Source organism: Pseudomonas sp. GW821-FHT07F01 (assembly GCF_059418825.1).
The window spans coordinates 166,038-222,189 of sequence record NZ_JBWKQO010000003.1 but is presented as its reverse complement, the minus strand read 5'-3'; the positions used below and the strand labels follow the sequence as shown (position 1 = coordinate 222,189).

General features: G+C 64.5%; 52 protein-coding genes (2 of these 52 only partly in view). 27 read left to right on the top strand and 25 right to left on the bottom strand.

The features are described 5' to 3' along the window. From AC07R1_RS11565 to AC07R1_RS11550, 4 genes are all read left to right on the top strand, one after another. On the top strand, positions 1-1,688 hold the 3' portion of the coding sequence (locus AC07R1_RS11565; RefSeq protein WP_495110539.1) for an ankyrin repeat domain-containing protein. The gene continues 226 nt to the left of window position 1, outside the view; the window shows 1,688 of its 1,914 coding nt (coding positions 227-1,914); its start codon lies beyond the left edge, outside the window; the stop codon is at positions 1,686-1,688. A gap of 100 nt (positions 1,689-1,788) precedes the next feature. Continuing rightward, positions 1,789-3,714 (top strand): ankyrin repeat domain-containing protein, encoded by a 1,926-nt coding sequence (locus tag AC07R1_RS11560; RefSeq protein ID WP_495110538.1) that lies wholly within the window; start codon positions 1,789-1,791, stop codon positions 3,712-3,714. A gap of 164 nt (positions 3,715-3,878) precedes the next feature. Beyond that, complete coding sequence (locus tag AC07R1_RS11555) at positions 3,879-4,910, top strand: histone deacetylase family protein (protein WP_093405651.1); 1,032 nt, start codon at positions 3,879-3,881, stop codon at positions 4,908-4,910. Between the two features lie 12 nt (positions 4,911-4,922). Beyond that, on the top strand, positions 4,923-6,023 hold the full coding sequence (locus tag AC07R1_RS11550) for a polyamine ABC transporter substrate-binding protein (protein ID WP_495110537.1): 1,101 nt from the start codon (positions 4,923-4,925) through the stop codon (positions 6,021-6,023). Positions 6,024-6,136: 113 nt separating this feature from the next. Here AC07R1_RS11550 and AC07R1_RS11545 read toward each other — a convergent pair whose 3' ends face one another. Next, entirely contained in the window at positions 6,137-7,348 is a 1,212-nt protein-coding gene (locus AC07R1_RS11545; protein WP_072451895.1) for a YeeE/YedE family protein, read from the bottom strand. Positions 7,349-7,387: 39 nt separating this feature from the next. Continuing rightward, positions 7,388-8,938 (bottom strand): aminotransferase-like domain-containing protein, encoded by a 1,551-nt coding sequence (gene pdxR / locus AC07R1_RS11540; protein WP_495110536.1) that lies wholly within the window; start codon positions 8,936-8,938, stop codon positions 7,388-7,390. A gap of 105 nt (positions 8,939-9,043) precedes the next feature. On the opposite strand from pdxR, the gene AC07R1_RS11535 reads away from it, so the two are divergent. The 3 genes from AC07R1_RS11535 to AC07R1_RS11525 are packed head-to-tail and all read left to right on the top strand — an operon-like array spanning position 9,044 to position 10,835. Next, positions 9,044-9,667 carry an FMN-binding negative transcriptional regulator gene (locus AC07R1_RS11535; RefSeq protein ID WP_015637526.1) on the top strand — a complete coding sequence of 208 codons (624 nt, stop codon included), beginning with the start codon at positions 9,044-9,046 and terminating at the stop codon, positions 9,665-9,667. Between the two features lie 30 nt (positions 9,668-9,697). Next, the gene (locus AC07R1_RS11530; RefSeq protein WP_495110535.1) at positions 9,698-10,144 is read left to right on the top strand and encodes a GNAT family N-acetyltransferase; all 447 of its coding nucleotides are present in this window, start codon (positions 9,698-9,700) and stop codon (positions 10,142-10,144) included. Positions 10,145-10,163: 19 nt separating this feature from the next. Next, positions 10,164-10,835, top strand: a complete 672-nt coding sequence (locus tag AC07R1_RS11525) for a GNAT family N-acetyltransferase (RefSeq protein WP_065365002.1) — start codon at positions 10,164-10,166, stop codon at positions 10,833-10,835. Between the two features lie 83 nt (positions 10,836-10,918). Here the strand turns inward: AC07R1_RS11525 and AC07R1_RS11520 are convergent, their stop codons facing one another. Beyond that, positions 10,919-11,818, bottom strand: a complete 900-nt coding sequence (locus AC07R1_RS11520) for a homocysteine S-methyltransferase family protein (protein ID WP_011064317.1) — start codon at positions 11,816-11,818, stop codon at positions 10,919-10,921. 110 nt (positions 11,819-11,928) lie between these two features. On the opposite strand from AC07R1_RS11520, the gene AC07R1_RS11515 reads away from it, so the two are divergent. Both AC07R1_RS11515 and AC07R1_RS11510 read left to right on the top strand, forming a co-directional pair. After that, entirely contained in the window at positions 11,929-12,750 is an 822-nt protein-coding gene (locus AC07R1_RS11515; RefSeq protein WP_011064318.1) for an ABC transporter substrate-binding protein, read from the top strand. Next, complete coding sequence (locus AC07R1_RS11510) at positions 12,747-13,583, top strand: amino acid ABC transporter permease (RefSeq protein ID WP_495110534.1); 837 nt, start codon at positions 12,747-12,749, stop codon at positions 13,581-13,583. The genes AC07R1_RS11515 and AC07R1_RS11510 overlap by 4 nt, the downstream gene beginning before the upstream one ends. Positions 13,584-13,586: 3 nt before the next feature. On the opposite strand, the gene AC07R1_RS11505 is transcribed toward AC07R1_RS11510, so the two are convergent. The 4 genes from AC07R1_RS11505 to AC07R1_RS11490 form a co-directional block, all read right to left on the bottom strand. Beyond that, positions 13,587-13,856, bottom strand: a complete 270-nt coding sequence (locus AC07R1_RS11505; protein WP_011064320.1) for a helix-turn-helix domain-containing protein — start codon at positions 13,854-13,856, stop codon at positions 13,587-13,589. Continuing rightward, on the bottom strand, positions 13,853-15,127 hold the full coding sequence (locus AC07R1_RS11500; protein WP_019093473.1) for a type II toxin-antitoxin system HipA family toxin: 1,275 nt from the start codon (positions 15,125-15,127) through the stop codon (positions 13,853-13,855). Before AC07R1_RS11500 ends, AC07R1_RS11505 begins: the two co-directional genes overlap by 4 nt. A 232-nt stretch (positions 15,128-15,359) precedes the next feature. Next, the gene (gene oadA, locus AC07R1_RS11495; protein WP_011064322.1) at positions 15,360-17,168 is read right to left on the bottom strand and encodes a sodium-extruding oxaloacetate decarboxylase subunit alpha; all 1,809 of its coding nucleotides are present in this window, start codon (positions 17,166-17,168) and stop codon (positions 15,360-15,362) included. Between the two features lie 11 nt (positions 17,169-17,179). Next, on the bottom strand, positions 17,180-18,595 hold the full coding sequence (locus AC07R1_RS11490; RefSeq protein WP_015637534.1) for an acetyl-CoA carboxylase biotin carboxylase subunit: 1,416 nt from the start codon (positions 18,593-18,595) through the stop codon (positions 17,180-17,182). A gap of 190 nt (positions 18,596-18,785) precedes the next feature. Between AC07R1_RS11490 and AC07R1_RS11485 the strand changes: the two genes are divergently transcribed. Continuing rightward, entirely contained in the window at positions 18,786-19,748 is a 963-nt protein-coding gene (locus AC07R1_RS11485; protein WP_015637535.1) for a LysR family transcriptional regulator, read from the top strand. On the opposite strand, the gene AC07R1_RS11480 is transcribed toward AC07R1_RS11485, so the two are convergent. The 3 genes from AC07R1_RS11480 to AC07R1_RS11470 all read right to left on the bottom strand — a co-directional run bounded on the left by AC07R1_RS11480 (position 19,690) and on the right by AC07R1_RS11470 (position 23,986). Continuing rightward, positions 19,690-19,902, bottom strand: coding sequence for a PA3496 family putative envelope integrity protein (locus AC07R1_RS11480; RefSeq protein WP_495110533.1), 213 nt, complete (start codon positions 19,900-19,902; stop codon positions 19,690-19,692). The two genes, AC07R1_RS11485 and AC07R1_RS11480, sit on opposite strands and share 59 nt — an antisense overlap. 185 nt (positions 19,903-20,087) lie before the next feature. Beyond that, a complete protein-coding gene (hexR, locus tag AC07R1_RS11475; protein WP_011064325.1) occupies positions 20,088-20,954 on the bottom strand; it encodes a transcriptional regulator HexR in 867 nt (288 codons plus the stop codon). 167 nt (positions 20,955-21,121) lie between these two features. Continuing rightward, a complete protein-coding gene (locus AC07R1_RS11470; RefSeq protein ID WP_011064326.1) occupies positions 21,122-23,986 on the bottom strand; it encodes a putative bifunctional diguanylate cyclase/phosphodiesterase in 2,865 nt (954 codons plus the stop codon). A gap of 247 nt (positions 23,987-24,233) precedes the next feature. On the opposite strand from AC07R1_RS11470, the gene uvrD reads away from it, so the two are divergent. The 4 genes from uvrD to AC07R1_RS11450 all read left to right on the top strand — a co-directional run bounded on the left by uvrD (position 24,234) and on the right by AC07R1_RS11450 (position 28,582). After that, positions 24,234-26,417 (top strand): DNA helicase II, encoded by a 2,184-nt coding sequence (gene uvrD, locus AC07R1_RS11465; RefSeq protein ID WP_011064327.1) that lies wholly within the window; start codon positions 24,234-24,236, stop codon positions 26,415-26,417. 124 nt (positions 26,418-26,541) lie between these two features. After that, on the top strand, positions 26,542-26,982 hold the full coding sequence (locus tag AC07R1_RS11460) for an EamA family transporter (protein ID WP_401260585.1): 441 nt from the start codon (positions 26,542-26,544) through the stop codon (positions 26,980-26,982). Between the two features lie 180 nt (positions 26,983-27,162). Continuing rightward, positions 27,163-28,038 carry a Tim44 domain-containing protein gene (locus AC07R1_RS11455; RefSeq protein ID WP_011064329.1) on the top strand — a complete coding sequence of 292 codons (876 nt, stop codon included), beginning with the start codon at positions 27,163-27,165 and terminating at the stop codon, positions 28,036-28,038. Between the two features lie 136 nt (positions 28,039-28,174). Next, a complete protein-coding gene (locus AC07R1_RS11450) occupies positions 28,175-28,582 on the top strand; it encodes an SMI1/KNR4 family protein (RefSeq protein ID WP_011064330.1) in 408 nt (135 codons plus the stop codon). Between the two features lie 71 nt (positions 28,583-28,653). Here the strand turns inward: AC07R1_RS11450 and AC07R1_RS11445 are convergent, their stop codons facing one another. Further along, the gene (locus tag AC07R1_RS11445; protein ID WP_011064331.1) at positions 28,654-30,417 is read right to left on the bottom strand and encodes a cation:proton antiporter; all 1,764 of its coding nucleotides are present in this window, start codon (positions 30,415-30,417) and stop codon (positions 28,654-28,656) included. 289 nt (positions 30,418-30,706) lie between these two features. Between AC07R1_RS11445 and AC07R1_RS11440 the strand changes: the two genes are divergently transcribed. Together AC07R1_RS11440 and AC07R1_RS11435 are read left to right on the top strand one after the other, a co-directional pair. Then, on the top strand, positions 30,707-31,192 hold the full coding sequence (locus tag AC07R1_RS11440) for an acyl-CoA thioesterase (RefSeq protein WP_011064332.1): 486 nt from the start codon (positions 30,707-30,709) through the stop codon (positions 31,190-31,192). 254 nt (positions 31,193-31,446) lie between these two features. Next, the gene (locus AC07R1_RS11435) at positions 31,447-32,859 is read left to right on the top strand and encodes an APC family permease (RefSeq protein WP_019093415.1); all 1,413 of its coding nucleotides are present in this window, start codon (positions 31,447-31,449) and stop codon (positions 32,857-32,859) included. A 7-nt stretch (positions 32,860-32,866) separates the two neighbouring features. On the opposite strand, the gene pdxY is transcribed toward AC07R1_RS11435, so the two are convergent. Further along, positions 32,867-33,739 (bottom strand): pyridoxal kinase PdxY, encoded by an 873-nt coding sequence (gene pdxY / locus AC07R1_RS11430; protein WP_015637539.1) that lies wholly within the window; start codon positions 33,737-33,739, stop codon positions 32,867-32,869. Positions 33,740-33,856: 117 nt separating this feature from the next. Between pdxY and AC07R1_RS11425 the strand changes: the two genes are divergently transcribed. Next, the gene (locus AC07R1_RS11425) at positions 33,857-34,249 is read left to right on the top strand and encodes a DUF3301 domain-containing protein (protein WP_015637540.1); all 393 of its coding nucleotides are present in this window, start codon (positions 33,857-33,859) and stop codon (positions 34,247-34,249) included. A 21-nt stretch (positions 34,250-34,270) separates the two neighbouring features. Here the strand turns inward: AC07R1_RS11425 and AC07R1_RS11420 are convergent, their stop codons facing one another. The 4 genes from AC07R1_RS11420 to dksA all read right to left on the bottom strand — a co-directional run bounded on the left by AC07R1_RS11420 (position 34,271) and on the right by dksA (position 37,723). Beyond that, positions 34,271-35,233, bottom strand: coding sequence for a CobW family GTP-binding protein (locus tag AC07R1_RS11420; protein ID WP_492617856.1), 963 nt, complete (start codon positions 35,231-35,233; stop codon positions 34,271-34,273). 145 nt (positions 35,234-35,378) lie between these two features. Continuing rightward, complete coding sequence (locus AC07R1_RS11415; protein WP_410037214.1) at positions 35,379-36,080, bottom strand: DUF1826 domain-containing protein; 702 nt, start codon at positions 36,078-36,080, stop codon at positions 35,379-35,381. After that, complete coding sequence (zigA, locus tag AC07R1_RS11410) at positions 36,080-37,288, bottom strand: zinc metallochaperone GTPase ZigA (protein WP_041120476.1); 1,209 nt, start codon at positions 37,286-37,288, stop codon at positions 36,080-36,082. Before zigA ends, AC07R1_RS11415 begins: the two co-directional genes overlap by 1 nt. A gap of 30 nt (positions 37,289-37,318) precedes the next feature. Beyond that, positions 37,319-37,723: an RNA polymerase-binding protein DksA gene (dksA, locus tag AC07R1_RS11405; RefSeq protein ID WP_011064339.1), complete on the bottom strand. Its 405-nt coding sequence runs from the start codon at positions 37,721-37,723 to the stop codon at positions 37,319-37,321. Positions 37,724-37,844: 121 nt separating this feature from the next. Between dksA and AC07R1_RS11400 the strand changes: the two genes are divergently transcribed. Next, complete coding sequence (locus AC07R1_RS11400; RefSeq protein ID WP_015637544.1) at positions 37,845-38,222, top strand: hypothetical protein; 378 nt, start codon at positions 37,845-37,847, stop codon at positions 38,220-38,222. 109 nt (positions 38,223-38,331) lie between these two features. Here the strand turns inward: AC07R1_RS11400 and AC07R1_RS11395 are convergent, their stop codons facing one another. Then, a complete protein-coding gene (locus AC07R1_RS11395; RefSeq protein WP_495110532.1) occupies positions 38,332-39,555 on the bottom strand; it encodes an N-acetylmuramoyl-L-alanine amidase in 1,224 nt (407 codons plus the stop codon). A gap of 129 nt (positions 39,556-39,684) precedes the next feature. Between AC07R1_RS11395 and folE2 the strand changes: the two genes are divergently transcribed. The 8 genes from folE2 to thrS are packed head-to-tail and all read left to right on the top strand — an operon-like array spanning position 39,685 to position 47,245. Next, positions 39,685-40,578 (top strand): GTP cyclohydrolase FolE2, encoded by an 894-nt coding sequence (gene folE2, locus AC07R1_RS11390; protein WP_015637546.1) that lies wholly within the window; start codon positions 39,685-39,687, stop codon positions 40,576-40,578. Then, positions 40,578-41,243, top strand: a complete 666-nt coding sequence (locus tag AC07R1_RS11385) for a metal ABC transporter ATP-binding protein (RefSeq protein ID WP_015637547.1) — start codon at positions 40,578-40,580, stop codon at positions 41,241-41,243. The genes folE2 and AC07R1_RS11385 overlap by 1 nt, the downstream gene beginning before the upstream one ends. Next, a complete protein-coding gene (locus AC07R1_RS11380; RefSeq protein WP_495110531.1) occupies positions 41,243-42,109 on the top strand; it encodes a metal ABC transporter permease in 867 nt (288 codons plus the stop codon). Before AC07R1_RS11385 ends, AC07R1_RS11380 begins: the two co-directional genes overlap by 1 nt. An 11-nt stretch (positions 42,110-42,120) precedes the next feature. Continuing rightward, the gene (locus AC07R1_RS11375) at positions 42,121-43,005 is read left to right on the top strand and encodes a metal ABC transporter substrate-binding protein (RefSeq protein ID WP_041120483.1); all 885 of its coding nucleotides are present in this window, start codon (positions 42,121-42,123) and stop codon (positions 43,003-43,005) included. Continuing rightward, a complete protein-coding gene (hisI, locus tag AC07R1_RS11370) occupies positions 43,002-43,445 on the top strand; it encodes a phosphoribosyl-AMP cyclohydrolase (protein ID WP_019093405.1) in 444 nt (147 codons plus the stop codon). Before AC07R1_RS11375 ends, hisI begins: the two co-directional genes overlap by 4 nt. Next, positions 43,435-43,995, top strand: a complete 561-nt coding sequence (locus AC07R1_RS11365; RefSeq protein ID WP_011064347.1) for a gamma carbonic anhydrase family protein — start codon at positions 43,435-43,437, stop codon at positions 43,993-43,995. Before hisI ends, AC07R1_RS11365 begins: the two co-directional genes overlap by 11 nt. A 2-nt stretch (positions 43,996-43,997) precedes the next feature. After that, positions 43,998-45,332, top strand: coding sequence for a dihydroorotase (locus tag AC07R1_RS11360; RefSeq protein WP_072451910.1), 1,335 nt, complete (start codon positions 43,998-44,000; stop codon positions 45,330-45,332). Between the two features lie 26 nt (positions 45,333-45,358). Further along, on the top strand, positions 45,359-47,245 hold the full coding sequence (thrS, locus tag AC07R1_RS11355) for a threonine--tRNA ligase (RefSeq protein ID WP_495110530.1): 1,887 nt from the start codon (positions 45,359-45,361) through the stop codon (positions 47,243-47,245). 41 nt (positions 47,246-47,286) lie between these two features. Here thrS and AC07R1_RS11350 read toward each other — a convergent pair whose 3' ends face one another. Continuing rightward, entirely contained in the window at positions 47,287-47,811 is a 525-nt protein-coding gene (locus AC07R1_RS11350; RefSeq protein ID WP_011064350.1) for a DUF3617 domain-containing protein, read from the bottom strand. Positions 47,812-47,942: 131 nt separating this feature from the next. Between AC07R1_RS11350 and cls the strand changes: the two genes are divergently transcribed. Further along, positions 47,943-49,382, top strand: coding sequence for a cardiolipin synthase (gene cls, locus AC07R1_RS11345; RefSeq protein ID WP_495110529.1), 1,440 nt, complete (start codon positions 47,943-47,945; stop codon positions 49,380-49,382). 9 nt (positions 49,383-49,391) lie between these two features. Here the strand turns inward: cls and cfaB are convergent, their stop codons facing one another. The 7 genes from cfaB to hflC form a co-directional block, all read right to left on the bottom strand. Next, complete coding sequence (gene cfaB / locus AC07R1_RS11340) at positions 49,392-50,579, bottom strand: C17 cyclopropane fatty acid synthase CfaB (protein ID WP_011064352.1); 1,188 nt, start codon at positions 50,577-50,579, stop codon at positions 49,392-49,394. Positions 50,580-50,663: 84 nt separating this feature from the next. Continuing rightward, on the bottom strand, positions 50,664-51,452 hold the full coding sequence (locus AC07R1_RS11335) for an HvfC/BufC family peptide modification chaperone (RefSeq protein ID WP_495110528.1): 789 nt from the start codon (positions 51,450-51,452) through the stop codon (positions 50,664-50,666). Beyond that, complete coding sequence (bufB, locus tag AC07R1_RS11330) at positions 51,443-52,288, bottom strand: MNIO family bufferin maturase (protein WP_125062489.1); 846 nt, start codon at positions 52,286-52,288, stop codon at positions 51,443-51,445. Before bufB ends, AC07R1_RS11335 begins: the two co-directional genes overlap by 10 nt. Before the next feature lie 65 nt (positions 52,289-52,353). Further along, positions 52,354-52,605: a BufA2 family periplasmic bufferin-type metallophore gene (gene bufA2, locus AC07R1_RS11325; protein ID WP_011064355.1), complete on the bottom strand. Its 252-nt coding sequence runs from the start codon at positions 52,603-52,605 to the stop codon at positions 52,354-52,356. Between the two features lie 118 nt (positions 52,606-52,723). Further along, positions 52,724-54,628, bottom strand: coding sequence for a cation-translocating P-type ATPase (locus AC07R1_RS11320; protein ID WP_495110527.1), 1,905 nt, complete (start codon positions 54,626-54,628; stop codon positions 52,724-52,726). Beyond that, entirely contained in the window at positions 54,625-55,683 is a 1,059-nt protein-coding gene (gene hflK, locus AC07R1_RS11315) for a protease modulator HflK (protein ID WP_065364990.1), read from the bottom strand. Before hflK ends, AC07R1_RS11320 begins: the two co-directional genes overlap by 4 nt. Then, positions 55,680-56,152 carry the 3' portion of a protease modulator HflC gene (gene hflC, locus AC07R1_RS11310; protein ID WP_011064358.1) on the bottom strand. Its footprint extends 568 nt past the window's final position, so only the last 473 of its 1,041 coding nucleotides appear in the window; the start codon falls outside the window, past its right edge; its stop codon occupies positions 55,680-55,682. Before hflC ends, hflK begins: the two co-directional genes overlap by 4 nt.

Below are 56,152 nucleotides of genomic sequence, written 5' to 3'. Positions count from 1 at the left end.
GTGGGCTGTTCTATCTCAATGCCTACCAGGACCTGGATTACCAGCAGCGGATCTACAAGTCCGCGCCCCTGCCGCTGCTCAGCCCCGAGGACCTGCGCAACTGCGTGTCGCCGGACAACCCGATCCAGGTCTCGGACAACTGGCCACCGAGCAACACCCTGGACACCGGCATCACCCTGACGCCGCTGGGTTTCGACTGTTCGGTGCCCCCGCAGTGGCAACTCAGCCTGCGCTACCTGCTGATCGACCAGCGCGATCCCCAACACCCGCTGCTGGCCATCAGTCACCGCCAGGACATGACCCAGATGGACTTCACCCCGTTGCAACCCATCAGCGTCGAGACCGGGCAACAATGGTTGCAGGCCTTGCAAAAGTTTCCGCCGTGGTTCCGCGCCTTCGACAGCGGTAGCGGGCCGATCACCCTCAATGCCTACACGCCACCGGCCACGGCGGACAGCGTGTGGAAGCAGTTTCGTGCACTGCATGAACAACTGCGCACAGCCAAGGACAAGGGGCCGGGCATCCGCCAGGTGGAAGACTTCTTCGCCCTCCATGACTATCGCAGCATCGCCATCGACCACAGCGAATACCCGGGCCTGCTCAATGACATCGCCTACTGGACCAGCGAGGCCGGTCAGTTGAACTCCGCCCGGAACTGGCTGTTGGAAGTGCTGCGCCGGGATCTGGGCCGCATGCCGACCTACCTCAACCTGGCCGACCTGGACTGGGCCCTGTTCGAGCAACGGCCGTTGGACAACATCCACCAGGGCCGGGCCATCGAGGGTTATCGGCTGTACTGCGGCATGCGCCTGCAACGCCAGATGAGCGTGCCGCCGCGGGTGCTCAAGCGCCTGGGCCTGGAGTCCGCCAACCCGCAGGCGTGCCAGGGCTTCTGGCCGCTGGTGGCCGCCGCGGATGCCGGCGACGAGGCAGAGGTAAGGCGTTTGCTGGCCAGTGGCGTCAGCGGCGAGGTCATGGCCGAGGACGGCCGCAGTGCCCTGCTGCACGCTCTGGATGCGCCGCACCTGGAGATCGCCCGACTGCTGCTGGCCCACGGCGCCCACACCAGCGGCCAGTACCAGTGGAGCACCCTGGCCATGCTGGCCATGCAACGTGACCTCAAGGACAGCCCCGACCTGAACCAGGGCGGGCGCCTGAAATTTCTCCTGCAAGCCGGCGTCGCCATCGACGAGCCGAACAGTCGCGGGCAGACACCGCTGATGAAGCTGGCCGAGCAGGAACGCAACCTCCAGGGCTTCACCTGGTTGCTGCAGCACCCGCAGAACCTCGACCTGCGTACCGTCGACGACGGTGAAACCGCGCTGTACCGCGCCTTCTGGGGCAACAACTACCCGGCCATGAAACTCCTGATAGAGGCCGGCGCCGATCTGAACCTGAGCTATGGCCGCGGCACCTGCGGCAACGAGCCCATGGGCCAGAGCCTGCTGATGCTCGTTGCCGACAAGATTTCCCCGGACCAGCACTCCCCCATCGTGAGCATGCAGGACACCCTGGACATGTTCACCCTACTGCTGGAAAAGGGCGCAGACCCCAACGTCGGCCAGCGCTGCGAGAAAAAGGGCCGGACCCTGCTACTGGAGATCATCGCCCGGAAAAAACGCGACGACATGCTCAAGGTGCTGCAAGGCTTTGCACCGCCACCGCCGGCGACGGCGTTTCGTCTGTGAGGCGTGGCGTCGAGCCCGCTTCGCTCCAGAAACAAAGCCCGGCACAACAGCGCCGATTGCATTACATTGCCGGGCTTTCTATCGGCAAGGGACTGCAACGTTGAAGCTATTCTCAGGCGCCATCGCCCGGCGCAACGGCATTCGCGGGCTTGGCCTGGCGCTGGCACTGCTGGTTGCCGCCCCCGTGGCCCAGGCCTTCGATGTGGACCTGGCCTGGTTCAAATGGTCGGGAATGCGCCGCAACTTCGTCCTCGACTCCCCGGAAACCGCCACCCTGGAGCTCAAGCCTTTCCCCCTGCCGGGCTTGGCGCGAATGCCGCTGCGGATTGTCCTGAGCCAGTACCGCGGGCTGTTCTACTTCAATGCCTATCAGGACCTGCAGTACCGGCAGCGGGTCTACAAGTCGCCGCCGATGGCCCTGTTCAGCCCTGAAGAGCTGCGGGCCTGTGTGAGCCCGGGCGATGACATCCAGGTCAGCGACATCTGGCCCACGAGCAACAGCCTAGCCCCCGGCATCACCCTGACGCCCCTGAGCTTTCAGTGCAAGGAGCCATCCGAGTGGCAACTTAGCGGGCGCTACCTGCTGATCGACCAGCGCGATCCGCAGCACCCGCTGCTGGCCATCAGTCACCGCCAGGACCTTGGCCAGATGGAATTCACCCCCTTGCAACCCATCAGCGAGGAAACCGGGCGGCAGTGGTTGCAGGCCCTGGAGACCTTCCCGCCGTGGTTCCGCCCCTTCACCCAAGGCAGCGGGCCGATCACCGTCAATGCCTTTGTGCCTGCGCCAGCCTCGACCCCGGACAGCCTGTGGAAAGAGTTCCGCGCGCTGCACGAACAACTGCGCACGGCCAAGGACAAACTGCCGGGCATCCGCGAAGTGGAAGACTTCTTCGTCACCCATGACTTTCGCAGCATCGCCACCGAGCGCCGTGAATACGCCGGCCTGCTCAACGACATCGCCTACTGGACCAGCGAAGCCGGGCAGCTGAGAACCGCCCGCCCCTGGCTCAAGGAAGTGCTGCGCCGTGACCCCGGGCGCATGCCGACCTACCTCAACCTGGCGGACCTGGACTGGGCGATCTACCAACAACGCACGCAGGACAACATCCACCAGGGCCGGGCCATAGAAGGTTATCGGGTGTATTGCGGCCTGCGCCTGAAGCGCCAGATGAGCATCCCGCCCCGGGTGCTGCAGCGCTTGGGCCTGAACGCCGCCAACCCCCGGGACTGCCAGGCCTTCTGGCCGCTGGTGGACGCGGTGGATGCCGGCGACCTGAGCGAAGTGCAGCGCCTGCTGGCCAGTGGCATCAGCGGCGAGGTCATGGCCGACGATGGCCGCAGCGCCTTGTTGCACGCCCTGGACGCACCGCACCTGGATATCGCCCGGCTGCTGCTGGAGCACGGCGCCCACACCAGCGGCCTGTACAACTGGACCACCCTGGCGACCCTGGCCATGCGCCGCGACCTGGGCGACAGCCCCGACCTGAGCCAGGGCGGGCGCCTGAAGTTCCTCATCGAGGCTGGCGTGGCCATCGACGAACCCGACAGCCAGGGCGTGACGCCACTGATGCAGATGGCCGAGAACAAGCGCAGCCTGCAAGGCTTCAGCTGGCTGCTGCAGTACCCGCAGAACCTCGACCTGCGCAACAAGAATGACGGCGAAACCGCACTGTACCGGGCCTTCTCGGGCAACAACTACGTGGCCATGAAGCAGTTGATAGCGGCCGGCGCCAACCTCAACCTGAGCTACGGCCGTGCCGTTTGCAACAACCAGCCCGTCGGCGAAAGCCTGCTGACCCTGGTCGCCGACAAGACCTCCGCCGACGCCCAGTCGCCCTCCGTCAGCCAGCAGGACACCCTGGAGATGTTCACCCTGCTGCTGGAGAAAGGCGCCGACCCGAATGTCGGCCAGCACTGCGAGAAAAAGGGCTACGCAATATTGCTGGAAGCCATTGCCCGGAAAAAACGCGAGGACATGCTCAAGGTCCTGCAGCGCTACGCCCCTACCCCGCCTGCCAGCTGAAACCGGATGGCGCCCCGCAACGGGGCGCCATGCCTCTTTAAGGGGCGAATTTCGGTCAAACACTTTGGCCACATCAATCCCCTTTTGGCCGCTCCTGCCGTTCTCCCAAACCCCGCGCCCCGCAAGACTGTGCTCCACCGAATCAGCCTGCGGAGAACAAGAAAATGCTGACGATCTACTCGGACGATCACCACCTGCACCACGGCCGTTGCGAACTTATCGATGGGCAACTGATGCCCTGCTTCGAAATGCCTTCCCGGGCCGACCACGTGCTGGATCGGGTGAAACATCAAAACCTGGGGCCGGTAGAGGCACCCAAGGATTTCGGCCTGGAGCCTATCGAGCGCATCCACAGCCGGGCCTACCTGGACTTCTTCAAGGGCGCCTGGGCGCGCTGGGCGGCACAGGGCATCGACGGCGACCTGCTGCCCTACACCTGGCCGGCGCGTACCCTGCGCAGCGTGATTCCCACCAGCCTCCACGGCCAGCTCGGCTACTACAGCTTCGACGGCGGCGCGCCGATCACCGCCGGCACCTGGCAGGCGGCCTATAGCGCGGCGCAGGTGGCGCTGACCGCCCAGGCCCATATCCAGAATGGCGCCCACAGTGCCTTCGCCCTGTGCCGGCCACCGGGACACCACGCCGCCGGCGACCTGATGGGCGGCTACTGCTACCTGAACAACGCCGCCATCGCTGCCCAGGCGTTCCTCGACCAGGGCCACAGGAAGGTCGCGATCCTCGACGTCGACTACCACCACGGCAACGGCACCCAGTCGATCTTCTATGAGCGCAGCGACGTGCTCTTCACCTCGATCCACGGCCACCCGGAAGCCGAGTTCCCGTTCTTCCTGGGCTATGCCGACGAATGCGGCGAAGGCGCCGGGGAAGGCTTCAACTTCAACTACCCACTGGCCGCCGGTAGCGGCTGGGATGCGTGGAGCGCGGCCCTGGAACAGGCCTGCAACGAAATCCAGCGTTATGGCGCCGACATCATCGTGGTGTCCCTGGGCGTGGACACCTTCAAGGACGACCCGATCTCGCAATTCAAACTCGACAGCCCGGACTACCTGGCCATGGGCAAGCGCATCGCCGCCCTCGGCAAGCCGACGCTGTTCGTCATGGAAGGCGGTTATGCGGTTGAGGAAATCGGCATCAACGCCGTCAACGTTCTCGAAGGCTTCCAAAGCGCCCAGTGAGGGATTCGCATCATGCAAAGACTCAAACGCTTAATGATCCCCGCCCTGTGCGCCAGCCTGCTGGGGACCGCCGCCCACGCCGAAGAACGCACCCTGCGGGTGTACAACTGGTTCGACTACATCACCCCCAAGGCCCTGGAAGATTTCAAGGCCCAGAACAGCCAGGTGAAGCTGGTCTACGACATCTTCGACACCAACGAAGCCCTGGAAGCCAAGCTGCTCACCGGCAACTCCGGCTATGACGTGGTGGTGCCGTCCAACGTGTTCCTGGCCAAGCAGATCGAGGCCGGGGTGTTCCAGCCCCTGGACCGCAGCAAGCTGCCCAACTGGAACCACCTGGACCCCAAGCTGATGAAGCTGATCGAGGCCAACGACCCGGACAACAAGTTCGCCGTGCCCTACATGTACGGCACCATCCTGATCGGCTTCAACCCGGACAAGATCAAGGCCGCCCTGGGGGACAAGGCGCCGGTGGACAGCTGGGACCTGATCTTCAAGGAAGAGAACATCAGCAAGCTCAAGCAGTGCGGCGTGGCCCTGCTGGATTCGCCGTCGGAAATCCTGCCCCTGGCCTTGCAGCACCTGGGCCTGGACCCCAACAGCAAGAAACCGGCGGACTACGAGAAGGCTGAAGCGCTGCTGATGAAGATCCGGCCGTACATCACCTACTTCCACTCGTCCAAGTACATGGCCGACATCGCCAATGGCGATATCTGCGTGGCCGTGGGCTACTCGGGGAGCTTCTCCCAGGCTGCCAACCGGGCCAAGGAAGCCAAGAACGGCGTGACCGTGGACATGCGTCTGCCCAAGGAAGGCGCGCCGATCTGGTTCGACATGCTGGCGATCCCCAAGGGCGCGAAGAACCCGGAAGATGCCTACACCTTCATCAACTACCTGCTGCAACCCCAGGTGATTGCCCCGGTCAGCGACTTTGTCGGTTATCCCAACCCGAACAAGGACGCGACCGGACTGGTAGACCCTTCGATCCGCAACAACCCCAACCTGTATCCGACAGAAGCGGCCATGAGCACCCTGTACACGCTACAGCCGTTGCCCCGTGATGCAGAGCGGGCGCGGACCCGGGCCTGGACCAAGATCAAGTCCGGGACCTGATCCGGCGCAAGCACACGGGCGGTGTTCTGGTGGGCGGCGAACGACGAGGACGCGGCGGGTGATAGACCGCGTCGCCGCTGTTCGCCGGCAAGCCGGCTCCTACACAGTGGCGTTTAGCAGCCGGTGAGGCCTTGGGGGCTGCGTTCTTCGGCGAAGAACCAGGGCCGCAGGCGCACGCCCACGCCGTTGCCGATGAAGGCCGCCACCAGCCACAGCCAGCCATGCAGGCTGCCGGAGGCGATGCCGCTGAAGTAGGCGCCGATGTTGCAGCCATAGGCCAGGCGCGAACCGTAGCCCAGCAGCAGGCCGCCGATTACCGCCGCTACCAGGGAACGGGTGGGGATTCTCAGGTTGGGGGCAAAACGTCCCGCCAACCCTGCCGCCAGCAACGCACCCAGGACGATGCCGATGTCCATGACGCTGGTGATGTCCTGCCACACCGGTGCCGCCAGCGCCTTGGCATTCGCCGCGCCCTGCCAGAACACCCAGCTGCCTACGTCCACCCCCAGCCCGCTGGCGACCTTGGCGCCCCACAGGGCGAACGCCGAGGTAATGCCCCATGGGCGCCCCGCCAGGGCCAGGGTGGCAAAGTTCAGCAGAGCCAGGGCTACCGCGCCCCAGACCAGCGGCCAGGGGCCGCGCAGCAGCCGGCGCCAGCCCTGGTGCTCGCTGGCGACCGGAGCTTCAAGGCTGCCATGACGGCGCTTTTCCAGGGTCAGGGTGAGCACCGCGATCAGCGCGAACAGGCACAGGCTCAGGCCCAGCGCCGGGCCTACACCAAAACTCTGGACGATAGAGATTGGCGGCAGCGACGGCAGCGCAAACCACCAGTCGACGTGATGGGTGGCGATCAGCGAACCGCAAATGAAGAACGCCAGGGTCACCAGCATCCTCGCATTGCCGCCGCCAACGGTGAACAGGGTGCCCGAGGCGCAACCGCCGCCCAACTGCATGCCGATGCCGAAGATGAAGGCACCGAAGATCACCGAGACGCCGGCCGGCGCCACCAGCCCCACCACCGGCTGGCCGAACAGGCTGCCCGCCCCCAGCGCGGGGAAGAACAGCAGTACCGCCAGGGCCAGCATGACCATCTGCGCTCGCAGGCCGGCGCCACGCCGGTCGCGGATGAACACCCGCCAGGCCGAGGTGAAGCCGAAGGCCGCGTGGTACAGGGTCAGCCCCAGGGCAGCGCCCAGCAGCAACAGCAGCACCTGGCGGGCACCCACCTGGGCTTGCAGGAACAGAGCACCGGCCACCAGCATCAGCAAGGCGAACAGCGGGGCGCCGAACTTGCGTTCAGGCGCCAGGGAGAGGGTCTGGCTCATGGGGGTTCTCGCGCGGGAAATGCTCGCGAGTATACCGCGTCAGGCCCGCCAGGCCTGGTGCAAACGGCTTACCGCAGCCTGTATATCGGCTTCCGGCACAGCCGCGAAGCCCAGCACCAGCCCGGCCCGCTGGTCCTCGGGCAAGGTGGTTTGCGGCAGCCAGTAGCTGCTCAGGCCGGCGACCTCGACCTCCACACTGGCGGCCTGGGCCAACAGTTCCTGTTCCCGCGCCAGGCTGTCGACCCGCACCGTCAGGTGCAGCCCCGCCGCCACGCCGGGCAGCGGCCCAACGCCGCCGATCGCCTGTGGCCAGGCCGCCAGCAAGGTGTTGCGCCGGCTCAGGGCCGCCCGGCGCATGCGCCGGATATGCCGCTGGAAGTGCCCGGCGGCCATGAACTCGGCCATCACCGCCTGGGTACTGACCTCGGAATGGCGCACGTCCACCGCCCGGCGCTGGGCGAAGGCCTGGACCAGGGTCGGCGGCAGCACCAGGTAGCCCAGGCGCAGGGCCGGAAAGGCGACCTTGCCGAAGGTACCGACGTAGATCACCCGGCCCTGGCGGTCCAACGCCGCCAGGGGGGCCAGGGGCGCACCGCTGTAGCGGTACTCGCCGTCGTAGTCGTCCTCGATGATCCAGCCCTGGCTGCGTTCGGCCCAGGCCAGCAGCTCCAGGCGCCGGGCCAGGCTCATGATCACCCCGGTGGGGTACTGGTGGGACGGCGTGACATAGGCCAGGCGGCAGCTGTCCAGCTGCTCCAGCTGGCGGCAGTCGATGCCCTCCTGGTCCACCGCCACGCCCTGCAACTGCGCACCCGCCAGGGCGAAGGCATGCCCCGCGGCGCGGTAGCCGGGGTTTTCCACAGCCACCTTGTCGCCTGGCTCCACCAGCAGCTGTGCACAAAGGCTGATGCCCTGCTGCGCGCCACTGGTGATCACAATTTGTTCAGCCGTGCAGTTCAGGCCCCGAGCGCTGCGCAGGTAGGCGGCGATCAGGCTGCGCAGCCGCGGATCGCCCGCCGAGTCGCCGTAGCACAATTGCCCGAGGTCGGGCCTGCGCCAGAAAGCCGCATTCAGCTTGGCCCAGACCTCGAACGGGAACAGATCGAAGGCTGGCACGCCAACCCGAAAAGCCCGTGGCGGCCCCTTGGGCGGGGTACTCAAATGATGGGTTTGCAGGCGCTGCCAGCCGCTGCTGTGGATAACTTTACTGGATAAATCACCAGCCATTTCTGTCTGTTTTGTGGATAACCCTGTGGGTAAGCCTGTTGAAAACCCTGTGGATAGTTTTGTGGATAGTTTTTTGATCGGCAATCGGGTTTCCGGCAATTGCGCCACATAGGTGCCGTCACCGACCCGCCCTTCGATAAAACCCTCGGCGTACAGCTGGTCATAGGCCCGCACCACGCTGTTGCGGGAAATCCCCAGGGCGGCGGCCAGGTCGCGGCTGGCAGGCAAGCGCGTACCACTGGCCAGGCGCCCGTCCAGCACCCGCTGTCGCAAGGCCTGGTACAGCTGGCGGCTGAGGCCCTGGCGGCGGTCCAGCTCAATGCCGGCAGGGTTGAAAGACAACGGGGGTACGGCACTGTTCATCGAGGTTCACCCGGGCAATTGGACCCACAAAATAGACCAGAGATGGCTCTTACAACGAACCATTAGCCTGCCTAGGATGCAGCCACTCGCCAAGGATTTTTTTACATGTACCTACCCCGCGCTTTCGTCGATGAAGACCTCGCCCGCCTGCAGCAACTGATCCTGGGCAGCCGCCTGGCGACCCTGGTGACCTGGGGCGCCCTGGGCCTGCAGGCCAGCCACCTGCCCCTGCTGCTGGACCCCGGACAGGGGGCCAATGGCACCCTCTACGGGCACCTGGCCAAGGCCAACCCGCAATGCGCCGAACTGGCCGCTGGCGCCGAGGCGCTGGTGATCTTCACGGGCGAGGATGCCTACGTCAGCCCCTCGTTCTATCCAAGCAAGGCCGAGCACGGCAAAGTGGTGCCGACCTGGAACTACGTGGCAGTGCACGCCTATGGCCAGCCTGAGGTATTCAGCGACCCGGAGCGGCTGCTCAAGGTGGTGGGGGGCCTGACCGAGCGTCACGAAGCCGGCCGCCCCCAACCCTGGCAAGTGACAGATGCCCCCGCCGACTACCTGGAGGGCATGCTCCGGGCAATCGTCGGCTTTGCCTTGCCGATCCAGCGGCTGGAAGGCAAGCGCAAGCTCAGCCAGAACCGCAGCGCCGAGGATATCGCCGGGGTGCGCGAAGGCCTCGCGGCCAGCGCCGACCTGCGCGACCAGCAACTGTCCCGACTGATGAGCTAGGTTTTCGTCCAGAACAATAAAGGAGCTTTCATGCGCCAGATCCAGATCCGCCCCGTTACCGCCGCCGACCACAGCGCCTGGCTGCCCCTGTGGCAGGCCTACCTGCGCTTCTACGAAACCGAGCTGGCGGATGCCGTGACCCAGAGCACCTGGCAGCGCTTTCTCGACCCCAGCGAACCCACCAACGCGGCCCTGGCCTGGGACGGCGAGCGCGCCCTGGGCCTGGTGCATTTCATCTACCACCGCTCCAACTGGAGCATCGAGAATTCCTGCTACCTGCAGGACCTGCTGGTGACCCCGGACCAACGCGGGACCGGCGTGGGCCGCCAGCTGATCGAGTTCGTCTACGCCCAGGCCAAGCAGGACGGCTGTGCCAAGGTGCATTGGCTGACCCACGAAACCAATGCCACGGCCATCCAGTTGTATGAGCGCATCGCCGAGCGCCCGGGTTTCATCCAGTTCCGCAACCCCCTCTGAGTTGCCAAGGAGCCACTGCATGTCGATTTCACTCGCCGATTGGAAAGGCGTTCCCGCCCCATCGGCCACCCTGCTTGATGGGCGCTTCATCCGTTTGGAAAGGCTCGACCCGGCGCGCCATGGCGACGATCTGTTCCAGGTGCTGCAAGGCCCGGGCGCCGATCCGGTGCTGTGGAACTACCTGCCTTACGGCCCCTTCCCCGAGCGCGCGGCGTTCGATGCCTGGCTCAGTGGCCATGCCGCCGCCAGCGACCCGTATTTCTTTACCGTGATCGACCGCGCCAGCGGCCAGGCCCAGGGCATCATCAGCCTGATGTCCATCGTCCCGGCCCAGGGCCGCATCGAGATCGGCCACGTGACCTTCGGTTCCCCCATGCAGCGTTCGCCAAAAAGCACGGAAGCGGTGTACCTGCTGGCCAAGGAAGCTTTCGCCCTGGGTTACCGGCGGCTGGAGTGGAAGTGCAACAACGCCAATGAGCGCTCGCGCTATGCCGCACAGCGCTTGGGTTTCAGCTTCGAAGGGGTGTTTCGCCAGCACATGGTGGCCAAGGGACAGAACCGCGATACCGCGTGGTTCTCGATCCTGGACGGGGAATGGCCGTCAATCGCCAGGGGCTTCGAGCAATGGCTCAGCGATGAAAACCAGAGCGGCTCGGGGCAGCTCAAGTCGCTGGCGGAGTGTCGCGGCTAAGCGGGATTTTCCCCGGCAAGCCGGCTCCTACAGGAATTGCGGTGAATCCGAACCTTGTAGGAGCTGGCTTGCCAGCGAAGGATTCAACCGAGCTTCTGCGCCAGCACCGCAATATGCTCCGGCCCGATGCCGCAGCACCCGCCCACATGGCTGGCCCCGCGCTGGTGCCAGTCCGCCACCCATTGCAGATAACCCGGCGGGTCCAGGTCCTCGCGCAGCGGGCACAGGCCGTCGTTGGCGGTGGCATCCTCGGGCTGCGGCGGAAAGGCATTGGCATACACGCCAATGTGAATCTGCACGCCCAGGCGCTCGAAGGTCTCGCGAGCCGCATCCACCGCAGCCCCAATCACTTCCGGCTGGCTGCAGTTGAACAGCAGGGTCTGCACCCCCAACTGCGCCGCCACGGCTGCCGCTTCGGCCACCGTCTCGCCGGAACGCAGGCGCGGCACTTCGTCGACCTCTTCGTCCTTCAGGGTGAAGGACAGCCAGAACGGCTTGCCGTCCTTGGGCAGGCCGGCGTGGATAGCCCGCGCTTCGACGATCGAGCTCTGGGTTTCCGCCAGCCACAGGTCGACATGGGGCGCCAGGCCCTTGACCAGCGGGCTGAGGATTTCCTCGACCCGCGCAGCGTCGAACAGGTCCGGGCGATAGGAGCCGAACAGCGGCGGCAACGACCCCGCCACCCGCACCGGCTTGCCGGAGGCCTCGACCGCGCGGCGCGCCAGCTCGCCCGCCAGGGCAGCCAGGGCCTGGCCTTCAGCAGCGAAGCGCTCTTCGCCGATATGGAAAGGCACCACCGCGTAGCTGTTGCTGGTGATCACATCAGCGCCGCTGTCGATGTAGGCCGCGTGCACCGCCTCCACCGCCCGGGGGTCTTCGCTCAATGCCAGTGCCGACCACTCGGGTTGCCGGAACGGCGCACCACGGCGCTGCAACTCGCGACCCATACCGCCATCCAGAATTACCGTGCTACCTGCGCCCATATGCTTTTCACTCATATGCTTATGAAAATAACTCACTATCAGAGTCGTTCTTATAACTATTTAATACGCACCATTCAGTTAATAACAACTCTTTTTCAGTCAGGTTTTCGATGAATTTCAAACCGCTGCTGGCCCTCGGCCTGACCGTTCTCGCCGCCTCCTCCCAAGCCTTCGCCGGCGCCACCCTGGAACGTATCGAGCAGAAAAAGGAGCTGGTCGGAGTGCTGATGGAAAGCTACCCGCCCTTCTCCTTCCTCAACGAGCAGAACCAGCTGGACGGCTTCGACGTCGACGTGGCCAAGGCCGTGGCCGACAAGCTCGGGGTCAGGCTGCGCCTGGAAACCCCGTCCTGGGATGTGATCGCCGCCGGACGCTGGAGCGGGCGCTACGACATCTGCATCTGCTCCATGACCCCGAGCAAGGCCCGCGCCGAGGTCTTCGACTTCCCGGTGCAGTACTACGCCTCGCCGGCGGTAATCGTGGTCAACGCCAAGGATGAACGGATCCACGGCGCCCAGGACCTGAGCGACAAGAAGGTCGGCCTCACCGCCGCCTCCAGCTACGAGGGCTACCTGAACAAGAACCTGGTGATCGAAGGCGCCGAGGACACCCACCTGCAATACCCCTTCGAGAATGTGCAGATCGCTCCCTACGACACCGACAACGTGGCCTTCCAGGACCTCGGCCTGGGCCCGGGCGTGCGCCTGGATGCGATCCTCACCAACCTGGTCACCGCCCAGCCGCGCCTGACCCAGGACTCGCGCTTCAAGCTGGCCGGCGAGCCGCTGTACGCCGAGCCCAACTCGGTGGCCATCGAGAAAGGCGATGCCCAGTGGAATGCCAAGGTGCGTGAAGTCTTCGCCCAGCTGAAGCAGGACGGCACCCTGAGCAAGCTGTCGCAGAAATGGATCGGCGCCGACATCAGCCAATGACCGCCTACACGCCACCGCCGCAGCCACCACAATCGGTGGCTGCACCGCTGCTCAAGCGCCTGCTGGGCTTTCGCACCCGCCTGTACCTGACCTGGGCCGCGTTGCTGGTGCTGTTCGCCAGCTTCTTCCTGAGCTTCGAGCTGAAGTTCTCGATCATCCTCGACAAGCTGCCGAACCTGCTGGGCCTGCACCTGTCCCCCAGTGGTTTCCTCCAGGGCGCGGCGCTGACCCTGTTCCTTTGCGCCTGCTCCATCGTCGCCTCGTCGCTGCTGGGCTTTGTCACCGCCCTGGCGCGGGTGTCCTCGAGCGCCGTGGCGTTCGGTATCGCCAGCTTCTACGCCTCGTTCTTTCGCGGCACTCCGCTGCTGATCCAGATCCTGCTGATCTACCTCGGCCTGCCGCAACTGGGGGTGGTGCCGGGCGCCATTACCGCCGGGATCATCGCCCTGTCGCTGAACTACGGCGCCTACCTCAGCGAGATCTTCCGCGCCGGCATCCTCGGCGTGCCCCATGGCCAGCGCCAGGCCGCCCTGGCCCTGGGCATGAGCGACAGCGTGATCTTCTGGCAGGTGACCCTGCCCCAGGCCATGCGCACCATCATTCCGCCGGCCACCAACCAGTTCATCTCGATGCTCAAGGACTCGTCGCTGATCTCGGTAATGGGGGTCTGGGAAGTGATGTTCCTGGCCCAGTCCTACGGCCGTTCCAGCTACCGCTACATCGAGATGCTCAGCACCGCGGCGCTGATCTACTGGCTGCTGTCCATCGGCCTGGAACTGATCCAGGCGCGGATGGAAAGGCATTACGGCAAGGGTTACGTTCAGCGCGGGTGACGCTCAAGGGCGCAGGGAAACCACCCCCATCTGCAGGCCGAAAGGCTTGAACACCGCGTTCAGCGACTTGAGGGTCGGGTTGCCGTCGCCGTGTTCGATATGGATCAGGGTACGCAGGGAAATCCGGCACATCCTGGCGAACTGGCTCTGATGCAACCCGGTGACTTCAGTGCGCAGGCGCTTGACCGCATCACCAACCGACAAACGCCCAGCGGCCAGTTCCTGGCGGATGTTATCGATCAGCAGGCCGCGCTGTTCCAGGGTCGTAGTCATCGCAAACCCCACTCCTGCAGGCGTCGATCCAGGTCACGCAGGTAAATGCGCGGGTGATTCAGGGTGGCCTCGGGCAAGCCCCCGGCACTCAGCAGGTCCGGCAGGGCCCGTAGCCGTTCGGCATCTTCGCGCAGGCGCGTCAGCGCAGCATCGGGATCGATCAGCGGCTTGAGGCTGGCACACACCTGGCGCCAGTCGATATCACCCGCCACTTCCATCCGGCCGGGCCATTTGGTGCTGCGGGTAATGCCCTTGTCATCCATCACTCGCGGCGCCAGATCGTGGATCGGCGCCAACTGCACCTGGCCCTCGTGACGGATGATCCAGGTATTGCGCCCATGGTTGGCCGAGTTGCCAAGGATCTTGTTGAGCAGGTCCCGACGCAGGTAGTCGGCCACCAGCTCCGGGATCGCCGAGGCCTGCCCGGCGGTTCGCCAGAGTTCGGCCAGCAGCCCCAGGACCTTGGTGTGCCGCATGCCCAGGCTCTGGCCGGGCAACCCCGCCAGGGAATAGATGGACTCCAGCGCCAGCCGTTCCACACCCTGCCCCTGCAGGCGACGATCAAAGCGTCGCATCCACAGGCTCGGCTGCCGCTCCTCTTCCAGGGCCAGGCCTTGGGCGGGTACCGTATCGATGCCCAGCTGCTGCAGCGCCCGGTAGTAGTGGAACTCGCTTCTGAGCATGTCGCAGTCATTTGGCGCCGCCTGCTCTGGCGGGCATTTCACCAGCCAGTGGCACGCCGCCAGCCTGTCTTCCAACAGCGCATCGGGGTACAGCAACCCGTCACGCCCCTGGGTCAGCAGCAGCTTCATCGCCTCGCCAACGGCACCGGTGGCACCGCTCATTGCCGCTCCCTGTTCATGGGCGTATTCAAGAAAGCGGTTGTCGCGGGCGCTGACCTCGGCCCGGGAGAACCCCAGCAGCGGCCGTTCATTCATGGCGGCAAGGGACTCCTTGATCCGCAGATTGCCCATGGGGGCCGCGCTGGATCGGGCCAGCTGGAACAAGTCGGGGGCAATGCCGGCGGGGCGCGCGCGCGCCGAGCGCTCGGCCAAAAAACGCTGCATGGTGAGCGTCGGCGCAATGTCATACAGGAACGCCGGGGCGCCCGGACTGCGCAGCAGTTCCCAGGTCAGCGGCAGACGCACACTCACCGATCCCGCCAGCGGCGTGGCAAAGGCTTCCAGATTGCCTGCCAGGTACGACTGCTCATAACCCAGGCGGCAAGGGCTGGTGAAGCCCTGCTCGGGATGCTCGAAAATCAGGGTCATCGCATCGCTCCACGTCCCGGCGCGATGGACCTGTAAAGTCAGCTGTAGCATTCATTACCTGCAATTTAATGCACTTTTTGTGCGTCATTACCTCTGCGAAATGCATTGTAATGCAGATTCAGCCGATTTTTGCAGACAATAAGTGCACTAAAATGCACTCAGGCAAATCGTGGACAAAAAAAGGGAGGCCGTAGCCTCCCCGAGGTAAAGCGTTGCAGATGAAGGTCTGAACTCAGCCTTCGATCTCGATCAGGATCTCGCCCGGGTTGACCCGGTCGCCCTTGGCCACATGGATCGCCACGACCTTGCCGGCAACTGCTGCCTGGACTTCGGTCTCCATCTTCATGGCTTCGGTGATCAATACCGCCTGGCCGGCCTTGACCGTGTCGCCTTCCTTGACCAGCACATCGACGATGTTGCCCGGCATGGTGGTGCTGACATGGCCCGGGGCGCTCGCCTGCTTGCGCTTGCTGCCACCACCGCCGACGAATTCGTTGAGAGGTTCGAACACCACCTCTTCCGGCATGCCGTCGATGGACAGGTAGAAGTGGCGCTTGCCTTCGGCCTTGACCCCGACGCCGGTGATGTCGACGCGGTAGGTCTCGCCGTGGACGTCGATGACGAACTCGGTGGGCACGCCTTCACCGCCCGGCTTGCTCACGCCGCCCGCTTCAGGAATCGGCAGCAGCACTTCCGGAACCAGGGTGCCGGCCTCACGCTCTTCGAGGAACTTGCGCCCGATGTCCGGGAACATGGCGTAGGTCAGCACGTCTTCTTCGGAATGCGCCAGGGCGCCGATTTCGCCACGCAGCTTGGTCATTTCCGGCTTCAGCAGGTCGGCGGGACGTACATCGATCACCTCCTCGCTGCCGATGGCCTGGCGCCGCAGTTTCTCGTCGACTTCCCCCGGAGCCTTGCCGTAGCCGCCTTGCAGGTAGAGCTTCACTTCGTTGGTGATGGTCTTGTAGCGCTCGCCAGCCAGGACGTTGAAGAACGCCTGGGTACCGACGATCTGCGAAGTAGGGGTCACCAGCGGCGGGTAGCCCAGGTCGTGACGGACCCGTGGAATCTCGGCCAGCACTTCGTTCATGCGGTTCAGGGCGCCCTGCTCTTTGAGCTGGTTGGCCAGGTTGGAAATCATCCCGCCCGGCACCTGGTTGACCTGCACCCGGGTATCGACCGCAGTGAATTCGCTTTCGAACTGGTGGTACTTCTTGCGCACGGCGTAGAAGTACAGGCCGATCTCTTGCAGCAGCTCCAGGTCCAGGCCGGTGTCGAACTCGCTGCCTTTGAGGGCTGCGACCATGGATTCGGTACCCGGGTGACTGGTGCCCCAGGCGAAGCTGGAGATGGCGGTGTCGATATGATCGGCGCCGTTCTCGATGGCCTTGAGTTGGCACATCGCGGCCAGGCCCGCGGTGTCATGGGAGTGGATGAACACCGGCAGCGACAGCTCGGCCTTCAGCGCCTTGACCAGCTCGCCGGTGGCGTAAGGGGTCAACAGGCCGGCCATGTCCTTGATCGCGATGGAGTCGCAGCCCATGGCTTCCATCTGCTTGCCCTGGGCCACGAAGGCCTCGATGGTGTGCACCGGGCTGGTGGTGTAGGCGATGGTGCCCTGGGCGTGCTTGCCGGCGGCTTTCACCGCTTCGATGGCGACCCGCAGGTTACGCACGTCGTTCATGGCGTCGAAGATGCGGAACACGTCGATGCCATTGACCGCCGCCTTGGCCACGAAGGCCTTGACCACGTCATCGCTGTAATGGCGGTAGCCCAGCAGGTTCTGGCCGCGCAGGAGCATCTGCAGGCGGGTGTTGGGCAGCGCGGCGCGCAGTTTGCGCAGGCGCTCCCAGGGGTCTTCCTTGAGGAAGCGCACGCAGGCATCGAAGGTGGCGCCGCCCCAGACTTCCAGGGACCAGTAGCCGACTTTGTCGAGCTTGTCGCAGATCGGCAGCATGTCGTCGGTGCGCATGCGGGTCGCCAGCAGCGATTGGTGGGCGTCGCGCAGGATGGTGTCGGTTACATGAATCTTCTTGGACATTGTTTTATTCCTCACAGGCCTGCGTGGGCGGCAATGGCGGCGGCGATGGCCAGGGCCAGCTCTTCGGGTTTGCGCTTGATCGAGTAGTTGGTCAGTTCCGGGTGGCTCTCAACGAAGCTGGTGTTGAACTGACCGCTGCGGAATTCCGGGTTACGCAGGATTTCCTGGTAATAGGCGGCGGTGGTCTTGACCCCTTGCAGGCGCATGTCGTCCAGGGCGCGCAGGCCACGGTCCATCGCTTCTTCCCAGGTCAGGGCCCAGACCACGAGTTTCAGGCACATGGAGTCGTAGAACGGCGGAATGGTGTAGCCGGTGTAGATCGCCGTGTCGGTGCGCACGCCCGGGCCGCCGGGGGCGTAGTAGCGGGTGATCTTGCCGAAGCTGGGCAGGAAGTTGTTCTTCGGGTCCTCGGCATTGATCCGGAACTGCAGGGCAAAGCCGCGGTGCTGGATGTCTTCCTGTTTCACCGAGAGTGGCAGGCCGGAAGCAATGCGGATCTGCTCGCGGACGATATCGATGCCGGTGATTTCTTCGGTGATGGTGTGTTCCACCTGCACCCGGGTGTTCATCTCCATGAAGTACACCTCGCCCTCGGCGAGCAGGAACTCCACGGTGCCGGCGTTCTCGTAGCCCACGGCCTTGGCCGCGCGCACCGACAGGTCGCCGATGTAGGCGCGCTGTTCCGGGGTCAGCTGCGGGCTCGGGGCGATCTCGATGAGCTTCTGGTTGCGGCGCTGGATCGAGCAGTCGCGCTCGAACAGGTGCACCACGTTGCCAAAACTGTCACCGAGGATCTGCGCTTCGATGTGCTTGGGATTGACGATGCACTTTTCCAGGAACACTTCCGCCGAACCGAAGGCCTTGGTGGCTTCGGAAATGACCCGGGGGAAAGCCTGCTCCAGCTCTTCACGGCTGTTGCAACGACGGATGCCGCGCCCGCCACCACCGGAGGTGGCCTTGAGCATCACCGGGTAGCCGATGCGGTCGCCTTCGGACAGGGCTTCGTGGATATCGGCCACGTTGCCTTCGGTGCCCGGAGTCACCGGCACGCCCGCCTTGATCATGCTGCGGCGGGCTTCGGTCTTGTCGCCCATGCGGCGGATCACTTCCGCCGACGGGCCGATGAACTTGATTCCACGTTCGGCGCAGATGTCCGCCAGTTCAGCGTTTTCCGAGAGAAACCCATAGCCGGGATGCAGCGCATCACAGCCGGTTTCCACCGCCAGGTTCACCAGTTTGCGTGGATTCAGGTAGCCGGCCAGCGGCTCGGCGCCAATGCTGTGGGCCTCATCCGCGCGCTTTACATGCAAGGCATGGCGATCGGCGTCGGAGAAGATCGCTACCGAACGGATGCCCATTTCCGCGCAGGCACGCACGATTCGTACGGCAATCTCACCACGGTTGGCGATCAGGATCTTTTTTATCACTTGGAGGTTCCCTTGAGCCGTTGAAACAGACGACCCGCTAGACCGAGTCGGCGCGTGACCAAATGTTTCAAGTCAGTCGCAGCGACACACTAGCTCTGCAGAGGGATTAACAAAAATCAATAATTATTGGGTTGGCCATAAGTAAAGACTTATAGTCATGCCACCAGCCCTTGGCGCGAGCCCTCAAGAAATGCGCAAGTCCTTGATGAGACTGACATTGCGTCAGTTGCAGATTTTCAATGAAGTCTGCGATCTACGCTCCTACAGCCGCGCCGCCGATGAAATGTCCCTCACCCAGCCCGCGGTCAGCCTGCAGATTCGCCAGTTGGAGGAGCTGATCGGCCAGCCGCTGTTCGACTATGTGGGCAAGAAGCTCTACATGACCGAAGCCGCCGAAGCGCTGCAACGGGCCAGCCGGGACATCTTCGGGCGCCTGGAGAACCTCGACATGCAGCTCTCCGACATGCAGGGCTCGCTGCAGGGCCAGCTCAAGCTGGCCATCGAATCCAGCGCCAAGTACTTCGTGCCGCACCTGTTCGCCGCCTTCAAGCGCCAGCACCCGGAAGTGCACCTGCAACTGACGGTGGTCAACCGCTCCCAGGTGATCCGCCGGCTCTCGGACAATCGCGACGACCTGGTGATCATGTCCATGGTGCCCCAGGACATGGAGCTGGAGTTCCTGCCCTTCCTCAACAACCCGATCGTCGCGGTGGCCCCGCCGGAGCACCCCTTGAGTCACATGGGCCCGCTGCGCCTGCAGGACCTGGAGCCCTACACGCTGGTACTGCGCGAACAGGGTTCAGGCACACGCCTGGCGTGCGAGGAGTATTTCAAGGAGAAGCGCGTGCACTTCACCCAGATCCTCGAAGTATCGTCGGCCGAGGCTCAGCGCGAGTGCGTGCGGGCAGGTCTGGGCGTGGCCTTGTTGACGCGCCACGCCCTGAACCTTGAGTTGGCGACCGGCGGGTTGGTCGAGTTGCCGGTCGAAGAGCTGCCATTGCTGCGCAGCTGGTGCCTGGTGCAGGCCAAAGCCAAGCGCCTGTCACCGGTAGCGCATGCGTTCCTGGGATTCATCCGCAGCGAACGGGTGCAGATCAGCGGCTTGGTTGAACGCTTCGACGGGAAGCTACGGGCGCCGCCTGCCAGTAATTGACGGCGTCCAGCTCGGGGTAATCGTTGATTTGCTGCTGTAACTGACGCAGCTCGAAGCGGTGTTCGATCGCACGACGAAATTCCATGCGGCGCTGGTCTTCCTGCTGACGACGGGTCTTGACTGCGCTGTTGCTCTCTTCGTAAGGCCGGGCCATTTCGAGTCTCCCAATGCGAGTACGGAAGCTTCACGATGGACGTCGGCGGTTACGGTTTGGCGGCGGGTCGGTTACAGGACGATGAACATTCACAGCGCCTACCTTTCTGTAGGAGCCGGCTTGCCAGCGAAGGCATCGGTCAGCGCGATGCACAACCCCGAGGCCTCATCACCGGCCAGAGAGACTCAATCGTCCAGGGCTTTCACCGACTTGGGCGACAGGCGCAGGCTGCGAAGGCTGCGCTTGACGCTCTTGAGGTGGTTCACCAGGCTCGGGCCGCGGGCCATGGCCACGCCCATGGCCAGCACGTCGATCACCACCAGGTGGGCGATACGCGAGGTCAGCGGGGTGTAGATCTCGGTGTCTTCATGCACGTCGATCGCCAGGTTGACCGTCGACAGTTCGGCCAACGGCGTCTGGCTCGGGCACAGGGTGATCAGCGAGGCGCCGCTTTCACGTACCAGGTTGGCGGTGATCAGCAGGTCCTTGGAACGACCGGACTGGGAAATGCAGATGGCGACATCGGTAGGCTTCAAGGTCACCGCCGACATCGCTTGCATGTGCGGGTCGGAATAGGCCGCTGCGGTCAGCAGCAAGCGGAAGAACTTGTGCTGGGCATCCGCCGCTACCGCACCCGAGGCACCAAAGCCGTAGAACTCCACGCGCTGGGCCTGGGACATGGCGGTCACCGCCTGCTGCAGGGCCACCGGGTCGAGCTTCTCGCGGACCTCCATCAGGGTATGCAGGGTGGTGTCGAAGATCTTCAGGCTGTAGTCGGCGACCGAATCGTCTTCATGGATCGCGAACTGGCCGAAGCTGGCCCCGGCGGCAAGGCTCTGCGCCAGCTTGAGCTTGAGGTCCTGGAAGCCGGAGCAGCCGATGGCCCGGCAGAAGCGCACGATGGTCGGTTCACTGATGCCCACGCTGTGGGCCAGGTCCGCCATGGAACTGTGCATCACGGCCGCAGGATCAAGGAGCACGTGATCGGCGACCTTGAGTTCCGATTTGCGTAACAAATGACGTGACTGGGCGATGTGCTGCAACAGGTTCAAAGGGCTGGACTCATTGTTATTGGCTGACGCCGGGGATGTAGCAAGCTTGTAGTTATACTACAGGAATCGGCTTTTTGCCCGCCCAATGCATCACGAAGTTGCCTGCCTGCCCCCCATTTTCAGCCGGGTACGACTTATGTAGCCGTTGTGGCAGGCAGCCCTGGCGGCTACCGGCTCTGGGCCTGCAACAGCAGCGCGAGGCCTTCGGCGGCCACCGGGCGGCTGATCAGGTAGCCCTGCACCTCGTCGCAGTGTTCCGCCTTGAGGAAGGCCAGTTGCGCCGGGTCTTCCACCCCTTCGGCCACCACTTTCAACGACAGCCCATGAGCCATGGCGATGATCGCCCGGGTGATCGCCGCGTCCTCACCGCCCTCGGCCAGGCCGCGAATGAAGGCCTGATCGATCTTCACGTAATCCACCGGGATCCGTTTCAGGTAACTCAGGGACGAATAGCCAGTGCCGAAGTCGTCGATGGCCAGCTTGACCCCCAGGCCCCGCAGTTGCTGGAAGGTCGCGATGATGTGCTCGACGCTGTCCAGCAATTGGCTTTCGGTCAGTTCCAGTTCGAGAAAATGCGGCTCCAGGCCGGTTTCTTCCAGCACCTGGCGCACCAGGCTCACCAGCTTGCCCTGGCGCAACTGATACACCGACAGGTTGACCGACACGCGAATCGGCTCCAGGCCCTGGCGTTGCCATTCGCAGGCTTGGCGGCACGCCTGGCGCAACACGAACTCACCAATGGGACCGATCAATCCGGTCTCTTCCGCCAGGCCGATGAAATCCCCCGGGGGCACCCGGCCCATGACGGGGTGATCCCAGCGCACCAGGGCCTCGGCGGCATTCAGACGGCCGCTGGCCAGGCACAGCTTGGGTTGGTAGAAGACCGTCAACTGGCCCTCCTCAATGGCCTTGCGCAGCTGGTTTTCCAGCTGCAGGCGCTCCAGGGTGCTGGCTTGCAGGCTCTCGGTATAGAACTGGAAATTGTTGCCGCCCAGGTGCTTGGCATGGGCCATGGCCATGTTCGCCTGGCTGATCAGGGCTGCGATCTCCCGGGCGCTGTCGGGCAGCATACTGATGCCCATGGAAGCGCTGACTACCAGTTCATGGCCCTCGACGGTGATCGGCAGGCGCAGCTTGCTCAGCAGCCGGGTAGCGACCCGGGTCAGGCTCGACAGGCTGCCGTAAGCGTCGAACAGCACGGCGAATTCGTCCCCGGAAAGCCGGGCGATGGTGTCGGCTTCCGGCAAGGCATTGACCAGCCGCCGGGCCATCTTTTGCAGCAACTGGTCGGCCACTTCATGGCCAAGGCTGTCGTTGAGCAGCTTGAAACGGTCCAGGTTGATGTGCAGCAAGGCCAGGCTGCGGCCGCCCTGGCGCACCCTCTGATGGGCCTCGCGCAGGCGCTCGCGGAACAGCGAACGGTTGGCCAGCCCCGTGAGTTCGTCGTAATGGGTGAGGTAGCGCATGCGCTCCTCGGATTCGCGCCGTGCCGAAAGATCGGCGAAGAAGCCCACGATATGCCGGACTTTTCCTCGTTTATCACGCACGACATTCAATTGCAGCCATTGTGGGTAGAGCTCGCCGTTCTTGCGTGTCTCCACCAACTCGCCCTGCCAGCTGCCGTACTGTTCCAGGGCCTGGTGGATCAACGGGTAGTGCCGGCGTGCATCGCGGCTGCACGACAGCTCCACTACATTGCGCCCGAGCATGTCTTCGATCTGGTAGCCGGTGACCTGGCTGAAGGCCTGATTGGCGGCGATCAAGGCGTAATCGGGGTCGAGGATGACGATGCCTTCGCTGGCCGCCTCGAACACCGTGGCCGCCAGGTTGCGCTGGACCTCCAGCTCCTTGTCGGCACTGATGTCGCGACGGGTGCCGGCCATGCGCAGCACCCGGCCACTGGGGCTGCGCTCCACGGCCCGGCCACGGTCCTCGATCCACACCCAGTGGCCGGCGCCGTGGCGTACCCGGTACTCCACCTGGTAATCGTCGCTGCGGCCCTTGAGGTGCTCCACCAGGGCGCGCTTGAGCAGGGGCAGGTCTTCCGGATGCAGGCGTGGCTTGAGATGGCTGAGCATGGCCGTGACATCTTCCGGCTCCAGGCCGAACAGCTCCTTGATCTGGGTGTGATGGACCTCGTCGGTCTGCAGGTTCCAGTCCCACAGCCCCAGCTCGCTGGCGTTCAGGGCCAGGGCCAGGCGCGCCTCGCTCTTGCTCAGGGCCTGGTTGGCGGCGTCCAGCTCCAGGCTGCGCTGGGCCACTCGCTGTTCCAGCCCGGTCTGGGCTTCGCGCAGTTGCTCCTCGGCACGGCGGCGCTGCTCCACTTCCCGGGCCAGCTCGCGGTTGAGCTGATCGCTGCGGCCCTGGGCATTCTGCAGGTGCTCGATCAGGGCCTGGTTCTGAAAGCGCCGCAGCAGGCCGCGCTGCATCAGGCGGTTGACCTGCCAGGCCACCACACTCAGGGACACCAGCAGGATCAGCCCGAGCCAGCCCCAGCCACGCTGCTGGTCGTCGCCGCCCCAGAACAGGTAGGCGATGGCCGGCAACAGACATGGCAAGGTGAATGAAAGGAAGGCCTGCAGGCTCACCGCGTAGGCCACGCTGGCCGACAGGATGGCCGCACCGATGAGGCCGAAGACCCAGGCCTGCTGCAGGAAATTGTCGGTGGGCACCAGGGCGATGCCGGCGCAGGCCAGGGTCAGGCCACTGACCGCCGAGCCCAGGAGAAACATGCGTTGCCACACCGGCTGTGCCTGGCGGCTGGGAATCGCCGAATCGAAGGCCGCCACCTGGATCACCCGCAAGGCCACCAGGGCCAGCAGCCAGACCATCCACACACTGAGCAACAGATAGCGCGCCGGGCTCCATAGCAGCCAGGTGCACACCAGGCCGTTGAGCAACATGAACAAGGTAGGCAGCAACGAGCCCTGGTACAGCAGGCGCGTACGCTCCACTGCCATCTCCACGGCGTAGTGCTGGCGGATGACCCGGGGCTCCACAAAGGGCCCGGACAGGTCGGGGTTAAGTGTCATAGGCAGTGTTCTTATAATGGTTGAGCCCGAAACGTCGCCGGAGCATACACAAGCAAAGCCCCGAGCCAAACTGCTCCAGGTCATAAAATCGATAAAACCGGATGGCCCGGCTTGCACCCTGAAAGCGTCCGGGCGAGAAGCGCCAATGGCTGGGGCCTGTGACCAACCGGTCGTCATCGGCGGCTGTTTTATCGGCTAATGCAAAGCCGGGTTTGCCCGGGGTGGCGCCGCCCCCTAGAATGCCCCGATGCGCGATGATCTCTCCCTCCTGTTGAACTCCCTCAACGACGCCCAACGCCAGGCCGTAGCCGCCTCCGTGGGTCGTCAGTTGGTCCTGGCCGGTGCTGGCTCCGGCAAAACCCGTGTGCTGGTGCACCGTATCGCCTGGTTGATCCAGGTCGAGAACGCCTCACCCCACTCGATCCTGTCGGTGACCTTCACCAACAAGGCCGCAGCCGAGATGCGCCACCGCATCGAACAACTGCTGGGCATCAACCCGGCAGGCATGTGGGTCGGCACCTTCCACGGCCTGGCCCACCGCCTGCTGCGGGCCCACTGGCAGGAAGCGGGGCTGAGCCAGACCTTCCAGATCCTCGACAGCGACGACCAGCAACGCCTGGTCAAGCGGGTGATCCGCGAGCTGGGCCTGGACGAACAGCGCTGGCCGGCCCGCCAGGCCCAGTGGTTCATCAACGGGCAGAAGGACGAAGGCCTGCGCCCGCAACATATCCAGGCCAGCGGCGACCTGTTCCTGGCCACCATGCGCGGCATCTATGAGGCCTACGAGGCCGCTTGCCAGCGTGCCGGGGTCATCGACTTCTCCGAACTGCTGCTGCGCGCCCTGGACCTGTGGCGCGACCACCCGGGTTTGCTGGCGCACTACCAGAAGCGTTTCCGCCACGTGCTGGTGGACGAGTTCCAGGACACCAACGCCGTGCAATACGCCTGGCTGCGGTTGCTGGCCCAGGGTGGCGACAGCCTGATGGTGGTGGGCGACGACGACCAGTCGATCTATGGCTGGCGCGGGGCGAAAATCGAGAACATCCACCAGTACTCCGCCGACTTCCCGGACACCGAAGTGATCCGCCTGGAGCAGAACTACCGCTCCACCGCCGGTATCCTCAAGGCTGCCAACGCCCTGATCGCCAACAACACCGGGCGCCTGGGCAAGGAGCTGTGGACCGACGGCGGCGACGGTGAAGCCATCAACCTGTATGCCGCCTTCAACGAGCACGATGAAGCCCGCTATGTAGTGGAAACCATCGAGAGCGCGCTGAAGACCGGCCTGGCCCGCAGCGACATCGCCATTCTCTACCGCTCCAACGCCCAGTCCCGGGTGCTGGAAGAAGCCTTGCTGCGCGAACGCATTCCGTACCGCATCTATGGCGGCCAGCGCTTCTTCGAGCGGGCGGAAATCAAGAACGCCATGGCTTACCTGCGCCTCCTGGAAGGCCGTGGCAACGACGCAGCCCTGGAACGGGTGATCAACGTGCCAGCCCGGGGCATCGGCGAGAAGACCGTCGAAGCCATCCGCGAGCATGCGCGCCACAGCGATGTATCGATGTGGGAAGCCATGCGCCAGCTGGTGGCCAATAAGGGCCTGACCGGGCGCGCTGCAGGTGCGCTGGGGGCCTTTATCGAACTGATCGAAAACCTCGCCGCCAAGACCCTGGAAATGCCCCTGCACCTGATGACCCAGACCGTCATCGAGCAGTCGGGGCTGATTGCCTACCACGAAGCGGAAAAAGGCGAAAAAGGCCAGGCCCGGGTGGAAAACCTCGAGGAACTGGTGAGCGCCGCGCGCAACTTCGAGAACACCGAAGAGGACGAAGACCTGACGCCCCTGGCGGCATTCCTCGGCCACGCTTCCCTGGAAGCCGGCGATACCCAGGCCGACGAGCATGAAGACAGCGTGCAACTGATGACCCTGCACAGCGCCAAGGGTCTGGAGTTCCCCTACGTGTTCCTCGTGGGCATGGAAGAAGGCCTGTTCCCCCACAAGATGAGCCTGGAAGAACCCGGCCGCCTTGAGGAAGAACGCCGGCTGGCGTATGTGGGCATTACCCGGGCCATGCAGAACCTGGTGATGACCTACGCGGAAACCCGACGCCTGTACGGCAGCGAAACCTACAACAAGGTGTCGCGTTTCGTGCGCGAGGTGCCCAAGGGGCTGATTCAGGAAGTGCGGCTGTCCAACAGCGTCAGCCGGCCTTTCGGCGGCGGCCAGTCACAAAGTACCAGCAGCCTGTTCGGCGGCAGCGAAATCCCGGACACCGGCCTGAGCCTCGGCCAGGCGGTACGGCACTCGGTGTTCGGCGATGGGGTGATCCTCAATTTCGAGGGCGCCGGCGCCCAGGCCCGGGTCCAGGTCAACTTCAGCGAAGGCAGCAAGTGGCTGATGCTCGGCTACGCCAAGCTGGAAGCCATCTAACCCCACCCGCTTGGCTTGTGTAGGAGCTGGCTTGCCAGCGAATCTCACTGGCGAAGACCGGCTCAAGGGCCTCTTCGCCGGCAAGCCGGCTCCTACAGGTCGGTGCAGAAAAGGCAGCGCGAACATGGGCTCAGGCTTTTTTTCCTCGTGGACATTCTGGGCCCTGTTGTCGGCAATTTTCGCCGCGTTGACGGCGATCTTCGCCAAAGTGGGGATAGAAAACGTCAATTCAGACTTCGCCACCCTGCTGCGCACCGTGGTGGTTCTTGTCAGCCTGGCCTTGATTTTGTACGCAACGGGCCAATATCAGTCCCTGGGATCGATTTCTCCCAAAAGCTACCTGTTCCTGCTGCTGTCCGGGCTGGCCACGGGCGCATCCTGGCTGTGCTATTTCCGCGCCTTGAAACTCGGCCCCGCTTCATTGGTGGCACCGGTGGACAAGCTCAGCGTGGTGTTCGTCGCGATCATCGGCGTGTGCCTGCTGGGAGAGAAGCTCGACCTGCGGCAGTGGAGCGGAATCGGCTTGATCACCGCAGGTGTGGTGCTACTGGCACTGCGCCGCTAACGGCTTTCGGGTTGAACCAGAGCCAGGTCTGCGGGGACCAAAAACCTATCGGCGAGCATGACGCCTGGCGAAGCTGAACCGAGGCTGTCAGGCAAAAGCCCGAAACATTATGCCGCTCGCCACTGACACTTCACCTGTGCAATATGGCGCGCGTGCCATCCACAAATGGGAACCCCCTTTATGAAACGTTTTCTTAGCATCGCCATGGCGCTGTGCATCGGCCTGACGATGAGCCTCGACGCCAACGCCAAGCGCTTTGGTGGCGGCAAAAGCGTCGGCGCTGCCCCGACCCACCAAACCCGCCAGGCGGCGCCAACCGCTCCGGGCGCTCCCGCCGCTGCAGCCACCGCGGGCGCAGCCGGTGCCGCGGGCGCTGCTGCCAAGGCCGGCGGTGCTTCGCGCTGGCTCGGCCCTCTGGCCGGTATCGCTGCCGGTGGCCTGCTGGCCTCCATGTTCATGGGCGGCGGCTTCCAGGGCATGCAGATCTTCGACATCCTGATCATGGCGGTCATCGCCTTCGTGATCTTCCGCTTCATCGCCGCTCGTCGCCGCAAGCAGCAGGAGCAATACGCTCCAGCCGGCCACGCGCCGATGCAGCGCGAAGCCTTCGAGCCCCAGCAGCCTGCCGGCGGTTCGATCTTCGGTGGTTCGCCAGCGCCTGCCGCGCGTCCGGTAATCAACGCACCGGCCTGGTTCAATGAAGAGCGCTTCATTGAGGCGGCGCGCAGCCACTTCCAGTCCCTGCAGCAACACTGGGACGCCAACGAAATGGACAAGATCGCCGAGTTCGTGACCCCACAGATGCTGCAGTTCCTGAAACAGGAACGTGCCGATCTGGGCGACGGCTTCCAGTCGACCTACATCGACAACCTGCAAGTGCAGCTCGAAGGCGTGGATGACCGTGCCGACAAGACCATCGCCACCCTGACCTTCAGCGGTGTGTCGAAGACCTCGCGCTTCGACCAGGGCGAAGTGTTCAGCGAAAGCTGGAACATGGAACGCGCCCAGGGCGACAACCAGCCATGGCTGGTAGCAGGTATCCGCCAGAACGGCTGATTCATTCTGCTGTCACAGCTGTAAGGCAAAACCCCGACTCAGGTCGGGGTTTTGCATTTCACGATTGCACTTATAGCGAGCTACTGTATAAACCGCCGTCAAACAACCGCGCCATAGAGCTAAGAGGACCCAGGCCGTGGAAGAAGTCATCGAACAACTCCGGGAAGCCAACGAACCGGTACCCGTCCCCCTGGAACTGCCGGACGAAGACCAACTGGTGGAAATTGAAGAACAGCTGTTCATCAATATCCCGTTCGTCTTCAAGGAGTTCCTGTTGACGGTCAGCGACGTGGTTTACGGCAGCCTGGAACCTGTGACCGTCACCGATCCGCAATCCCATACCTACCTGCCGGAAGTGGCGGCGACCGCCTGGGACATGGGCGTGCCGCGCGAGCTGATCCCGATCTGCCAGGACGGCGACGATTACTACTGCGTCGAGGAAGACGGCACCGTGGTGCTGTGGTCCGGCGAAGAAGAGCTGATCACCGAAGAATCCTGGGAATCGGTGTGGCACTGGGCGCGGGACGTCTGGCTGGAAAGCTGAGACGCCGCCGCGGCCGCGTGCACCGCGGCGACTGAAACAGCTCGCCGGCACCCTGCCGGCGAGCGGCAAGGTCAATGCCCACTGTTGTCCTTGCTGTGGTCGAAGGTTTCGATCAGCGCCACCTGCATCCGCGTATGCACACGGATGAACCAGCGCCACAGGACCGCGGCCACCGCCGCCGCCACTACGGCGATCAACACCAACAGTTCCAGGGTCGGCAGGATGCTCGACGAAAGCGCCGCCAGCAGCAGGAAAATCACCAGCAGCGACAGGATCGGGATCACCTCGGCGATCACCCGACGCACTCGCTGGGTATGGCGCCCGGCCATTTCCGGCTTGACCCCCATCTCCGCCAGCAACATCGACAGTGCCTTGAGCTTGCGATAGGCAGCAATCAGGAACGGCAGCGAAAGCAGCAGCGCCCCGCCCCAGATCAAGGCTTTCTGCCAGCTCGGCTCACTGACCCAATCTTCCAGGTAGGTGCCAATGCGCTTGGCGAAATAGCCACCGGAAAAGAAGATCGCCACCACCAGCGCCAGGTTCACCCCCACTTGCAGCAGGATCTTGCGGATCATCGTCGCCAGCAGCGCACCCTCGCCCTGGGGCTGGATGCTGCGCAACCACTCGCCATACATGCCCAGTACCCGGCTCAGGCGCTTGGGCAGGACCCCTGCCAGCTTCAGCGATAGCGGGTCCGCGGCACGGATCAGGTAGGGCGTGAGCAAGGTGGTGATGGCGGACACCGCCACCGCTACCGGGTAGAGGAAGTCGCTGGTGACCTGCAGGGTCATGCCCAGTGCGGCGATGATGAAGGAAAATTCGCCAATCTGTGACAGGCCCATGCCTACCCGCAGTGAGGTGCGTCCATCATTGCCGGCGATAAAGGCCCCCATGCCGCAGGACAGCATCTTGCCCAGCACCACCGCCACCGTGATCACGGCAATCGGCCAGGCGTATTGCAGGAGGATCTGCGGGTCGATCATCAGGCCGATGGCGACGAAGAAGATTGCGCTGAACAGGTCGCGAACCGGTTCGATCAACCGCTCGATCTTCAGCAACTGGCGGGACTCGGCCATGATCGCACCGATCAGGAAGGCCCCCAGGACCATGCTGTACTCCAGTTTGACCACCAGCAGGCAGAAGCCGAAACACAGCCCCAGCACGGTGATCAGCAGCATCTCGTTGCTGTCGAACCTGGCCACGTAGGCCAGCAGGCGCGGCACCAGCAGGATGCCGATCACCAGCGCCACGATCATGAACAGCGAAAGCTTGCCGACGGTGGAGAACACCTCGCCGGAACTCACCGTACCGCTGACCGCGATGCTCGACAGCAAGGCGATGATGCCGATGCCGAGGATGTCCTCGACGATCAGTACGCCGAAGATCAGCTGGGCGAAGCGCTCGTTCTTCATCTTCAGGTCATTGAGCGCCTTGACGATGATGGTGGTGGAGGAAATGGCCAGGATCGCCCCGAGGAACAGCGAATCCATGGTGCTCCAGCCGAACCAGCGGCCGATCTCGTAGCCGATCCAGATCATCAGGACGATTTCCAGGAACGCCGCGATAAAGGCCGTGGCCCCGACCTTGAACAGCTTGCGCAGGCTGAATTCCAGCCCCAGGCAGAACATCAGGAAAATCACCCCCAGCTCGGCCAGGGTCTTGATGGTCTGTTCGTCGTGGATCAGCCCGAAAGGCGGAGTGTGAGGGCCGATGATGAAGCCGGCGACTATGTAGCCCAGCACGACAGGCTGCTTGAGGCGATGGAAGAGGATGGTCACCACGCCTGCGACCAGCATGATCACGGCCAGGTCCTGAATGAAGCTGATGGCATGCATGGCCGGGGCTCTCCTTGGAATGCTGGGCGGGGGTGATCGCCTAAAAAGAATGTTCTGATCAGTAGAAGGAAATATCCAAAATAGAAGCGGAAAATGCCCTGGAACGGGTGTTTTGCAGGTTAACACCGCGACTTCCGGCAGGAAGGCGGTGCAATATTAGGAAACAGATCCACCAGGGCGTGACGACGTGGCCCGGCCCGGCGTCCCGTTATCGATGGTTTGAAAACCCTTTGGAGCCAGCACCCGCAGAGGTGCTCCAGCAACCCCTGCCCAGAACCGTGAGCGTGCTATGGAACCCGGAAACGCCCAACTGTCGATGACGGTATTGATGACCCCTGACATGGCCAATTTCTCTGGCAATGTCCACGGCGGCACCTTGCTCAAGTACCTCGATGAAGTCGCCTATGCCTGCGCCAGCCGTTACGCCGGCCGCTACGTGGTGACCCTGTCGGTGGACCAGGTGATCTTCCGCGAGCCGATCCATGTCGGCGAGCTGGTGACCTTCCTGGCCTCGGTCAACTACACCGGCAACACCTCCATGGAGGTGGGCATCAAGGTGGTCACCGAGAATATCCGCGAGCGTTCGGTGCGCCACACCAACAGCTGCTTCTTCACCATGGTGGCGGTGGACGACCAGCGCAAGCCGGCCCAGGTGCCGCCGCTGCAGCCGGAAACCGCCGACGGCAAGCGACGCTTTATCCAGGCCCGGCAGCGCCGGCAGATCCGCCAGGAACTGGAGCAGCGCTACCGGGAAATCAAGGCCGACGGCCCTTGATGCTCAAGCTGCACCGCTGATTCAGCAGGGCCACGGACGGTCCTCCCCCCTCCAGAGCCTCCAGCGCTCCGCCGCCACACCCCAACACCCGCCAGCAGGCTTCTGCGGTCATCCCGAATGGCCAGATCCATCCCTTTTTGACCACATCGAGAGTTATGCCCCCAGGGCACCGCTGCCAGAATCGAAGGGCAAGGCACAAACGCACTCCCCGCCCGGGGAGCCTTCGAGCCAACGAACGCGTGAGAACAATAAAAATGCCCAGCGCCAATGCTCTCTCCAGCAGCCCCCCTGCGTCCGCCCATGACGCCAGCCTCGATGGCGGCTTCACCCACAGTGCCCAGGGCACCTCGCTGCGGCGCATTCTCGGCCTGCCGGCCCTGGTGTTCTTCGGCCTGGTGTACATGGTCCCGCTGACCGTCTTCACCACCTACGGCGTGGTCACCCAACTCACCGGCGGGCGCACCGCCGCAGCCTATGTGATCACCCTGCTGGCGATGATCTTCACCGCCCTTTCCTACAGCGTAATGGTCAAGAAATACCCCATTGCCGGCTCAGCCTATTCCTACGCCAGCCTCAGTTTCGGCCCGGGCATCGGCTTCCTTGCCGGCTGGTCGCTGCTGCTGGATTACCTGTTCCTGCCGATGATCAATTACCTGGTGATCGGCCTGTTCCTCAACCTGGCCTTCCCCGCCGTGCCCGCCTGGGTCTTCGTGGTGGCGACCATCAGCCTGGTGACGCTGCTGAACATCCGCGGCATCGGCTCGGTATCGAGCATGAGCAACCTGATCGTCTGCGCGCAGATGGTCTTCGTGGTGGTGTTCGTGGCCCTGGTGGTCCGCCAGTTGGCAGGGGCCGAGAGCCTGGACCTGAGCGCACCCTGGGTCGGCGATGGCAGCCAGGATGGGCTGTTGCCGCTGATGGCGGGGGCCGCGGTGCTGTGCCTGTCGTTCCTGGGCTTTGACGCGGTGTCGACCCTGGCCGAGGAAACCCGCGACCCGCGCCGGGACATCCCCCGGGCAATCGTCATCACCACCCTGGGCGCCGGCCTGCTGTTCATCCTGCTGGCCATGACCAGCCAGCTGGCGTTCCCCGGCAGCAGTTTCAAGGACGCCGACTCGGCGGCCAGCGAGGTCATGCTGCACGCCGGCGGACGCTTCCTGGAGATGTTCTTCACCGCCACCTATGTCGCCGGCGCCGCCGGTTCGGCCCTGGCATCCCAGGCCTCGGTATCGCGCATTCTGTTCAGCATGGGCCGTGACGGCATCCTGCCACGTCGGGTGTTCGGTACCCTGTCCGAGCGCTACAAGACCCCGGTGGTGGCCATTGTCCTGGTGTCGCTGGTGTCATTGCTGGCGGTGGTCATCGACCTCACCACCCTGGCGTCGATGATCAGCTTCGGTGCACTGGTGGCGTTCTCGGTGGTCAACCTGGCGGTGATCAAGAGTCACCTGGGCCAGGGCCAGCCGCGTAGCACCGCACGGCTGTTGCAGTACGGCCTGCTGCCGTTGATCGGCTTTGCCCTGATCGCCTGGCTGTGGACCAGCCTTTCGGCCCTGACCCTGGGCATCGGCCTGGCCTGGTTCGCCCTGGGCCTGCTGTACCTGGGCATACACACCCGGGGCTTTCGCCAGCCCGCGCCGACCGTGCAGTTTTCCGAGCAGGCCTGAGCCCGCCTTAGAAGCCGATCGGCGTGGCCTCGAAGCGCACCCGTGGGTGGGCGATGCGGTCCTGGGCGCGCACCAGCTCCAGCTCGTAACTGGCGCAGGCCTGGGTTTCCAGCAGTACTTCATGCACCGCCGCGGCGGTGAATTCGAAGGCCGCCACCAGGCTGTCCCCCAACAATACCCGGGCCAGGAACAGGCCTGAGGTCAGGTCGCCCACCCCCACCGGCTGGCGCGGGAACGCCAGTAATGGACGGCGCAGGTGCCAGCTGCCGTCAGCGGTCACCAGCAGCATCTCGAAACCGTCCGCCAGCTTGCCCGGGTAGTCCAGGTGCTTGACCAGCACCGCCCTGGGGCCCTTGTCCAGCAGCGACCGGGCCATGCCCAGGCAGTCGAACAGCGATTGCGGCTTGCGCCCGCAAAAGCTGTCCAGCTCCAGCTGGTTGGGGCAGAGAAAATCCGCCATGGCCACGGCCTCGTCCAGCAGGAAGTCGCTGACTTCAGCCGGCACGCTGCAGCCCTTCTCCGGGTGGCCCATCACCGGGTCACACAAGTACAGGGCCTTGGGATTGACTGCCTTGATCCGCGCCACACCGCTGAGGATCGCCCGGCCCTGGGCCGCACTGCCCAGGTAGCCGGACAGCACCGCGTCGCAGTTGCCCAGCTCGCCGATGGCGGCAATGCCTTCCACCAGCTCGGGAATCTGCTGTGGCGCCAGCACTTCCCCGGCCCACTGACCATACTGAGTGTGGTTGGAGAACTGCACCGTATTCAGCGGCCAGACATTCACCCCGACCCGCTGCATGGGGAATACCGCGGCACTGTTGCCGGCGTGGCCGAAAACCACATGGGACTGGATCGCAAGCAGGTGGGGCGTACGTTTCATGCAGGATTTTCCATAAAACCGGTGGAATTCAAGCCGCGCAGTATGCGACTAAACGCAGCCTGTACGACAGACCGGAGTCGCAGTTAAGCTGACGCCACCTCGTTGGAGCAAACCTTCATGCTGACCCTTGGAAACATCTTTGTGCTGATGCTGCTGGCAACCGCTGCTGCCTGGCTGTGGCACAACCACGGCCTGCGCGAACGGGCCCTGGAGCGGGTCAAGCAGCACTGCGCGCGGCTCGACATCGAGTTGCTGGACGGTAACGTGGCGCTCAAGCGCATCGGTTTCGTCAAGGATGGCAATGGCCGGCGGCGCCTGGCGCGGGTCTACAACTTCGAGTTCACCGTGACCGGGGAAACCCGTCATGCCGGGACCATCACCCAGTTCGGCGCCCACAGCGCCCATATCGAGCTGGCGCCCTACCCGTTCGAAGCCAAGGAGCCCCTGCCCAGTGCCGAGGTGATCGAGCTGAGCCAGTGGCGCGAGGAACATCGCAAGTTCAAGCCGTAAGAGTGGCGTGCACGCCGTTTCCTAAAGGCGACAGGCATCGAGACTGGCCTGCAGGACGGCAATGTCCTGAGGGCTACTGAAGATCAGTTCCAGGCGCGAATCCCGGCGCCATTCGCTGGGCAGCCAGTTCAGCGGTGAATTATCCAGCCCGTTGCCCGACCGCCAGCCTTGATCACTGTGGAGCACCAGCTTGGCCCGGCGCCAGTCGAGGTTCTGCAGCCAGTGCTCGACCCGGACCAGATCGAACTGCTGGCTGGGGTGCCAGCGCCAGCCGATGCTCCAGCCGTCCTCCTGGGACTGGCTGAGGCAGATCGGCAGCGCCGGATCACTCCACACGGCCGGCAACTGGGCCAGGCCCAGGGGAATGTCCGACTGCTCCAGGGCCGCTTCGGCGCTGGCTCCCAGGCCCGGCAGCTCGGCCAGGGGCAAGGCGGCATGGCGGGTCCAGAACAAGGGAAGGTCCGGCAATTGCTCCAGCACCCGCAACCTGTCGCTGTCGCTGAGCAGTTCGTCCTTGTTGAGTACCAGCAGGCCGGCGCTGGACAGCGCATCCTGCTGTGCCCGAGGCAACGACTTGCCAGCGGCCAGCGCCTGGGCATCCAGGACCAGCACGCAGGGTTGTACCGCCAGCACGCCCTTCCAGGGCGCTTCATTCAACTGCTTGAGCAATTGCGCCGGGTGGCCGAGGCCCGAGGGCTCGATAAACAGCCGGTCCGGCCGGGCCTTGCGCAACAGGCGGCCCAGGCCCACCTGGAACGGTGCACCGTTGACGCAGCACAGGCAGCCGCCGGCCACTTCGCCCAGGGCGATGCCATCATCGTCGCGGGTCAGCAAGGCCGCGTCCAGGCCGATCTGGCCAAACTCGTTGATCAGCACTGCCCAGCGCTCAGCGGCCGGGCGCTGGCTCAGCAGATGGCGAATCAGGCTGGTCTTGCCGGCGCCCAGGGGGCCGGCGATCACGTGGGTGGGGATGTTCTGCAGCATGGGAAGGGGTCCGGAAAACCTGTGAGGTGATGCTACGCCCTTCCCGCCCTGGGCGAAAATCCGCTCGATTCGACGCCGCTCTTGGGAGCGCTGAAGGTCCTGCGGACCTCTGCCCAGGCTCGGCAAGCGGCTACACGGGCCTAGGTCAACCCAGCCAATCGAGGGTGAGGATCAGCCGGCGCTCCCCTGGCGCTGGCTGCGGCGAGCGGTGGATCAGGCCAAAGCCTTCGTTGCCGTGCCATTTCTCGCCCTTGAACAGCGCCACGTCGCCGCTGGCGATTTGCTGGATCTGTGCCGGGTCCCGTGGTTCGCCCTCGGCCTGCCCCAGTTTCCTGCGGTCCATGGCGCCTTCGCGCAGCCATTGGCTGCCGACTCCGGCGTAGGTGGTAATCAGCCGCACCGGTACATGGTCCACGTGAAACCGCGGGCACATGGCCTTGTCCAGGACCCGCAGGCGCAGCCCGACGCGCCTGGCCCCGAGCAGGCAGGCAAAAGCGCTGACCAGCCAGGCAACATCGGCGATAAAGCCTTCATAACCCTGCAGATCACTGAACCCCGAAGCCAGGCCGCGCAGATGGGGTTGCGCGTCTTCGTCGGGCAACTCCAGGGACAGGGATTCGGCCAGCGGCTGGTCCAGGGACAGCAGCAACTCGGCGAAGTCGGCGATGTGGGCCGGCAACTGGCGCTGCCAGAGGCCGAGGTTGACCTCATCCTCCAGCACCTGGGCGAGCACCGCCGGGGTGCTGCCGATGGCCTGGCGGCGAGAGACCGGCGCGGTCACGCTCGGCAGCAGCAGCCATCTGGGCGGATTGGCCAGTGGAGTCACCGGCAAGTTCAGGGTCAGCATCAGGCCGCTTCCTCGTCATGCCAGGGGCCAAAGGGATCGTTCAGCAGGCTCCAGCCCTCGACGCCGAGGGCCATTTCATCGTCATCCAGCAGGCACAGGTCGAGCTCCGCGCAAAGCCGGGTGAAGTCGATGTTCTGGCCGATGAACACCAGTTCCTGGCGGCAATCGCCGGTGGCCGCGGTCCAGTTGTGCATGATCGCCGCGGTGCCTTCTTCGTCCTGGGGCCAGTGCTGCTTAGGCACGAAGCGCCACCAGCGCCCGGCAAAGCCATGGCGCATCAGGCCACCGGCCTGGGACCAGCTGCCGGCTTCCTGATACTTGCTGGCCAGCCAGAAGAAGCCCTTGGAGCGCAGCAGCTTGCCGTTGACCCAGGGCCGGTTGATGAAGTCGAAGAAGCGCTGGGGATGGAACGGCCGCCGCGCCCGGTAGGCGGTGGAAGCGATGCCGTACTCCTCGGTTTCCGGCACATGCTCGCCGCGCAACTCCCGCAGCCAGCCCGGAGCCTGGGCCGCGCGCTCGAAATCGAAGCGCCCGGTGTTAAGGATCTTCGCCAGCGGCACCTGGCCCATGACCATGGGCACGATCTCGGCCTGGGCATTGAGGCTCTTGAGGATGGCCAGCAGTTCCTGGCGCTGGTCGCTGCTGATCAGGTCGATCTTGCTGACCAGGATCACGTCGGCGAACTCCACCTGTTCGATCAGCAGGTCGCTGATGGAACGTTCATCGTCTTCGCCCAGGGTTTCGCCCCGGGAAGCCAGGCTGTGCGCGGCCTGGTAGTCCAGCAGGAAATTCATGCCGTCGACCACCGTGACCATGGTGTCGAGCCGGGCGATATCCGCCAGGCTCTGGCCGGATTCATCGCGAAAGGTGAAGGTTTCCGCCACCGGCAGCGGCTCGGAAATCCCGGTGGATTCGATCAGCAGGTAGTCGAAGCGCCCGTCGCGGGCCAGCTTGCCCACTTCCTCCAGCAGGTCTTCGCGCAGGGTGCAGCAGATGCAGCCGTTGCTCATTTCCACCAGTTTTTCTTCGGCGCGATTGAGGCTGACATCGCGCTGCACTTCGCTGCCATCGATGTTGATTTCGCTCATGTCGTTGACGATCACCGCCACCCGCAGGTGGTCGCGGTTGCGCAGGATGTGATTGAGCAAGGTGCTTTTGCCGGCGCCGAGAAAGCCGGACAGCACGGTAACGGGGAGACGGTCGGTCATGGGTTGTTCCTCATCAGGATCGCGGCTGGGTCAAAGCGCCCGTTGATGGCGTTCGCGCAGCTCTTGGCGTTCTTTGGCTTCGATACACAGGGTGGCGGTGGGCCGCAGCAGCAGGCGCTTGAGGCCGATGGGCTCGCCGGTGTCGCGGCACCAGCCGTATTCGCCACGGGCCAGGCGCTCCAGGGCTTCGTCGATCTTGTCCAGGAGCTTCTTTTCCCGCTCCAGCAGGCGCAGTTGCCACTGGCGCTGCTCTTCGGCACTGCCGATGTCGGCGGGGTCGCTGTGGGGTTCCTGCTCGCGCAGCTGGTCGAACTCGCCGGCAATGCGCTCCTGCAGATCACTGCGCTGGGCCAGCAGCAGCTGGCGAAAGAAGCCCTGCTGGGCTTCGTTCATGTAGTGCGTCTCGGGTTGGGCGAGAAGGTCTTGTTCAGTCATGGCGAGTCACGGGTCAGGCTGTGTTTTTATGTTATATTATAACAACACAAATTAGCCAACCTTCCCTTGCCGCCCACGACGAAGGGCGCGATGCTGCGCCCCTGTCGTCATGAGAATCGCCATGCGCCCTGTCCTGCCCACCCTGCTTTCAGGCCTGTTGCTGCTGGCTGGTCACGCCAGCGCGGCGGTGCCCAGTACCCTGGCCACCTGCACCCGCAGCGCCACCCTGCTGGCCTGCGTCGACCCGCTGGGCAACGCCTACAGCGTCGCCACGGCCGGCAGCACCACCTACCTGCGCGGCTTCGAGGTGATCGGCAAGCGCTATTGGGCGCAGACCAACAGCCGCTACGGGCAGCTGACGTTCTTCACCGGCCTGGCCTCCGACGGCGAGGCCTGGGTGGGCTACAGCCAGCGCGTGGGCTGGACCACACGCAACCGCTTTTCCAGCTCCGGCGGCAGCCGCGGGCAGTTCACCTGCAGCCGCATCAGCGGCTGCTAGCTCCCTTTCCCGTACCGCCTGCGTAGGAGCTGGCTTGCCAGCGAAGACATCCTCAGCCACAACACTCACCGGCCTCTTCGCCGGCAAGCCGGCTCCTGCAGGTCGGCGTTCAGGCGGGGCGGTTGTTCTTGGTTTCCTGGAGCCAGGCCATGTAGCTGTTAACCGGTGGGTTTTTCTCGAAGTAGCGCTGCAGGCCGTTGAACAGGCCATCGGCAATCGCCTGCTGGTGGCGCGCGGTGACCAGGCGCTGGCTGTCGCGGCTGTTGGAGATGAAGCCGGTTTCCACCAGGATCGACGGCACGTCCGGTGACTTGAGCACCGCAAAACCGGCCTGTTCCACACGCTTCTGATGCAGGGTGGTAATGCCCGACAGGCTCTGCAGCACAGTCCCGCCCAATTGCAGGCTGGCGGCGATGGTGGCGTTCATCGACATGTCGACAATCACCCCCGCCAGCATCGGATCCTTGTCCTTGAGGTTGAGCAGCGTCGTAGCCCCCAGCAGGTCGGCGCCGTTTTCCCGCTGGGCCATCAAGCGCGCGGTGGCCGAGGTGGCGCCACCTTCGGACAGGGCGTACACCGATGCGCCGGATGCGGTCAGCCGCGGCGCGGCATCGGCATGCACCGAGATGAACATGTCGGCCTGGTGCTTGCGGGCAATCTCCACGCGTTTGCGCAGCGGCACGAAAAAATCATCGTTGCGCACCAGCTTCACGTCGAAACCCTTCTCGCGCTTGAGCCGCTTGGCCAGCAGGCGGGCGATGGCCAGCACCACATCCTTCTCCCGTTCCCCCCTGGCCCCCACGGCGCCCGGGTCCTTGCCGCCATGGCCGGGGTCTACTACCACGATGATGTCGCGCTTGGGATGGGGCTTGCCTGTCGTGGCCTCGGGCTTGGCCAGCGGCGCGGCGGCCGCAGCGATCGGCAGGGGCAGCCTGGTTGCCTTGGACAGATCCAGCACCAGCCGATGGCCCTGGCCATCCTGGGGCGGCAGGAGAAAACTGTGGAGCTGCACCGGCTCGCGCAGGTCGAGGACGATCCGCGTATCGCCCTGGCCGAAGTGCCCGGAACGAATGGCGCGGATCACCGTGTTGGCCAGGGACAGCTGGCTGAAATCACCGCTCAGGCGCGCGCCGTTCAAGTCGATGATCAAGCGCTCCGGGGCACTCAAGCTGAAGGTCTTGTATTGCACCGGGCCGCTCAGATCGAGCACCAGCCGCAACTTTTCTGCGTCCTTCCACAATCGTGCGTTGCGGATCTGCGCGGCGCGGACACTCCAGGGAAACATCAGGGCCGTACCGGCCAACAGCAGGTTGAGCAATTGACGTCTGTGCATGGCAAATACCGCGAAAAAAGGAGCGTCCCTACTCACAAGACAAGATGAACAACCATCGAGGAAAAATTTCCCATCGAACGTATTGTTATAATATAACATGTGAAATCACTTCCCACGACGGACCTGTTCATGAACGCGCTGACTCTGCCGGATATCGCCGCGCAGGCCTCACGCCAAGCCTTGCCCCTGGAATGGGTGGGCATGTGCGGCATTGCCTTACCTGTAGTGATCAACAACCAGCCAAGCGCAGCCAAGGCCGATGCCGGTGTCAGCCTCGACGATGGCGAGGCCCGGGGCATTCACATGTCACGCTTGTATCTGGCCCTGGAAATGCTGGAACAGGAGAACCTCACCCCCGCTCTGCTCCGGCGGATCTTGCAGCGTTTTCTCGATAGCCATGAAGGCCTGGCCCACAGCGCCTACCTGCGTATTCAGTTGGATCTACTGTTGAAACGCCCGGCCTTGGTCAGCCCGTTGGCCGGCTGGAAAAGCTACCCGCTGAGTATCGAAGCGCGGCTGAAAAACGCGATGTTCCACGTGGAACTAAAAATCGACGTGCCTTATTCCTCCACTTGCCCCTGTTCGGCGGCGCTGGCGCGGCAGTTGATCCAGCAGCAGTTCATCGAAGATTTTGCCAACCGGCCGTTGCAACACGCCGACGTCCTGGCCTGGCTGGGCTCGCCCCAGGGCATCGTCGCGACGCCCCATAGCCAGCGCAGCAACGCGGCATTGCATCTGCGCCTGGATGATTTCATCGACGAACTGCCGTTGATTGCCCTGATCAACGATGCGGAAAACGCCCTGGGCACCGCCGTGCAAACCGCGGTCAAGCGTGCCGACGAGCAGGCCTTCGCCCTGGCCAACGGGCAGAACCTGATGTTTTGCGAAGACGCCGCCCGCCGCTTGAACCTGGCCCTGCGACGTTCCCCCGGAATCAACGCCTTTCAATTGCGGGTCGTGCACGCCGAAAGCCTGCATGCCCATGACGCCGTGGCCGAAAGCCGCTGGAACTGGGAGGCCTGATGATCCGCTGCGAACACCTGCGTTGGGGCGCTCCGGGGCAACCCCTGACTCCAGCCCTGGATCTGCACCTACCCAGGGCCAGCCTGAGCGCGATCATTGGCGCCAACGGGTCGGGCAAGAGCAGCTTGTTGAAAGTCATCGCCGGGCTGCAGAAACCACTCGCGGGCAAGATCCACCTCGGCACTGCCCGAGGCGGCTTGTCCTTCTTGCCACAGCAACAACACCTGGATCGACAGTTCCCCATCAGCCTGGAAGAACTGGTGGCCGGCGGCTTCTGGGGCAAGCGTGAACCGGCCAGGGTCAGGGCAGAAAAGCTGCGCACGGTCCTCGAAGACTGGTGCCTGAGCGGCCTGGAAAAGCGCCCGTTGATGGCCCTTTCCGGTGGTGAATTGCAACGCGCCCTGCTCGCCCGATTGAGCCTGACCGAAGCCCCCTTGCTGCTGTTGGACGAGCCCCACGCCGCCCTCGACGAAACCGGCCAGGCCCTGCTCTGGCGTCACTTGTACAACTGGCACGCTCAGGGCCGGACCCTGGTGGTGGTCTGCCATGACCTGGCCGCCGTGCGCCAGCACATCCCCCAGACCCTGCTGGTAAAAAGCAGTGGCTGCGTATTCGGCCCCAGCCTGGAGCTGATCGCCCCACAATCCTGCGCGCAGGTGGCTTGATGCACTTCGCCGCACATTTCTGGCAGCCGTTCAGCGAATTCCTGTTCATGCGCCGGGCCCTGCTCGGCGGCCTGCTGCTGGCCTGCAGCACCGCGCCCCTGGGGGTGTTCCTGATCCTGCGGCGCATGAGCCTGATCGGTGACGCCGTGGCCCACGGCATTCTCCCGGGCGCCGCCCTGGGCTTCTGGTTCGCCGGTCTCAGCCTGCCGGCGCTGACCCTGGGCGGCCTCGGTGCCGGGTTGGGCATGGCCGGGCTGGCCGCCTGGATCACCCGGCGCACCGGCCTGCGGGAAGACGCCAGCATCGCCGCCATCTACCCCATTTCCCTGGCCAGCGGCGTGCTGATCCTCGGGCTGGCGGGCAAGCGCCTGGACCTCTTGCACCTGCTGTTCGGCTCGGCCCTGGCGGTGGATGGCCCGACCCTGAACGGCATGCTGCTGGTCTCGCTCTTCAGCCTGCTGGCCATGGCGCTGATCTACAAAGCCCTGCTGCTGGACACCCTCGACCCGCTGTTCCTGCACAGCGTCAGCCGCCTCGGCCCCCTGGCCCACGGCCTGTTCCTGACCCTGGTGGTGCTCAACCTGGTGATAGGTTTCCAGGCCATCGGCGCGCTGATGGTGGTGGGCCTGATGATGCTGCCGGCCGCCGCCTCGCGTTTCTGGAGCCGACGCCTGCCCGCCCTGATCGGCATCGCCGCGCTGTTTGGCTGCCTCTCGGTGTGGCTCGGCCTGCTGCTGTCGTTCCACTACTCGCTGCCCAGCGGCCCGGCCATCGTGCTGGTGGCCGGCGGCCTGTACCTGCTGTCCGTGGTGTTCGGCCCGGTGCACAGCTTGCTGCACCGCCCACCTTTGCTCACATCCCCATGAGGTGTTTCCCGATGCGCGCTCTACTCGTGCTGTTCAGCCTGCTGTTGCCCTTGTCGCTGCCTACTGCCCAGGCGGCGGACAAGCTGGCGGTGGTCACCAGCTTCAGCATCCTCGCCGACATGACCCGCCAGGTCGGCGGTGAGCATGTGCACATCACCAACCTGGTGGGTGCCGACGAGGATGCCCACACCTACGAGCCGAGCCCGGATGACGCCAAGGCCCTGCTCAAGGCCCGGCTGATCATCAAGAATGGCCTGGGTTTCGAACCCTGGCTGGACCGCCTGGTGGCCAGCACCGCCACCCAGGCCCAGGTCGTCACTGCCAGCCGCGGGGTTATTCCACGCACCCTGGAGGAAGACGGCGAAAGCGTTCCCGACCCTCATGCCTGGCACAACCTGGCCAACAGCGAGCTCTATGTGAGCAACATCACCAAGGCGCTGATCGCTGCCGACCCGGCCCACCAGGCCGACTACCAGCGCAACAGCCAGGCCTACCTGAAACAGATCTATCGCCTGCTGGCCGAGGCCAAGGCCAAGCTCGGTTCCCTGCCCCCGGGCAACCGCAAGATCGTCACCTCCCACGACGCCTTCGGCTACCTGGGCCAGGCCTACGGTATCGACTTCATGGCACCCCAGGGCCTGTCCACCGAGCGTGAACCTTCAGCCGCCGAAGTGGCTGCACTGATTACCCAGATCCGCAACGCCAAGGTCAAGGCAGTGTTCATGGAGAACATCAAGGACGCCCGCCTGCTCAAGCAGATCGCCGACGAAAGCGGCGCCCATATCGGCGGCACCCTGTACTCCGATGCGCTCTCGGCCAGCGGTCCGGCCAGTACCTTCACCGGCCTGTTCGAATACAACCTCGACACCCTGTACGAGGCCCTGAGCCGACCATGATCCGCCGCCCACCGCTGTCGCTGCTGGATCTGGAAGCCGCGCCCCAGGGCAGCCGCTGGGCCTTGACCGCGGTGCTCGACGCCCTGCCCTGGAACAGCGACGGCCTGATCGCCGCCATTGCCCAGCAGCACGACAGCGGCGAGGTGCTGATGCTGGCCTGGATGAACCGCCAGGCCCTGGGCGAAACCCTGGCCAGCGGCCAGGCCTGCTACTGGTCGCGCTCGCGTCGGTGCCTGTGGCGCAAGGGCGAAAGCTCCGGGCATCGCCAGCGCCTGATCGAAGCGCGCCTGGACTGCGACGGCGATGCCGTGCTGCTGCTAGTGGATCAGCAAGGACCGGCCTGCCACACCGGGCGCCCCAACTGTTTCTACAACGCCATTCGCGATGGCGCGGTGGAAGTCATCAGTTCCCCCTTGAAGGACTCGCGCCATGATTCGTAAAAACCCCTCCGGCGATCTGCCCGTGATCGCCGAATCCGCCTACGTCGACAAGACGGCCATCATCTGCGGCAAGGTGGTGATCGGCGACAACGTCTTCGTCGGCCCGTACGCGGTGATCCGCGCCGACGAAGTGGACGCCAGCGGCCAGATGCAAGCCATCACCATCGGCGCCAACTCGAACATCCAGGATGGCGTGGTGATCCACTCCAAATCCGGCGCGGCGGTGACCATCGGCCAGCACACTTCCATCGCCCACCGCTCCATCGTCCATGGCCCCTGCGTGGTCGGCGACAGAGTGTTCATCGGTTTCAACAGCGTGCTGTTCAACTGCGAAGTGGGCGACGGCAGCGTGGTTCGACACAACTCCGTGGTGGATGGCCGTGACCTGCCGCCGGGTTTCTACGTGCCCTCCACCACCCGCATCGGGCCCAAGACCGACCTGGCGCAGTTCCCTCCCGTGAGTGTCAGCGCTTCGGAGTTTTCCGAAGACGTGGCGCGCACCAACGTCGACCTGGTGCGTGGCTACAAGGCCCTGCAGAACGAGTTTTGAGCATGAGCCGAATCCTCATCCGCAACGCCCGCCTGGTGAACGAAGGGCGCGAATTCGACGCCGACGTGCTGGTGGCGCACGGGCGCATCGACACCATCGGCAGCCTGGACCACCTCAGCGCCGAGATCGAAATCGACGCCCGCGGCCAGTGGCTGCTGCCGGGCATGATCGACGACCAGGTGCACTTTCGCGACCCCGGCGCGCCGGACAAGGGCAGCCTGTACAGCGAGTCGCGGGCCGCGGTGGCCGGTGGCATCACCAGCTTCATGGACATGCCCAACACCTCGCCGGCGACCCTGGATCTTGCCGCCCTGAACGACAAGAAGCGCCGCGCAGCGAGCGTTTCGGTGGCCAACTATGGCTTTCACTTCGGGGTCAGCAACGACAACCTCGACCTCGTCGCCGCCCTGGACCCCACGGAGGTGGCCGGGGTCAAGGTGTTCATGGGGGCCTCCACCGGCAACATGCTGGTGGACGATCCCGAGGTGCTGGACCGGCTGTTCCGCCAGGTGCCGACCCTGCTCCTGGCCCACTGCGAACACACCCCCAGCATCCAGGCCCGGCAACAGCGCTGGCTGCAACTCTATGGCGAGCAGATTCCCGCCGCCGCCCACCCGCACATCCGCGATGCCGAGGCCTGCTTTCGCTCCTCATCCCTGGCGGTGGAGCTGGCGAAGAAACACGGCACTCGCCTGCACGTACTGCACCTGACCAGTGCCCGGGAGCTGGCGCTGTTCGAGGACCGGCCCCTGGCGCAAAAGCGCATCACCGCCGAGGTCTGCGTGCATCACCTGCTGTTCGATGACCGCGACTACCCGCGCCTCGGCCACCTGATCAAATGCAACCCGGCGATCAAGACCCAGGCCGATCGCGATGCCCTGCGCCAGGCCCTGAACAGCCAGCGCCTGGATGTCATCGGCACCGACCACGCGCCCCATACCTGGGAGCAGAAACAGCTGCCTTACAGCCGCGCGCCCTCCGGCCTGCCGCTGGTGCAGCATGCATTGCCAGCGCTGCTGGAACTGGTGGCCGACCGGGTGCTGCCCCTGGCCACCCTGGTGGAAAAAACCAGCCACCGAGTCGCCGACCTGTTCGCCATTCCCGATCGCGGCTACCTGCGCGAAGGCTACTGGGCCGACCTGGTGTTGGTCCGCGCCGAGCCCACAGGCCTGGCCGTGGACAGCCAGCCGATTCTCGCCCACTGCGGCTGGACGCCCTTTGCCGGCCAGCGCTTTCGCCACAGCGTCAGCAGCACCCTGGTGTCGGGCCAGCTCGCCTGGCACCAGGGCCGCCTGTACGACGACTGTCAGGGCCTGCCCCTGCGCTTCACCCGTTAATAGCCCGACACCAAGGACCACCGAAGATGATCCGCATCACCCTGCCTGATGGCGCGTGCCGTGAGTACGACCAGCCGTTGTCCGTTTTCGAGGTGGCCGCCAGCATCGGCAGCGGCCTGGCCAAGGCCGCCGTGGCCGGGCGAGTGAACGGCCAACTGGTGGACTGTGACTACCTGTTGCACAGCGACGCACGCTTGAGCATCGTCACCGCCCGCGACCCCGAGGGCCTGGAAGTACTGCGCCACTCCTGCGCGCACCTGCTGGCGATGGCGGTGAAACAGCTGTTCCCCTCGGCGCAGGTGGCCATCGGCCCGGTGATCGAGGATGGCTTCTTCTACGACTTCGCCCACGAGCGCCCCTTCACCCCAGAGGACCTGGAACTGATCGAGGCGCGCATGCATAGCCTGGCCGCCACCAATCATTCGGTGCGCCGCCGGGAATTGTCCCGGGAGCAGGCCCTGCAGCATTTCGCCGACCAGGGCGAGCACTACAAGGTCGAGCTGATCCGCGACTTGCCGCCAGATGCCGTGCTTTCGCTGTACCGTCAGGGGGATTTCGAAGATTTGTGCCGTGGGCCACACCTGCGTTCCACTGGCCAACTGCGCGCCTTCAAGCTGACCAAGGTGGCCGGTGCCTACTGGCGTGGCGACGCCCGCAACGCACCGCTGCAGCGGATCTATGGCACCTGCTGGGGCACCCGCCCGGAACTGGAGGCCTACCTGTTGCGCCTGGAACAGGCGCAACAGCGCGACCACCGCAAGCTCGGCCAGCAGCTGGATCTGTTCCATTTCGACGACTGCGCGCCGGGCTCGGTGTTCTGGCACGCCAAGGGCTGGACCCTGTTCCAGGAACTGATCGGCTACATGCGCAGGCGCCAGGAACAGGCCGGCTACCAGGAAGTGAACACCCCCGACGTGATGGACCGCGGCCTCTGGGAAACCTCCGGGCACTGGCAGAACTACCGCGACCACATGTTCACCACCACGCAAGACCAGCGCACCTTCGCCCTCAAGCCGATGAACTGCCCCGGCGCGGTGGCGATCTTCGGTCATGGCCGCAAGAGTTACCGCGACCTGCCACTGCGCATCGCCGAGTTCGGCAAAGTCCACCGCTACGAACCTTCAGGGGCCCTGCACGGCCTGTTGCGAGTGCGCCATTTCACCCAGGACGACGCCCACATCTTCTGCACCCCGCAACAGATGCAAAGCGAATGCGCCGCCACCATTGCCCTGGTATTCGACATCTACAAGGAGTTCGGTTTCGACCAGGTGGCGGTGAAGCTCTCGACCCGCCCCGACCACCGCATCGGCAGCGATGAGGTCTGGGACCAGCTGGAAGAGGCCCTGGTCGGTGCCTTGCAGAGCATGCACATCGACTACCGGATCAACCCCGGGGAAGGTGCCTTCTACGGCCCCAAGCTGGAGTTCGTGCTGCGCGACGCCATCGGTCGCGACTGGCAGTGCGGCACCCTGCAGGTGGACCTCAACCTGCCCGAGCGCTTCGCCATCAGCTACATCGACGAGCGCGGCGAACGCTGCCAGCCGGTGATGCTGCACCGGGCGCTGTTTGGTTCCCTGGAACGCTTCATCGGCATTCTCCTGGAACACCATGGCGGCGCCCTGCCCCTGTGGCTGGCACCGCAACAAGCGGTGGTGCTGAACATCAGCGAAGCCCAGGCCGACTACGCCCGGGCCATCAGCGACAGCTTGCGCCGTCACGGGCTGCGGACCAGCGCCGACCTGCGCAACGAAAAGATCGGCTACAAGATTCGCGAACACAGCCTGCAGAAAGTGCCTTACCTGCTGGTGGTCGGGGAAAAGGAAAAGGACGGAGGCTACGTCAGCCTGCGCAGCCGAAATGGCGAAGACCTGGGCCGCCTGAGCCTGGAGCAGGCCCTGGCCCGGATGCGCTAGGCGCTGCCCGGGGCACGGGCAGCGTCAGCGTCAGCCAAAAGTCAGGAGGCGCGGGGTTTGACCGTGCCGCAGTCCTGGCCCAGCCACACGGCTCGGGTGTCCATGCTGCCCTTCTGCTGCAGGCCGGTGGCGTTGAAGGTGCCGGCCACGTTGGTGGTGAACTCACGATCGCTGATGAACGTGGCCACTCCATTGCCCTGGGCCTTGGGGCAACTGAAGCGGAACTTCCATTGATTGCCACTGCGTTCGGTCACCTGCTGCTGGCAACCCGACTGCGGGTCCTGCAGCGGGATGGTGTCCGACTGCACCTGGGCCGGTGTCAGGCACACCCGAATCCCCTTGCCGCCCATGGTCACACCCTGTTTCTCCAGCATCGCCCGCTGTTGCGGGGTCATCTGCTGCTGCAACTGGCCGAGAATCAGCGACAGGTCCGGCATGTTCTGGTCGTCGATCTTCATGTTGCTGCTGGTCAGCTCCCACAACCCCGGCTGCAGCATCTGCGCCTGCGCCACCACCGGAAGCGCCAACCCCGCCGCCAAGGCCCAACCCAGTAAACGAAGTTTCATCGAATGACTCCTAGACAATAGTGGCCGTTAGACTTCAGCCGGGGCACGGTGTTGCATGCAGAATAAAATAGCGACATTCACCGTGGAACATGGTCTGTTAGGCATTGAATCTTCAGGAGCAAGGCTGCCCCATGGATTATTTTGGCCCGCACATCTTCGGCTATCTCATCGCACTGCTGCATTTTCTCGGGTTGATCGCCGCGATCCACGCGGTACTCACCGTCAGGACCGCCCAGGGCGCCATCGCCTGGGCCCTGTCGCTGCTGTTCATGCCCTACCTGACCCTGATTCCCTACCTGGTGTTTGGTCGCAGTACCTTCGACGCCTACATCCAGGCCCGGCGTCAGGCCAACGTGGAAATGCACAAGGCCATCAATGAGCTGAACTGGCGTCCCTGGGTGGAAGAAGCCCTCACCGCCCGCGCCTCCAAGGCCTACGCCTCGCTGCGGGCCATGCCCAAGCTGGGGCGCATGCCGTGCCTGGCCAACAATCAGGTGCGCCTGCTGGTCAACGGCGACGCCACCTTCGAAGCGATCTTCAACGCCATCCGCCGCTCCCACAAGGCGGTGCTGATCCAGTTCTTCATCATCCACGACGATGACCTGGGCCGGCGCCTGCAACGCCTGCTGCTGGAAAAGGCCGCCGAGGGTGTGTCGATCCACCTGCTCTACGACCGCATCGGCAGCCACTCCCTGCCCGCCAGCTACGTACAGACCCTGCGCGACGCCGGGGTCCAGGTGCACGCCTTCGCCAACCGCAGTGGCTGGCTCAACCGCTTCCAGGTGAACTTCCGCAATCACCGCAAGATCGTGGTGGTGGACGGCATGCTGGGGTTCGTCGGCGGGCATAATGTCGGCGACGAATACCTGGGCAAGAAGCCGCCCCTGGCGCCCTGGCGCGATACCCACGTGCAGGTCAGCGGCCCGGTGGTGGCCTGCCTGCAGGAGTCCTTTGCCGAAGACTGGTTCTGGGCCGCCCGGGAACTGCCGCCGCTGATCCTCCCGGACACCTACCCGGACGACGGTGTGCTCTGCCAATTGCTGGCCAGCGGCCCGGCCGATGCCTACGAAACCTGCTCGCTGTTCTTTGTCGAGGCCATCCACGCGGCCACCGAGCGGGTGTGGATCACCAGCCCGTACTTCATTCCCGATGAGGCGGTGTTCGCTGCCCTGCGCCTGGCGGTGCTGCGGGACGTGGATGTGCGCATCCTGCTGCCCGCCCGCCCGGACCACCGCATCGTCTATGCCGCCTCCAGCCTGTACGCCTTCGAAGCGGTGCGCGCCGGGGTGCGGGTATTCCGCTATCAGCCGGGGTTCCTGCACCAGAAGGTGGTGCTGATCGACAACGAAATCAGCGCCATTGGCAGCGCCAACCTGGACAACCGTTCGTTCCGCCTGAATTTCGAAGTGATGCTGCTGACGGTGGACGACGACTTCGCCACCGAAGTGGAACACATGCTGGAAGCCGACTTCGCCAAGGCCCGGGAAATCGCCAAGGAAGAAAGCCGCCAGACCCACCGCCTGCAACAACTGGGCATGCGGGTCGCGCGGCTGATTTCTCCGATCCTTTAAGGGCCAGGCTTATGGATGATAGAGGTCATCCCGGGTCCAGGGCAGTTCATGGCTGCCATCGGCATGGGGCTTGACCGCAAGGATCTGGTGCAGGTTGATCCAGCCCTTGGCAAAGGCATAGGCGCAGCCCGCCAGGTACAGCCGCCAGATCCGTAGCGCCTGCTCCGGAACCTGCCTGGCGGCGGCTTCCAGATTGTCTTCCAGGCGTTCGCTCCAGTGATCCAGTGTCCGCGCGTAATGCATGCGCAGGCTCTCGACATCGACAATTTCCAGCCCCGCCTCGCTGATGAACGCCGAGATCATTGCCAGGTGCGGAAGCTCGCCATTGGGAAACACATAGCGCTCGATGAAGTCCCCGGCCCCGCGGCCCACCGGGCGGCCGTCGGTGTGCTTGGCGGTGATGCCGTGGTTCATCACCAACCCGCCCTCGCGCACGGCCCTGAACAGGGTCTGGCAGTACTCCGGCAAGTTGGCGTGGCCGACGTGCTCGAACATGCCGACACTGACCACCTTGTCGAAGCGGCCATCCTGGGGCAGGTCGCGGTAATCCAGCAGTTGCAGGTCCACCAGGTCGTCCAGGCCTTCGGCGGTCACTCGCTCGCGGGCCAGGGCCAGCTGTTCCTTGCTCAAGGTGATGCCGAACACCTTGGCGCCGAACTCACGGGCGGCGTAGCGGGCCAGCCCGCCCCAGCCGCACCCGACATCCAGCAGGTAGTCCCCCGGTTGCAGGCGCAGCTTGCGGCACAGATGGCGGAATTTGGCTTGCTGGGCCTGTTCCAGAGACTCGCTTCCGGTCTCGAAATAGGCGCAGGAATAGGCCATGTCGCTGTCGAGCCACAGTTGGTAGAAGGCGTTGGAAAGGTCGTAGTGATAGGAAATCGCGGCAGCGTCGGTCGCCTTGTCGTGCAGCGAGCGCACCGGCTGGTTGCCGTCGTCATCGTCGAGCAAGGCCTGGCTCAGTTCGTCGCAGACCCGGATGACTTCGCTGATGGAACCTTCCAGTTCCAGTTTGCCCTCGACAAAGGCGCCCCCCAAGGCGTCCAGGCTAGGGTGAGTCAGCTGCGCCACCAATTGCGGGTCCTTGACCACGATCGTGACGTTGGGCTCCGGCCCCAGATTGAATTCATGGCCGTCCCAGAGCCGCAGGCGTAAAGGCAAATGCAGATTCTGTAAGGCCGGTGGAAGTTGCGCGAGCATGGAAAATCCCCCCTTGTTTCAGACGTCTGAAATGAGGGTAGACCATCCTAGAAAATAGCAGGCTATCGATTTGATAGTGGTTTTCTATGATTCGCTGCGCATCACCAGGCCATCTTCGACCCACTGTTTCAACCAGGTAACCGCCTGCAGCGGGGCCCCCTCGGCATAAGTGACGGCCAGCCCGGCGCAGAGTTCCGCAAAATTCCACCGTTGCTCGATCATGCCCCGCAGCACTGTGGCCTCTTCGGCTGGCAGGCTGCGATAACGGCAGACCCGGTCCGCTCGCCAGACCAGGCACAGCTGCTGCTGATCGAGTAAAGCACTGCGGGGGAAATCCGCCTGCTCCTTGACCGCGCGCCACTGGGCCACGCTGTTGTAGCGGCAGTCGAGCCATTGCACACAGGGCGCCAGGCGCAGTTGCAGCTGCGGCCATTGCTCGACATCCAGCCCGGCCATGGCGGCCACCGTCAGCACCTGGGCTTCGGCTGCGTCGAAGGCCAGGGTGAAGGCCCACTCCAGACGCGCCAGTTCCGCCAGGGGGGCGCCCTGCTCCGGCACCAGATGGCCCAGGATGAATTCGGCAAAGCCCTGCCCCAGCCAGCGCAGGCTGAAATGCCGGGACGGGCACTGGCGAATATAGGCCTGCGTCAGGGCCTGGAATTCTGCATCCCCCAACCAGTGCCGGATGGCCGGGAAGTCGCTGCCCATGACCTCCTGCAACCGGGCCATGTAGGCGTTGTGATAGATCGCCAGGCCGGTCTCGACATCCAGGGTCGGGCCACCGATCAGGCTGTCTTGCAGGACGGCGCGGGCCTGGGCCTGTTCACCCAACAGATAGGCTTCAAAAGCCAGTTGCCAGTCGTTCAGGCGCATTGCTGCCTCCCGGCCAGGGTCTGTTGCCCGAGATCTCGGGCCTTGTGCAGTTCGCTGAGCAGTTCTTCCAGGGGCGGAAAATGATCATCGCGCTCCAGCAGGGTGGCCACCGGCCCCAGGTGTTCAAGGGTGCGTTGATACAGCGCCCACACGGGATCGCAGACCGGGTGGTCGTGGGTGTCGATCACGTAGTCGCCATAATCCTGGTGCCCGGCCAGATGCAGTTGCCGCACGCGCTGCGCCGGCAGCGCCTGGATGAAGTGCCAGGGATCGAAACCATGGTTGCGCGAGCTGACGTAGACGTTGTTCACATCCAGCAGCAGTTCGCAGCCGCTGAGCTGGCTCAAGGCGGCGAGAAATTCCCACTCGCTGAACTCGTCGGCCGCCGCCCGCACATAACTGGAGACGTTCTCCAGCACCAGGGGGCGCTCCAGAATGTCCTGCACCTGACGCACTCGCCCTGCCACGTAGTGCAGGCTCTCCTCGGTGTAGGGCAGCGGCAGCAGGTCGTGCAGTTGATGGGCGTTGCCCCGGCTCCAGCACAGGTGATCGGAGATCCACGCCGGGTTTGCCCGGCTGGCCAGTTGCCTGAGCCGCAGCAGGTAATCCCGGTCCAGGGCATGGGGGCCGCCGATGGACAGCGACACCCCGTGCATCACGATGGGGTAGCGCTCGGCAATCGCATCCAGGTAATACAGCGCCTTGCCGCCCTGCACCATGAAGTTCTCGGACACCACTTCAAACCAGTCGACGTTGGGCGCCTCGTCGAGAATCTGCTGGTAGTAGGCACTGCGCAAACCCAGGCCATAGCCCAGGCTGGAAGAAAATTCAGACATCGCCAACTCCTTGCCAAGTGGCCGCAGTGGTTGCCAACCCCACTGCGGCAGCACTCGAACGCCGCTTACTCGCCGACTTTGCCGCCTGCTTTGTCACACGCGGCCTGGGTCATGGCCTTGAAGCCCTGGCCTTTGCAGGCGCCCATGCCCTTGCAGGCGTGGTCCTTGGTCTTGCAGTCGTTCTGCCCTTTGCAGGCGTTGACGCCGTAGCAGTGCACCTGGGCATCGGCAGCAGACGCTTGAGTCACGACACCGGCAAACAGAGTGGCGGCAGCAAAAGCCAGGGCAGCGCCGGCGGCGGTTTTCTTCATGTTCATTTTTGTTTCCTCAATAGTCGCAGGGGATCGGCGGGTGCTTGTGCAATCCCGTCATAGCACTAGAGAGAGGAAGCATCCGGGCGTTACAGCCGGGATGAAAAAAACTGCGCGGCGACGTCTACAGCTTCAACAGCGGCTCCTGGAAACGCAGCAGGCGACCGGCATTGCCCAGCACCAGCAAGGTGCTCAGGTTGTGCAGCACCGCAGCGATCATCGCCCCCGCCGCCCCCAGCCAGCCGAACGCGGCAAAGGCGACGATGGCCAGGGTCCAGCCCAGGCCGATGATCACGTTGACCTGCAAGGTCCGCCGGCATTCACGGCTCAGGCGCACGCAGGTGCCCAGGCGTCGCAGGTCGCTGCCGATCAGCACCACATCCGCCGAAGCCAGGGCGATGTCCGCACCACCGGCGCCCATGGCCACCCCCACCACCCCGGCCTTGAGAGCCAGGGAGTCGTTGATGCCGTCGCCGACCACCATCGGCCGGAAGCCCTTGTCGATCTCCTCCAGTACCCGCTCAAGCTTGTCTTGCGGCAGGGCCTGGGCCTCGACGTCGGCGATTCCCACTTCCAGCGCCAGGCTGTCGGCCACACTCTGGCGGTCGCCGGTGAGCAGCAACTGCCGGCCCAACCCCAGTTCGCGCAACTCGCCCAGGGCATGCCGGGCCTCGGGTTTGACGCTGTCGGCCAGCAACAGCCAACCGAGAAATTCGCCATCAAGCGCCAGGCCGGCAATCGGCCCGTCGTGCCCCGGCACCGGGCTGGTGTCGATACCCAACTGGCGGAACAGCTCCGGACGGCCAAGGGCCGCTTCGCCCTCCTCGGTACGGGCCACCACCCCCAGGCCCTGGCGTTCATGAATGTCCCCCAGTGGCCATTGCTCTTCCTGGAGCACCAGCCCTGCCAGGGCCCGGCTGACCGGGTGGCTGCTGGCCGAGCCGAGGCTGGCGGCCAGAGTGAGCAGGCTTCGCTGGTCTTCCCGGGGGCTGTCGATGGCCTGCAAACGCAAGCTGCCGTACGTCAGGGTGCCGGTCTTGTCCACGACCAGGGAGGTCAGGTCCGCCAGCTCCTCGAGAAAGGCCGAACTGCGAATCAGGATGCCGTGGCGCGCGGCCACAGCGATCCCGGCGATGGCGGTGGCCGGCGCCGACAGCACCAACGCACAGGGACAGGCCGCCACCAGCACCGCGAGCATGGCTTGGGCATCGTTGGTGATGAACCAGGTCACCGCCGCCAACAGCAACACCAGCACCATGTAACTGCCGGCATAGCGCTCCAGCAAACGGGTGATGGGCGGCTTGGCGCGCTCGGCGCTTTGCATCAGGGCAATCACCTTGCCCAAGGTCGACTCCTCGCCGGTACGGGTGACCTGCACACGCAACAGCCCATCGAGATTGATTGCGCCGCCAAATATCTGCATGCCCTGAACCGCTTCCAGGGGGACCGATTCGCCAGTGATCGGCGCGGTATCCAGGCTCGCCTGGCCGGACACCACCACACCATCGGCGGGCACCCGATCGCCGGCGCGTACTTCCACCAGGTCGCCGGCCTTGAGGCTGGCGTTGTCCACTTCCACGACGCTGCCATCGGCCCGTACCTGTCGCGCCAGGCTGCGGGTCAAGCGGCCCAGGGCGTCGATGGCTTCCTGGGAGCCGATCACGCTGCGCTCTTCCAGTACGTGGCCGAAGATCATGATGATCGGCAACAGGGCCGCGGTCAGCAGGTCGCCAGTGGCCCAGGCGCCGAGCATCGCCAGGGCGATCAGTTGGTCGGTAATGCCGTGCAGGCTCGGGTAACGCAGGCTGAACCAGGCCGAGCGCATCACCGGCACCGCCACCAGCAGCGAGGCGACACCCAACAGCAACTGGCTGACGCCCACCTGCCCTGGGGCCAGCCAGCGCCAGACCAGGCCAAGGGCCAGAAGCCCCAGGGCGAGCATGGCCAGGGTCAACTGGCGGGCGGCGCTGCGTTGCTCGGCCGAGGTCAGCATGCTGGCGGGGGGCGCGGCATGGGTGGTGGCAGTCATTGTTCGGCTCCCTGAATGATCAGGCGTGAATCGTCTTGGGGATTGACCGTGGTCACCGAACCGGCTTGCCCGAGAATCTTCGGCAGGCGTTCACGGTAGATACGCAGCAGCATTTCCGGGTCGGTGCCGTTGCGCTGCGCCTGGGCCAGGCTCTGCACCGTGGCAGTCTGGGCCCGGGCCAGGGCCAGCCGTTCGCTGGCCTGGGCATGGGCCACTTGCAGGCTGCGGTCCGCCTGCTGGTTGGCGCCCTGGGTCAGCTTTTCCGCTTCGGTGCGGGCGTTGGCGACCGCCTTGTCGGCTTGCTGGCTGGCAGTGAGCACCGCGTTGAAGGCGCTGACCGCCGGGCCGGGCAGGCTCGATTGCACATCCACCCGCGTTGCCTCGACGCCAATGCCCTGGCCGCTGGTGGTCAACTGCGCCAGGCGCTGGTTGATGCTTTGCAGCAGATCGCCCCGCAGCCGCTCACGACGCTCGGCGGCCTGGTTGTCGCTGCCGATCAGTTCCGGGCGCGCCACCAGGATGGTGTCCAGGTCACGGGCGGCGGTCAGGGCCACGGCACTGCGGGTCACCAACCGATCCAGGGCCGGCAGCACGTGGTCAGCCTGGAGGACATAGGCGTAGGGATCGCTGACCTTGTAGAACACCCGCACGTCCAGCTGTACCACACCGGCATCGCCAGTCAGCAGGTAACCGGACCCGGCCAGGGTGTCGTTCAAAGGCGTGGCCAGGGTGGCAACCCGGTCCCCTTCCAGAGCCGCCTCGGAACGCAGCAAACCCTCCACCCGCCGCTCCAGTACCCGGTCGGCGGCGGGCAGCAGCACCACCTGCTCAAAAGGCTGGGGCCAGGCCAAGAGCAATCCGGCGCTCTGCACCCTTTCCAATTTGCCAAAGTGCAAGACCATGGCCCGGTTCTGCGGGTCTATCTGCCGCACATTGGAGAAGGCCCAGGCCAGCGCCGCCAGTACTGTCACCCCGTACAAGGCGATGAATGCCAGACGCCCGGCCTGGATCCACGGGCTGCTCAACTCATTTGTTCCACGTGGAACCTTATTCATGGTTGCGAACCAGCGGCTTTGCCCGGCAGGTTTGGAGGGCCATCCACCAGCACCCGGAAAGGCGCCGCGTCGGTGCGCAGGATCAACTTGGTGCCCGGAGTCACCACAGTACCCAGGGTGTCCAGTGAACGCAGCAAGTTGTACAGCTGCGGGGAACTGGCGTAGGCGCGGCCATAAATCTGCGCCGCTTCAACCCGGGATTGCGCCTCGATATCCGCGGCCTTCACCGTGGCATCGGCCTGGACGATCCGCGCATCGCGTTCGGCGCCAGAGCGGATTTGCGCCGCTTCGCGCTTGCCGATGGCGGTGCGTTCCGTGGCGATGGTTTCACGCTCGGCGCGCATGCGGTCCACGGTGGCGGTCAGGGTCACCGAGGGCAGGGTCAGACGCTCCACTCCCACCTGCACCACTCGCACTCCATAAGTGGAAAGCAATTGCTGTTCGATCTGCTTGCGCAGTTGCGCTTCGA

Bases quoted from the DNA above. Each gene is read 5' to 3' on its own strand.
- AC07R1_RS11555 (WP_093405651.1), top strand. From the start codon at position 3,879: ATGCTGACGATCTACTCGGACGATCACCACCTGCACCACGGCCGTTGC.
- AC07R1_RS11550 (WP_495110537.1), top strand. From the start codon at position 4,923: ATGCAAAGACTCAAACGCTTAATGATCCCCGCCCTGTGCGCCAGCCTG.
- AC07R1_RS11545 (WP_072451895.1), bottom strand. From the start codon at position 7,348: ATGAGCCAGACCCTCTCCCTGGCGCCTGAACGCAAGTTCGGCGCCCCG.
- pdxR (WP_495110536.1), bottom strand. From the start codon at position 8,938: ATGAACAGTGCCGTACCCCCGTTGTCTTTCAACCCTGCCGGCATTGAG.
- AC07R1_RS11535 (WP_015637526.1), top strand. From the start codon at position 9,044: ATGTACCTACCCCGCGCTTTCGTCGATGAAGACCTCGCCCGCCTGCAG.
- AC07R1_RS11530 (WP_495110535.1), top strand. From the start codon at position 9,698: ATGCGCCAGATCCAGATCCGCCCCGTTACCGCCGCCGACCACAGCGCC.
- AC07R1_RS11525 (WP_065365002.1), top strand. From the start codon at position 10,164: ATGTCGATTTCACTCGCCGATTGGAAAGGCGTTCCCGCCCCATCGGCC.
- AC07R1_RS11520 (WP_011064317.1), bottom strand. From the start codon at position 11,818: ATGGGCGCAGGTAGCACGGTAATTCTGGATGGCGGTATGGGTCGCGAG.
- AC07R1_RS11515 (WP_011064318.1), top strand. From the start codon at position 11,929: ATGAATTTCAAACCGCTGCTGGCCCTCGGCCTGACCGTTCTCGCCGCC.
- AC07R1_RS11510 (WP_495110534.1), top strand. From the start codon at position 12,747: ATGACCGCCTACACGCCACCGCCGCAGCCACCACAATCGGTGGCTGCA.
- AC07R1_RS11505 (WP_011064320.1), bottom strand. From the start codon at position 13,856: ATGACTACGACCCTGGAACAGCGCGGCCTGCTGATCGATAACATCCGC.
- AC07R1_RS11500 (WP_019093473.1), bottom strand. From the start codon at position 15,127: ATGACCCTGATTTTCGAGCATCCCGAGCAGGGCTTCACCAGCCCTTGC.
- oadA (WP_011064322.1), bottom strand. From the start codon at position 17,168: ATGTCCAAGAAGATTCATGTAACCGACACCATCCTGCGCGACGCCCAC.
- AC07R1_RS11485 (WP_015637535.1), top strand. From the start codon at position 18,786: ATGCGCAAGTCCTTGATGAGACTGACATTGCGTCAGTTGCAGATTTTC.
- AC07R1_RS11480 (WP_495110533.1), bottom strand. From the start codon at position 19,902: ATGGCCCGGCCTTACGAAGAGAGCAACAGCGCAGTCAAGACCCGTCGT.
- AC07R1_RS11470 (WP_011064326.1), bottom strand. From the start codon at position 23,986: ATGACACTTAACCCCGACCTGTCCGGGCCCTTTGTGGAGCCCCGGGTC.
- uvrD (WP_011064327.1), top strand. From the start codon at position 24,234: ATGCGCGATGATCTCTCCCTCCTGTTGAACTCCCTCAACGACGCCCAA.
- AC07R1_RS11460 (WP_401260585.1), top strand. From the start codon at position 26,542: ATGGGCTCAGGCTTTTTTTCCTCGTGGACATTCTGGGCCCTGTTGTCG.
- AC07R1_RS11455 (WP_011064329.1), top strand. From the start codon at position 27,163: ATGAAACGTTTTCTTAGCATCGCCATGGCGCTGTGCATCGGCCTGACG.
- AC07R1_RS11445 (WP_011064331.1), bottom strand. From the start codon at position 30,417: ATGCATGCCATCAGCTTCATTCAGGACCTGGCCGTGATCATGCTGGTC.
- AC07R1_RS11440 (WP_011064332.1), top strand. From the start codon at position 30,707: ATGGAACCCGGAAACGCCCAACTGTCGATGACGGTATTGATGACCCCT.
- AC07R1_RS11435 (WP_019093415.1), top strand. From the start codon at position 31,447: ATGCCCAGCGCCAATGCTCTCTCCAGCAGCCCCCCTGCGTCCGCCCAT.
- pdxY (WP_015637539.1), bottom strand. From the start codon at position 33,739: ATGAAACGTACGCCCCACCTGCTTGCGATCCAGTCCCATGTGGTTTTC.
- AC07R1_RS11425 (WP_015637540.1), top strand. From the start codon at position 33,857: ATGCTGACCCTTGGAAACATCTTTGTGCTGATGCTGCTGGCAACCGCT.
- AC07R1_RS11420 (WP_492617856.1), bottom strand. From the start codon at position 35,233: ATGCTGCAGAACATCCCCACCCACGTGATCGCCGGCCCCCTGGGCGCC.
- AC07R1_RS11415 (WP_410037214.1), bottom strand. From the start codon at position 36,080: ATGCTGACCCTGAACTTGCCGGTGACTCCACTGGCCAATCCGCCCAGA.
- zigA (WP_041120476.1), bottom strand. From the start codon at position 37,288: ATGACCGACCGTCTCCCCGTTACCGTGCTGTCCGGCTTTCTCGGCGCC.
- dksA (WP_011064339.1), bottom strand. From the start codon at position 37,723: ATGACTGAACAAGACCTTCTCGCCCAACCCGAGACGCACTACATGAAC.
- AC07R1_RS11400 (WP_015637544.1), top strand. From the start codon at position 37,845: ATGCGCCCTGTCCTGCCCACCCTGCTTTCAGGCCTGTTGCTGCTGGCT.
- AC07R1_RS11395 (WP_495110532.1), bottom strand. From the start codon at position 39,555: ATGCACAGACGTCAATTGCTCAACCTGCTGTTGGCCGGTACGGCCCTG.
- folE2 (WP_015637546.1), top strand. From the start codon at position 39,685: ATGAACGCGCTGACTCTGCCGGATATCGCCGCGCAGGCCTCACGCCAA.
- AC07R1_RS11385 (WP_015637547.1), top strand. From the start codon at position 40,578: ATGATCCGCTGCGAACACCTGCGTTGGGGCGCTCCGGGGCAACCCCTG.
- AC07R1_RS11380 (WP_495110531.1), top strand. From the start codon at position 41,243: ATGCACTTCGCCGCACATTTCTGGCAGCCGTTCAGCGAATTCCTGTTC.
- AC07R1_RS11375 (WP_041120483.1), top strand. From the start codon at position 42,121: ATGCGCGCTCTACTCGTGCTGTTCAGCCTGCTGTTGCCCTTGTCGCTG.
- hisI (WP_019093405.1), top strand. From the start codon at position 43,002: ATGATCCGCCGCCCACCGCTGTCGCTGCTGGATCTGGAAGCCGCGCCC.
- AC07R1_RS11365 (WP_011064347.1), top strand. From the start codon at position 43,435: ATGATTCGTAAAAACCCCTCCGGCGATCTGCCCGTGATCGCCGAATCC.
- AC07R1_RS11360 (WP_072451910.1), top strand. From the start codon at position 43,998: ATGAGCCGAATCCTCATCCGCAACGCCCGCCTGGTGAACGAAGGGCGC.
- thrS (WP_495110530.1), top strand. From the start codon at position 45,359: ATGATCCGCATCACCCTGCCTGATGGCGCGTGCCGTGAGTACGACCAG.
- AC07R1_RS11350 (WP_011064350.1), bottom strand. From the start codon at position 47,811: ATGAAACTTCGTTTACTGGGTTGGGCCTTGGCGGCGGGGTTGGCGCTT.
- cls (WP_495110529.1), top strand. From the start codon at position 47,943: ATGGATTATTTTGGCCCGCACATCTTCGGCTATCTCATCGCACTGCTG.
- cfaB (WP_011064352.1), bottom strand. From the start codon at position 50,579: ATGCTCGCGCAACTTCCACCGGCCTTACAGAATCTGCATTTGCCTTTA.
- AC07R1_RS11335 (WP_495110528.1), bottom strand. From the start codon at position 51,452: ATGCGCCTGAACGACTGGCAACTGGCTTTTGAAGCCTATCTGTTGGGT.
- bufB (WP_125062489.1), bottom strand. From the start codon at position 52,288: ATGTCTGAATTTTCTTCCAGCCTGGGCTATGGCCTGGGTTTGCGCAGT.
- bufA2 (WP_011064355.1), bottom strand. From the start codon at position 52,605: ATGAACATGAAGAAAACCGCCGCCGGCGCTGCCCTGGCTTTTGCTGCC.
- AC07R1_RS11320 (WP_495110527.1), bottom strand. From the start codon at position 54,628: ATGACTGCCACCACCCATGCCGCGCCCCCCGCCAGCATGCTGACCTCG.
- hflK (WP_065364990.1), bottom strand. From the start codon at position 55,683: ATGAATAAGGTTCCACGTGGAACAAATGAGTTGAGCAGCCCGTGGATC.